The sequence below is a fragment of the Sphingomonas degradans genome (assembly GCF_053502645.1).
In genome coordinates this window covers 1,810,566-1,868,236 of record NZ_CP177172.1, presented here as the reverse complement: position 1 = coordinate 1,868,236, position 57,671 = coordinate 1,810,566, and the positions used below count along the sequence as shown (strand labels likewise).

At 64.5% G+C, this 57,671-nt stretch carries 36 protein-coding genes and 3 pseudogenes (2 of these 39 cut by a window edge); 17 read left to right on the top strand and 22 right to left on the bottom strand.

Annotated features, from left to right (window positions below; translation table 11 throughout):
• From ACG3SL_RS08300 to ACG3SL_RS08285, 4 genes are all read right to left on the bottom strand, one after another.
• A protein-coding gene (locus ACG3SL_RS08300; RefSeq protein ID WP_448664657.1) for a VWA domain-containing protein crosses the window boundary here: on the bottom strand, positions 1-1,415 show its 5' portion. 1,036 nt of this gene lie to the left of the window's left edge; 1,415 of the gene's 2,451 nt are visible here — the first part of the coding sequence; its start codon is at positions 1,413-1,415; the stop codon falls past the left edge of the window.
• Complete coding sequence (locus ACG3SL_RS08295) at positions 1,412-3,097, bottom strand: hypothetical protein (RefSeq protein ID WP_448664656.1); 1,686 nt, start codon at positions 3,095-3,097, stop codon at positions 1,412-1,414. The genes ACG3SL_RS08300 and ACG3SL_RS08295 overlap by 4 nt, the downstream gene beginning before the upstream one ends.
• The gene (locus ACG3SL_RS08290; RefSeq protein ID WP_448664655.1) at positions 3,094-4,005 is read right to left on the bottom strand and encodes a DUF58 domain-containing protein; all 912 of its coding nucleotides are present in this window, start codon (positions 4,003-4,005) and stop codon (positions 3,094-3,096) included. Before ACG3SL_RS08290 ends, ACG3SL_RS08295 begins: the two co-directional genes overlap by 4 nt.
• Positions 4,006-4,075: 70 nt before the next feature.
• Positions 4,076-5,551 (bottom strand): hypothetical protein, encoded by a 1,476-nt coding sequence (locus ACG3SL_RS08285; RefSeq protein ID WP_448664654.1) that lies wholly within the window; start codon positions 5,549-5,551, stop codon positions 4,076-4,078.
• A 249-nt stretch (positions 5,552-5,800) separates the two neighbouring features.
• On the opposite strand from ACG3SL_RS08285, the gene ACG3SL_RS08280 reads away from it, so the two are divergent.
• The gene (locus ACG3SL_RS08280; protein WP_448664653.1) at positions 5,801-8,557 is read left to right on the top strand and encodes a M16 family metallopeptidase; all 2,757 of its coding nucleotides are present in this window, start codon (positions 5,801-5,803) and stop codon (positions 8,555-8,557) included.
• A gap of 40 nt (positions 8,558-8,597) precedes the next feature.
• On the opposite strand, the gene ACG3SL_RS08275 is transcribed toward ACG3SL_RS08280, so the two are convergent.
• The 3 genes from ACG3SL_RS08275 to ACG3SL_RS08265 all read right to left on the bottom strand — a co-directional run bounded on the left by ACG3SL_RS08275 (position 8,598) and on the right by ACG3SL_RS08265 (position 13,671).
• A complete protein-coding gene (locus ACG3SL_RS08275; protein ID WP_448664652.1) occupies positions 8,598-9,593 on the bottom strand; it encodes an AAA family ATPase in 996 nt (331 codons plus the stop codon).
• Between the two features lie 90 nt (positions 9,594-9,683).
• Entirely contained in the window at positions 9,684-10,355 is a 672-nt protein-coding gene (locus ACG3SL_RS08270) for a response regulator transcription factor (protein ID WP_448664651.1), read from the bottom strand.
• Between the two features lie 133 nt (positions 10,356-10,488).
• Positions 10,489-13,671 carry a TonB-dependent receptor plug domain-containing protein gene (locus tag ACG3SL_RS08265; RefSeq protein WP_448665095.1) on the bottom strand — a complete coding sequence of 1,061 codons (3,183 nt, stop codon included), beginning with the start codon at positions 13,669-13,671 and terminating at the stop codon, positions 10,489-10,491.
• 124 nt (positions 13,672-13,795) lie between these two features.
• Between ACG3SL_RS08265 and ACG3SL_RS08260 the strand changes: the two genes are divergently transcribed.
• The 3 genes from ACG3SL_RS08260 to ACG3SL_RS08250 all read left to right on the top strand — a co-directional run bounded on the left by ACG3SL_RS08260 (position 13,796) and on the right by ACG3SL_RS08250 (position 17,530).
• Positions 13,796-14,913 (top strand): IS3 family transposase gene (locus ACG3SL_RS08260; protein WP_448664650.1). Its coding sequence is split into 2 segments (ribosomal slippage): positions 13,796-14,048 and positions 14,048-14,913, totalling 1,119 coding nucleotides; the frame shifts between segments, so codons are not numbered across the junction.
• Positions 14,914-15,166: 253 nt separating this feature from the next.
• Complete coding sequence (locus ACG3SL_RS08255; RefSeq protein WP_448665094.1) at positions 15,167-15,550, top strand: response regulator; 384 nt, start codon at positions 15,167-15,169, stop codon at positions 15,548-15,550.
• 441 nt (positions 15,551-15,991) lie between these two features.
• Positions 15,992-17,530 (top strand): ATP-binding protein, encoded by a 1,539-nt coding sequence (locus ACG3SL_RS08250; protein WP_448664649.1) that lies wholly within the window; start codon positions 15,992-15,994, stop codon positions 17,528-17,530.
• A 114-nt stretch (positions 17,531-17,644) separates the two neighbouring features.
• Here the strand turns inward: ACG3SL_RS08250 and ACG3SL_RS08245 are convergent, their stop codons facing one another.
• From ACG3SL_RS08245 to ACG3SL_RS08235, 3 genes are all read right to left on the bottom strand, one after another.
• Positions 17,645-32,851 (bottom strand): YDG domain-containing protein, encoded by a 15,207-nt coding sequence (locus ACG3SL_RS08245; RefSeq protein WP_448664648.1) that lies wholly within the window; start codon positions 32,849-32,851, stop codon positions 17,645-17,647.
• 186 nt (positions 32,852-33,037) lie between these two features.
• Positions 33,038-33,808: a SapC family protein gene (locus tag ACG3SL_RS08240; RefSeq protein ID WP_448664647.1), complete on the bottom strand. Its 771-nt coding sequence runs from the start codon at positions 33,806-33,808 to the stop codon at positions 33,038-33,040.
• A 32-nt stretch (positions 33,809-33,840) separates the two neighbouring features.
• Complete coding sequence (locus tag ACG3SL_RS08235) at positions 33,841-35,514, bottom strand: ShlB/FhaC/HecB family hemolysin secretion/activation protein (RefSeq protein ID WP_448664646.1); 1,674 nt, start codon at positions 35,512-35,514, stop codon at positions 33,841-33,843.
• Between the two features lie 409 nt (positions 35,515-35,923).
• On the opposite strand from ACG3SL_RS08235, the gene ACG3SL_RS08230 reads away from it, so the two are divergent.
• From ACG3SL_RS08230 to ACG3SL_RS08210, 5 genes are all read left to right on the top strand, one after another.
• On the top strand, positions 35,924-36,196 hold the full coding sequence (locus ACG3SL_RS08230; RefSeq protein ID WP_448664645.1) for a hypothetical protein: 273 nt from the start codon (positions 35,924-35,926) through the stop codon (positions 36,194-36,196).
• A 153-nt stretch (positions 36,197-36,349) separates the two neighbouring features.
• Positions 36,350-37,171, top strand: a complete 822-nt coding sequence (locus tag ACG3SL_RS08225) for a response regulator transcription factor (protein ID WP_448664644.1) — start codon at positions 36,350-36,352, stop codon at positions 37,169-37,171.
• A gap of 63 nt (positions 37,172-37,234) precedes the next feature.
• On the top strand, positions 37,235-37,672 hold the full coding sequence (locus ACG3SL_RS08220) for a transposase (RefSeq protein ID WP_448664643.1): 438 nt from the start codon (positions 37,235-37,237) through the stop codon (positions 37,670-37,672).
• 179 nt (positions 37,673-37,851) lie between these two features.
• Positions 37,852-38,815, top strand: a protein-coding gene (locus tag ACG3SL_RS08215) for an IS630 family transposase (protein WP_448661465.1) whose coding sequence is annotated in 2 segments (ribosomal slippage) — positions 37,852-38,202 and positions 38,204-38,815 — 963 coding nt in all. Because the reading frame shifts where the segments join, the coding sequence is not laid out codon by codon here.
• A 356-nt stretch (positions 38,816-39,171) separates the two neighbouring features.
• Entirely contained in the window at positions 39,172-39,636 is a 465-nt protein-coding gene (locus tag ACG3SL_RS08210) for a hypothetical protein (RefSeq protein ID WP_448664642.1), read from the top strand.
• Here ACG3SL_RS08210 and ACG3SL_RS08205 read toward each other — a convergent pair whose 3' ends face one another.
• Positions 39,637-39,996: a hypothetical protein gene (locus ACG3SL_RS08205; protein ID WP_448664641.1), complete on the bottom strand. Its 360-nt coding sequence runs from the start codon at positions 39,994-39,996 to the stop codon at positions 39,637-39,639.
• Positions 39,997-40,107: 111 nt separating this feature from the next.
• On the opposite strand from ACG3SL_RS08205, the gene ACG3SL_RS08200 reads away from it, so the two are divergent.
• Both ACG3SL_RS08200 and ACG3SL_RS08195 read left to right on the top strand, forming a co-directional pair.
• Positions 40,108-40,785 (top strand): hypothetical protein, encoded by a 678-nt coding sequence (locus ACG3SL_RS08200; protein ID WP_448664640.1) that lies wholly within the window; start codon positions 40,108-40,110, stop codon positions 40,783-40,785.
• A gap of 21 nt (positions 40,786-40,806) precedes the next feature.
• Positions 40,807-41,589, top strand: coding sequence for a DUF6630 family protein (locus tag ACG3SL_RS08195; RefSeq protein ID WP_448664639.1), 783 nt, complete (start codon positions 40,807-40,809; stop codon positions 41,587-41,589).
• Between the two features lie 208 nt (positions 41,590-41,797).
• Here ACG3SL_RS08195 and ACG3SL_RS08190 read toward each other — a convergent pair whose 3' ends face one another.
• Both ACG3SL_RS08190 and ACG3SL_RS08185 read right to left on the bottom strand, forming a co-directional pair.
• Positions 41,798-42,016, bottom strand: a complete 219-nt coding sequence (locus tag ACG3SL_RS08190; protein WP_448664638.1) for a hypothetical protein — start codon at positions 42,014-42,016, stop codon at positions 41,798-41,800.
• A gap of 13 nt (positions 42,017-42,029) precedes the next feature.
• Positions 42,030-42,628, bottom strand: a pseudogene (locus ACG3SL_RS08185) (IS66 family transposase); the annotation flags it as partial.
• Between ACG3SL_RS08185 and ACG3SL_RS08180 the strand changes: the two are divergent.
• The 3 genes and pseudogenes from ACG3SL_RS08180 to ACG3SL_RS08170 all read left to right on the top strand — a co-directional run bounded on the left by ACG3SL_RS08180 (position 42,615) and on the right by ACG3SL_RS08170 (position 44,497).
• Positions 42,615-44,003, top strand: a pseudogene (locus tag ACG3SL_RS08180) (IS30 family transposase). The pseudogenes ACG3SL_RS08185 and ACG3SL_RS08180 sit on opposite strands and share 14 nt — an antisense overlap.
• Before the next feature lie 4 nt (positions 44,004-44,007).
• Positions 44,008-44,312, top strand: a pseudogene (locus ACG3SL_RS08175) (integrase core domain-containing protein); the annotation flags it as partial.
• Positions 44,309-44,497 carry a hypothetical protein gene (locus tag ACG3SL_RS08170; protein WP_448664637.1) on the top strand — a complete coding sequence of 63 codons (189 nt, stop codon included), beginning with the start codon at positions 44,309-44,311 and terminating at the stop codon, positions 44,495-44,497. The pseudogene ACG3SL_RS08175 and the gene ACG3SL_RS08170, both read left to right, overlap by 4 nt.
• A 21-nt stretch (positions 44,498-44,518) precedes the next feature.
• Here ACG3SL_RS08170 and ACG3SL_RS08165 read toward each other — a convergent pair whose 3' ends face one another.
• The 9 genes from ACG3SL_RS08165 to ACG3SL_RS08125 form a co-directional block, all read right to left on the bottom strand.
• The gene (locus tag ACG3SL_RS08165) at positions 44,519-46,972 is read right to left on the bottom strand and encodes a TonB-dependent receptor plug domain-containing protein (protein ID WP_448664636.1); all 2,454 of its coding nucleotides are present in this window, start codon (positions 46,970-46,972) and stop codon (positions 44,519-44,521) included.
• Positions 46,973-47,043: 71 nt separating this feature from the next.
• Positions 47,044-47,427, bottom strand: coding sequence for a TonB-dependent receptor plug domain-containing protein (locus tag ACG3SL_RS08160; RefSeq protein WP_448664635.1), 384 nt, complete (start codon positions 47,425-47,427; stop codon positions 47,044-47,046).
• Between the two features lie 249 nt (positions 47,428-47,676).
• Complete coding sequence (locus ACG3SL_RS08155) at positions 47,677-49,452, bottom strand: M14 family metallopeptidase (RefSeq protein ID WP_448664634.1); 1,776 nt, start codon at positions 49,450-49,452, stop codon at positions 47,677-47,679.
• An 11-nt stretch (positions 49,453-49,463) separates the two neighbouring features.
• The gene (locus ACG3SL_RS08150) at positions 49,464-50,852 is read right to left on the bottom strand and encodes an alkaline phosphatase PhoX (protein WP_448664633.1); all 1,389 of its coding nucleotides are present in this window, start codon (positions 50,850-50,852) and stop codon (positions 49,464-49,466) included.
• Positions 50,849-52,975 (bottom strand): M3 family metallopeptidase, encoded by a 2,127-nt coding sequence (locus tag ACG3SL_RS08145; RefSeq protein WP_448664632.1) that lies wholly within the window; start codon positions 52,973-52,975, stop codon positions 50,849-50,851. The genes ACG3SL_RS08150 and ACG3SL_RS08145 overlap by 4 nt, the downstream gene beginning before the upstream one ends.
• A 2-nt stretch (positions 52,976-52,977) precedes the next feature.
• Complete coding sequence (locus ACG3SL_RS08140) at positions 52,978-53,469, bottom strand: Fur family transcriptional regulator (protein WP_448664631.1); 492 nt, start codon at positions 53,467-53,469, stop codon at positions 52,978-52,980.
• Positions 53,470-53,472: 3 nt separating this feature from the next.
• The gene (locus ACG3SL_RS08135) at positions 53,473-53,607 is read right to left on the bottom strand and encodes a hypothetical protein (RefSeq protein ID WP_448664630.1); all 135 of its coding nucleotides are present in this window, start codon (positions 53,605-53,607) and stop codon (positions 53,473-53,475) included.
• Positions 53,604-54,761, bottom strand: coding sequence for a CobW family GTP-binding protein (locus tag ACG3SL_RS08130; protein WP_448664629.1), 1,158 nt, complete (start codon positions 54,759-54,761; stop codon positions 53,604-53,606). Before ACG3SL_RS08130 ends, ACG3SL_RS08135 begins: the two co-directional genes overlap by 4 nt.
• A 97-nt stretch (positions 54,762-54,858) precedes the next feature.
• Positions 54,859-55,266: a MerC domain-containing protein gene (locus ACG3SL_RS08125; protein ID WP_448664628.1), complete on the bottom strand. Its 408-nt coding sequence runs from the start codon at positions 55,264-55,266 to the stop codon at positions 54,859-54,861.
• 86 nt (positions 55,267-55,352) lie between these two features.
• On the opposite strand from ACG3SL_RS08125, the gene ACG3SL_RS08120 reads away from it, so the two are divergent.
• The 3 genes from ACG3SL_RS08120 to ACG3SL_RS08110 all read left to right on the top strand — a co-directional run.
• A complete protein-coding gene (locus ACG3SL_RS08120) occupies positions 55,353-56,576 on the top strand; it encodes a GTP-binding protein (protein ID WP_448664627.1) in 1,224 nt (407 codons plus the stop codon).
• A complete protein-coding gene (locus ACG3SL_RS08115) occupies positions 56,573-57,175 on the top strand; it encodes a DUF1826 domain-containing protein (RefSeq protein ID WP_448664626.1) in 603 nt (200 codons plus the stop codon). Before ACG3SL_RS08120 ends, ACG3SL_RS08115 begins: the two co-directional genes overlap by 4 nt.
• Before the next feature lie 131 nt (positions 57,176-57,306).
• A protein-coding gene (locus tag ACG3SL_RS08110; protein ID WP_448664625.1) for a TonB-dependent receptor crosses the window boundary here: on the top strand, positions 57,307-57,671 show its beginning. Its footprint extends 1,576 nt past the window's final position; only the first 365 of its 1,941 coding nucleotides appear in the window; the start codon lies at positions 57,307-57,309; its stop codon lies off the right edge, out of view.

The following is a 57,671-nucleotide window of genomic DNA, read 5'->3' as shown; positions in this document are numbered from 1 at the left end:
GCGAAATAGGCTTCCTGGATCGCCGGGAACAGGATGCTCGACCCTTGCGCCTGCATCCGCCCGATCGCGCGTTCCACCTCCGCCGTGTCGCGGGCGGGCTGCAGCGGGACCGACCATTGCTTCGCGCCGTAGAACTCGACGACGCCGACGCTGTCCATCGGCCCCAGCTTGCGCACCGCGAAGCGGGCGACCTGCTTGGCCAGTTCGATCGGTGTTCCCGCCATCGAACCCGAGGTGTCGATGACGATCACCAGGGCGACGCTGGGCTGTTCGAGCTTGTCTTCCTGCCGCAGCGAGATCGGCAGCGCGCGGGCGATCGGCGTTCCGTCATAGCCGCCCATGCCGAAGGCCTGCGCGCCGCCGGAATAGAACAGGCCCGTGCCGTGCTGCGCGACGGCCTGGAGCAGCTGTGCCTGGGTCGCCGGGGCGAGCGTCCTGGCGGGCACGTCGTCGAGCATCACTGCGGCGTAGCGGGTGAAATCGAACATGGGCGACAGGCTGGCCGGTGCCCGCGGCTCGACGGCGAAGCCCTTGCCCAGCAGCTGCTGGAGGCGAGGTGCCGCGCCCTGCTGGCGCCCCTGCACGTACAACAGGGGCAGCGGATCCTGCACGGCGGCAACCGCGTCGAGCGCGGCGACCGGCGCCGGCGCGCCCAGGGTGGACAGCTCGGCGCGAAGGGGGAGGAAGCCGGCCTGATCGGCCGGGAACTGGAGCGGGATCTGCGCCTCGCCATCGACGTCGAACGCTTCGCTCTGCGCGAGTTCCCGTCCGCCTGCCACGAGGCGAAGGCGCTGGCGCGTGCCCTGTCCGGCGACCATGATCGTCGCCTGCGCGACTTCACCGGCACGCACCGGCGCGATCCGCAGATCGGCCAGGAACGGGGCGCGGGGCGTGGCGATCGTGTGCACGGCGTTCACCGGGATGCCGCGCTGGACAAGCCCTTCGATCGCGCGCTCCCAATGGGCATCGCGCGCCGTGCCGCTGCCGATCACCGTGACCGCGCCGGCGGCGCCCGGCGGGATCTCCGCAAGCGCCCGATCCAGCGCCGTGGAAAGCGCGGCTTCGGGCAGCGCGATGCGGCGGTCCGCCGTCAGGCCGCTCGGCGCCGCACCCAGCGTTACCAGCGTCACTTCGTCCGGGCGGTGGAGGCGGCCCAGCACCCGGCGCGCGGTCGCGACGCCATCGGCACCGCTGCGCGCATCGAGGATCACGATCTGCCGGGTGCCGGGACGGCGCAGCAACATGCTGGGCTGCGCCAGCGCCAGCACGAGCAGGCCGAACACCGCGGTGCGCAGCGCACGCTGGATCAGGGTCGCCTTCGGCCCGACCTTCCACCAGACCAGCGGCAGCAGCAGCGCCGCCCAGAGCAATTCCGGATGCAGCAGCGTCAATTCGATCGGCAAGACGTCTCTCATGGCAGGCGGCCACGCTGGAACAGGACCCATTCGCCAGCGAGCAGCAAGGCGGCGGCGACCAGGGCGAGGGTGAAGGGCAGGTCGCGGGGGAGCGGATGGCTGGCGGTGCCCGGCTGGTCGGCCGGCAGGGTCGCGCCGGTGCCGCGCGTGGTGGCGGCATCGGTGAGGCTCACCTCCGCCGGCGCACCGTCCAGGCGGGTGGCCCCCATGGCCGGAAGCGCGATGCCGCTGCCTGCCGACCAGGGATCGAGCGCCACCCGGTCGGTAAGCACGCCCCCTGCGGGTGCGAACGGAATCCAGGGCTTCGGCGCGGCCAGCCAGCGGATCGCGCGGCCGACGAACAGCGGCATGGTCCGGGTGCGGGCGAAATCGCCTTCGGGATCGAACAGCTCACGCCACACGGCGATCGTCCGCACGCCGCCGTCCTGCATCGCCACCGTCACGGGGCGATGGAGCGCATCGGCCAGGTCGCGCGCGTCGAGCTTGCCCAGGCCCAGCTGATCGAGGGCGGCCGTCAGCATCTCGGTCGTGCCGCCCTGCGGCAGGGTAAAGGCGAAGGTGGCGGGCTGCGAAGCCGCTGGCGCCAGCAGGAGCGACGGCTTGGCGACGGCGGCCTGTCCGCTTCCCTCCGTTACGAGCACCTCGGCATCGGCCGGGCGGGTCAGCCGGATCGCGTCATCGGCGGCGAGCACCGCGCGCAGCGACGAGGGCAGCGGGCCGAGGATCGCCACCCGGATCGGATGCCGCTCGGGCAGGCGCAGCGCGGCCCGGTCGTCCGCCGGAAAGCCGTCGCCGGTGCGGAACGCGGCTTCGAGCAGCGTGCCGTCGGCCGGTACGTCCCGCAACAGCGCCCGCCCGCCGGGCAATGCCGTGAGCGCGGGCGTGAAGGGCTTGCCGTCGCGGCGGAACACCAGGGTGCTGGGGGCGGGGGCAGCGCCTTCTGATGCGGCGAGGCGGAGGACGATATCGGCCTTGTCCCAGGCGCCGGATGCCGCGGGAACGGCGCCAAGGGCGACGATGCCGCGATTGCCGGCGATCGGCGGCGCGATATAGCCCTGCACCAGGCGGGTTTCGGCATCCGCGCTGGACAGTGCCGCCTGCATCGTCGCGGCCGAGCCGTAATAATGCAGCTTCACCGGGCCATTGCCTTGCCATTGCGCCCGCATCGTCCGGAACCACGCCGGAAAGGCGGACGCGAAGGCCTGTGGCCGCACCTGCGCAAGCCGCCGCGCCAGCAGCGCGATATCCTCGCCCGGTGCGAGCAGCCGCGTGCCGTACAGGTCGCCGAAATAGACCGCGCGGTGGTCGGCCGGCACCGCGCCGACATCGGCGATCAGCGCCCGGCGCGCTTCGCCAAACCGATCGCCGGCGGTCATCGCCGCCGATGCATCGAGGTAGAAGGCGTCGGTCTGCGCGCCGGCGACCGGCCGCAGCATCGGCAGCGCGCTGGCGAACCACAGCAGGCCGACGATCAGCAGCACGAGCAGGAAGGCGAGGAGGTGGCGAAAGCGCCGATGCAGCACGCTGGCCGGCGCGGCGCGCGCAGCCTCGCGCCAGAACAGCGAGGTGGCGACGCGGACGACCTGCCGCTGCACCCGCAGCCGTTGCAGCACGACGAGGATCGCCGCCAGGACCAGTGCGCCCGCAATCCAAACGGACAGGGGGAAAGCCGCGAGGATCAAATCGCCAGCCTCCCGCCCAGGAACAGTTCGCCGAGCTGTTCGAGTACGTCGCGCGACGCGTCGATGCGGGCGAGCGCATGGCCGTATGTCAGGCTGTGCGCCAGCAGTTCCTCGCTGAACGCGCGATAGGCCTGGCGATAGCGTTCGAGCACTTCGGGGGTGATGGTGAGTTCGATCTGACGGCCGGTTTCCGCATCCTCGATCGCGACATCGCCGGCCAATGCCGGGTGCCGGGTGGGATCGCTGTCTTCCGGACGGGTCAGCTGGACGAGCAGGATGCGGTGCTGCAGCAGCCCCAGCGCGGGCAACACCTGATCGAGCCCGGAATCGTCGAAGAAGTCGGACACGATGACCACGAGGCCCCGGCGCAGGCGCATGCTCGCCAGCCGCTCGATCGACAGCGCGAGCGCGGTTCCACCGGCGGATTGATAGTCGGCGAGATGGCGCGCGACGCGCATCAGGCTGGCCTTGCCGGACAGGTTGCGGGTCTGGACCGTCATCGCGTCCGAGAAGGGGAAAAGCGCGACGGAATCGTGCTGGCCCAGCACGATCGCAGCCAGCGCCAGCGTCGTGCGCAGGCCGGCATGGATGCGCGGGCTTTCGCCGGTGAACATGCTGCGCGAGATGTCGATGAGGAAATAGACCGGCATGTCCTGCCGCTCTTCGAACACCCGGACGAACAGCCGATCGAGCCGGCGGTAGATGTTCCAGTCGATCGCGCGCAGATCGTCGCCGGGCACATAGGGCCGGAAATCGGCGAAATCGATGCCCTGGCCGCGCGCCGAACTCGACTGGTCGGCGAGCCTGCCCCCTTTTTCGACGCGGCTCGCCGACAGCGCGAATTGCTGCACGCGGGCAAGGAAATCGGGATCGAACAGGGCTTCAAAACTGAGCGAGGGCGCGGTCAAAGCCGAACTCCAATACGGCAGGACGGTGCGGGAAGGCGGTTCGCCGGCGGGCTAGAATGCGGCGATGGTTTCAGGGTACCGATCCCTCGCGCGCGGTGCCGCCGCCCCGGCGGAAATAGTCGCGGAGCACGCCGCGTTCCTGCGGCGAGGCGGCGGGGTGCGAAACCCGGCCGATCGTACCGGTCGCCCGGCCGCGATCGCCGGCATTTGCCGCAGAGGCGGCGCCGGCATGTGGCGGAACCGGTTGCGGCAGGCTGGAGACCAGGCCCGGATTGGCGGTGCCGCCGAGGCGGTCTGCCATCGGCACCGCGAGCAGCAGTGCCGCCACGCCGTTCGACCGCTTGAGTGCGTCCTGACCGGTCCGCTGGCCATCGCGGCCCTGGCCCTTGCCCTGGCCGGGTTGCGACTGGTCTTGGCTTCCTTGCTGGCTCCGGCTTTGTTGATTTTGCCGGCTGCCGTTGCTGCCCTGGCCTTGTTGGGGCCGTTGTTGCGATCCGAGGGGCGACGAGGAAGGGGGTTGGCTGCCATTGGCAGGGTTGTTCGGGGGGGCCTGGCCGCTGCGCTGCGCCTGGGCGCCGCCGGCCGAGGGGTCGCGTTGCGCATCGCTCGCGACCGATCGCTGCTCGGTGCTCCCGCCAGCGCCGGAATCCCGCTGCGCCGATTGCGTCGTGGCGTCTTTCGCGCCTTGCTGCGCCTGGCGGGCGTTGCCGGACGGGGCAGCGGCCATGCTTGCGCCGGCATGCGATCCCGGACGGTCGAACCCGTCGGCGGCGGAGGCTTGCCCCAGCGCTGCGAGGCTCTTTCCGGCGCCGTCGCTCTGGCGCGCGGTTTCCCCGTTGGCGGCGGCCTGTGCCTGCGCCGCGCGATCGGGCTGCCCCGCAGCAGCGGCGCTGCCCGCCGAAGGCGCCACGGGCTGGCGCGGATCGCCGTTCGTCGCGTTTGCTGCCTGCCGGTTGGCGGTGATGCCGATCGCGGCCAACGCGGTCGCAAGCGGACCGGGCGTCGGCCTCACCGGGCGCAGCGCTGGTTGCAGCGCGCTGGCGACCAGCAGCGCTGCGGCGCCGACGACGAATAACCACCGTCGCCCGGGCGCAGCCTGCGTCGGGGTAACCTCCGGGCTGCGATCGGCAACGCCGCGGATCCAGGGTTCCGCTTCGAGCAGGGCGGCTGCCTTGAACGCATCCCCATTGGAATCGCGCAGAAATTCGTCGGTGGCGCGGATGCGATCCTTCAGGTGGAAGCCGTGGTCGAACAGTGCCAGCGCCGCCTCGCGCTCGGGCCGTTCGCGGCCCCAGCAGCGCAGATAGGCAATGCCGAAGACGATCGACGGCACCGCGACCGCCCCGACGCCGACGACCCCCCAGCGCAACGGCGCCACCCACCCCGCGCAAAAGGCGAGGGCTGGAACGGGAAGGGTTGCCGGCAGCGCCCATCGCAGCGCGAAGGCGAACGATCGACGCCGCTGCGCTGACCGCAATTGGCCGACGCCGCGCGCTTCGATCGCGGCGATCTGCTCGGCCATGTGCAGGCTAGCTACGTACGTCATTCACGATCCTGCTTCGATCGGCGCCGCGTGGCCATGGCTTGGGCGCCACGCCGTTCCGATCGCAATTCCTTTCAACCGATGCAGGGCGGATCCGCAGCCACGGTTGCGATCCCCAACGATAGGGCGGCAGGCTTGCACCAACCTTGCCGTGGAACTGCGCCCGGCATTTGCAGGATGCAAGGCTGCTGCAAGCTTGGCGTGCAGGATGCGCATTCTCTGTTGTCGTCCTCCCACCACAGGATTTTCCACGTGATCGCTCCACGCAAGGCCCTTCTCGCGGGGCTGCTCGCCAGCGCTGCCCTTTTCTCTGTCCCGTTGGTACGCCCGGCCCTGGCTGCGCCCACCGCGCGCGGCAGCGAGCCGGTCAAGATCGACTATCACCGCTTCACGCTGCCGAACGGACTGACCGCGATCGTCTATACCGATCACTCGGTGCCCAGCGTCCATGTCGGGATACGCTATCGCACCGGATCCAAGGACGAACCTGCCGGCCGATCGGGTTTCGCCCATCTGTTCGAACATCTGATGTTCCAGTCGACCCGCAACCGGAAGGGCGATTTCCTCCCCGCGCTGGAAGCGATCGGGGCGACGGACGTCAACGGCCAGACGACCAGCGACTGGACCGATTATCACGAGACCGTTCCCACCGCCGCGCTCGATTTCGCGCTGTGGATGGAATCCGATCGGATGAGCTACCTCGCCGATGGCATCACCCAGCAGGAACTCGACGAACAGCGCGGCGTCGTCCAGAACGAGAAGCGCCAGGGAGAACTCCAGCCCGGCGCAAAGGCGGGGGACCGCTATCTCGCCGGTTTCTATCCGGCCGGCCACCCCTATGCCCATTCGGTCATCGGGTCGATGGAGGATCTCGATCGCGCGTCGCTCGCCGATGTGAAGCAGTGGTTCAACGACTATTATGGCGCGTCCAACGCGGTGATCGTGGTTGCCGGTGATATCGATTTCGATACGGCGAAGGAGAAGATCACCCGCTATTTCGGTGCCGTCCGGCCAGGCAAGGCGATCGACCGGGTCGATCAGTGGCTGCCGACATTCGGCGAGGTGAAGCGCGAAACCCTGTACGATGCCGTGAGCACGGCGACGATCAGCCGAAGCTGGCCGGTTTCGAACCGCGATCCGCGCGAGAAAACGCTGCTACAGCTCGCCGCGCGCACCATGGCGGGCGGGGCGGATACGCCGCTGGTCCGGCAGCTCGTGGAAGAGCAGCGGGTGGCCCTTGGGGTGGGCGCTTCGCTGGACGAGAGCAAGCTGGGCAGCACCTTCTCGCTTTCGATGACGGTCCGCCCCGGCGTTTCGCCCGAGCAGGCCAATGCCGCGCTCGATCGCGCGTTCGATCGCTTCCTTGCCGAGGGGCCGCAGGCACCGGCGCTCCGCACCGTCATCGCCAATTCCGACGTGGCGCTGTTGCGGCTGATGGAAAATGCGCCGGCCGTCGGCGGCTGGCTGCTCGGCAGCGAGGTCGATCAGGGCGATCCCACCTATTTCCTGAAGCAGCGCGAATGGATCGGCAGCGCGACGGCCGGGGAGGTTCGTTCGGTCGCCGCCAAATGGCTGGCGCGGCCCTATTATGAGCTTCGCCTGCTGCCCAGCCCGCTGGCGACGGCGGCCACCACCGATGTCGATCGCAGCCACCCGCCAGTGGTGTCGCCGGTCGCGGCCGACGTCCGGTTCCCGCCGATCCACGAAACCCGGCTGGCCAACGGGCTGCGCATCGTGGTCGCCGAGCGCCACCGCGTGCCGATCCTCGACGCGGGGCTGCAATTCACGACCGGTACGCTGCGCGACGACGCCTATGAGGCGGGTGCCGCCCGCCAGGCCTTCGGTCTGATGGACGAAGGCAGCAACGGCCTGGATGCCACCGCCTTTGCAACGCGCCTGGCCGAACTGGGCGGGCGATTCTCGGCGGAGGCGGGCGCGCGGCAAAGCGCGGCGCGGTGGAGCACGACGATGGCGAACGCCGATGCGGTGTTCGCGCTGGCGGCCGGCGCCGTCCAGGCGCCCGCCTATGCGCAGGCGCGGCTGGACAAGGCGAAGGAGTCGATCGACCCGCAGTTCGAGGGCTATGTCCGCAATCCGATCGGCGCGGCGAGCATCCTGTTTTCCCATGCGCTCTGGGGAGCGGACCATCCCAACGGCCGGCTGATCCCGCGCGAGCAGCTGAAGCGGCTCGATCGCGCGGCGATCCAGCGGTTCCACGATGCCGAGCTGGGGCCGGACAACGCCACGCTTTATCTGATCGGCGACATCACCCTCGATCAGGCGCGGAGCCTGGCCGAGCGGCATTTCGGCAAGTGGCGGCCGGTGCATGCCGGCCAGATTCCGCAGGTGCCGGCACCTGCCGTGGCCGGCCCGCGGGTGATCCTGGTCGACGCGCCCGGAGCACCCCAGACGAGCATCACCGCCGGCCACTTCGTCGGTCCGTACGACAAGGATCTGGCCTCCACCGAGGTGCTGATGGACGCCGTGCTCGGCAGCAGCTTCGAAAGCCGCCTCAACACCAACCTGCGCGAACGTAGGGGCTGGGCCTATGGCTTCTCCGCCGGGATCGGCGATGCGGTGTCGGGTGCGCGGATCTTCACCGCCAGTGGCACGGTGCAGGCGGACAAGACCGCGGCGAGCATGGTGGAAATCCGCAATGAAATCCGCGCCTATGCCACCACCCATCCGGCGACCGGGGAGGAACTGGCGCGGGAAAAGGCCGCGGCGATCCACGCGCTGCCGCTCGGCTATTCGAGCAGCGCCGCGTTCCTCGGGGCGATCGTCTCCGCCGACGCCCACCAGCTTCCGCTCGATTATGGGCAGGGGACGGCGGCGCGGCTTTCGCAGGTGACGCTCGACGCGGTGCGCGGCCGGGCCGCACAGACCTACCGGCCCGATGCGATGACCTGGGTCATCGTCGGCGATCTCGCGCAGATCGAAAAGGGCGTGCGCGCGCTCGATTTCGGGCCGGTCGAAGTGTGGGACGTTTTCGGCAAGCGGCTGCGCTGAGGCAGGCGGGCGGCCCCGGCGCGATGCCGGGGCCGCTGGCTTATGCGCGGATGCTGGTCAGCAGTTCCGCGATCAGGTCGTCGGCGGTGACGTTCGATGCCTGGGCATGGAAGTTGGTGACGACGCGGTGGCGCAGCACCGACATCGCAACCGCGGCGAGGTCGTCCGAGCTTACCGCGAACCGCCCGTCGAGCAGCGCCTGCACCTTGGCGGCCAGCATCAGGCCCTGGATGCCGCGCGGCGATGCGCCTAGCGCGACGTTGCGATTGACCGCATCGCTCGCATAGTCGCTGCCCGGCTGGGTCGCCATGACGAGGCGGATCGCATAGCTCTTGGCGACTTCGGGCACCGGCACCTGGCGAACCACGGCGCGCAGGCGGTTCAGCGTCTCGGCATTGGTCACCGGCTGCAGCGATACCTGCGCGCCGCTGGTCGTGCGGTCGATGATCGCATGATAGTCGCGCTCGCTGGGATAGCCGACGATCAGCTTGAACAGGAACCGGTCGAGCTGCGCCTCGGGCAGCGGATAGGTGCCTTCCTGATCGACCGGGTTCTGGGTGGCCATCACGCAGAACGGCTCCGGCATCCGGATCGTGCGACGGCCGACCGTCACCTGGCGTTCCTGCATCACTTCGAGCAGCGCCGACTGGGTCTTCGGCGTGGCGCGGTTGATTTCGTCGGCCAGCACCAGGTTGGAGACGATCGGCCCCTCCTGGAAGGTGAGCACATGGCCGCCGCCTTCGGCTTCGCTCAGCATCGACGTGCCGATGATGTCCGCCGGCATCATGTCCGGCGTGAACTGGATGCGCGAAAAGGGCAGGTCGACCGCCTGGCTGATCGAGCTGACCAGCATCGTCTTGCCGAGGCCGGGAACCCCTTCCAGCAGCACATGGCCGCCGGCCATCAGCGCGGTCAGCACGCCGTTGATCACGCCTTCCTGCCCGACGATCATCTTGCCGACCTCGGCCCGAATGGCTTCGAAGGTTTTTCTGAATTCGGCTGCGTCGTTGCGCACAGCCTCAACCATGTCGTGCATCGGGTCGGATTTCCGTGGTTCTTGGGTGAGATAGGAGGGAAGGCCATCGCATGCCAGGCTTGCACCAGGCTGACGATGATAGCCGGCGGCTCATTCGAGGACGAGTTGATAGCCCATGCCGCGCACGGCGTTGATCTTCACATGGGGGGTGCGTTCGCTCAGGTTCCGGCGCAGCCGCGATATCTGGGATTCCAGCGAATTGGCGTTCACGAACTTGTCATAGCCATAGACACGCGATTCCAGCGTCTCGCGGCGCACCAGCTGGCCGGGGCGGGCCATCAGCGCCTCCAGCACCAGCGCCTCGGTGCGGCGGAGCGACAGCGGCACGCCGTCGACGGTGAAGCCGCAGGCGTCCACGTCCATGCTTAGCGGGCCGAAATGGCGGATCTCGCGGTGGCTGTTCAGCGGCCGGCGCAGCGCGTTGCGGATGCGCGCCAGCAGCTCGCGCGGTTCGAAGGGCTTGCTGACATAGTCGTCCGCGCCGAGTTCCAGCGCGTCGACCCGATCGTCGATCTCGCTGAGCGCGGTGAGCAGCAGGAAGCGTTGCGGGCGGTGGATCGCCTTGGCATGGGCGATCAGCGCGACGCCGTCGCCATCAGGCAGCACCCGATCGAGCAGCACCAGATCGAACCCGTCGCCCGCCAGCGCGTCTTCCGCCATGGCGAGCGAGTCCGCGACATCCACGACAAAGCCGTGCTTTTCGAGAAACGCGACCAGCGTCTCGGCAATGTCCTCGTCGTCTTCCACCAGCAGCAGGCGCATTGTCAGCTCTCGTTCGGTCCCCCGGGGGGAGGGGGCGGGTCCAAGAGGGAACGGACCCGCCCCCGCGGGATCCAGGCGGCCCGGGGCTTCGACCGATAGTCGATGCTGTACAAGATCGCCTAGCCCCGGACGTTTAGAAGGAGACCTGCATTTCGACCGAGAGCGTTCGCCCGGCGACATTGTACCGCGCCGTATCGTAGGGCCGGCTATCGACCAGCGCAAAGGGAGGCTTCGCGCCGAAGATATTGCGACCAGCCACGTTCAGGCGAAGGAAATCGCGGATCTGCCACGATCCGGTGAGATCGAACGTGGTGAGCGAACGCACGGGGCGGACCTGGTCGAGATAGTTCAAGACGCCGCCAAACATCTCGACCGTGTAATCGTTGCGGTAGCTCGGCGTATAATATGCCCATAGCGTGGCGTTGACGTCCCCGCGGCTCCACGCGAGCGATCCCATGATCTTGTACTCGTCCGGGCCAAGCACGTTGCCGAGCGTGGAGATGATCGGCGACGTGGGGGTGACCCGGCGTTCCGCCTTGAGATTGTCGAGATAGGTGATCCGCGGCTCGAACGTGCCCAGATCGGTGTGCATCAAATAGGACGCTTCGTAGGTGATCGAAGAATATTCCGATCCGGCGATGTTGAAGATCATGTTCTGCGACGCGAGGATCTTCCCGGTGGCCGGGTCGCGCGGATAGAATTGCGCGATCTTCAACGTTTCCTGGACGGGCATCGACGACAGCAGCGTCGCCCGATTTGCATATTCATCATGGATCTTGGTGCGATTGTACGTCACGTTGAGCGACAGGCCACGAAACAGGCCCTGCGGCGTCCAGGAGGCACCGATATTGTACTGATCCGACGTCTGGGGCCGCAGGTTGGGGTTCGGTGCCGTCGTAATGGGCACCGTATAGCCGCGCTGCCCCGGCCGATTGACGCTGCAATCGGTGGTGCAGGTGTAGAGCGGATCGTTGATAATCGTGGTGTTGTAGGTGGACGTGCCGATCACGCTGAACAACTGCGTGTACGGGGGCGCGCGGAAGCCCTTCGTCCATTTGCCGCGCACGACAAGGCTGCGCACCGGCTGCCAGCGGACGCCGAGCGAGGGAGTGGTGCGCGAGAAGCGATTATGCCCGAAGATAATCTTTCCGCCGCGATCCACGGGTACGTTGTCGACCGTCCCGATCGCGCCATCGGTGAGATAGGTGTCGTTGCGCGCGGAGACGTTGAGTATCAGCGAATAGAAGCCGGGCAGCGTGAAGCGGCCGGCCAGCACCGGGATCGTCATTTCCCCGAACACCGCGTACCGGTCGCGGCTCATCGCGCCGCCGGTGATCTGGCTGACTTCGCGGCTATTCACGCCGTCGCTGTAATATTCACCGCCTAGTGCATAATTGATCGGGCCTGCGGGAAGGTTGATCAGCTGACCGTTCATGTGCAGATCGTAGTTCTTGGACTGCGACTGCCGGTCTTCCTGCGCATCGTTATAGAGAAAGATCGACGTATCCGCGCCCGATCCCTTCGCGCTGGTCTTCCACGGGTTGAACGCCGTTGCCGGGTCGGTGCTCGTCAGGGCGGCACATTGGCGCTGATAGGCCTGGCGGAACGCGTCGATGTTGCTCCCGCGATACTGATTCTCAGCAAGCATGAAGTTGTAGCATGAATAACCGGTCGCGCTCGAGGGGTCCTCGATGATCTCCACGAGCGACCCGAGCATCGTCGACTTTGCTTTCGACTTCGATTTTGCCGTGGTGAAGACGAATTCGATCCGGGTATCGCGATTCAGTTGATAGCGAAGGCCCGCATTGATGCTCCACTGCTCCTGCGTGTTCGAGATCGTGCCGCTGCGCAGTGCACCCGTGGCGATTTCCGATTGGGGGAAATAATATGCTGCCGTCCCGGGGGTGAAGCTGTCGAAGCTGTAAGCGGGGAAGGGGTTGTAATATTGCCCCGGCGCCAGTTGCACCTGCAGCCCCGTATTATAGTCCGAGATCTGGCTGTTTTTGGATCGCGTGTAGAGGCCGTCCGCGAAGAAGGTCAGCTTTTTGGTGATACTCTGCTCGATGTTGACCGAGGCGCTGATCGTGTTCGACTTGGGGCCGGCGAACTCCGGAACGTAATCACGCTTGGCAGACGGATCGAGTTCGACAAAATCGCCGGCCGAGGGGCGGCCGGTCAAGCCGGCGCGCGGACTCAGCGCTTTTTCGACATAGACGAGATCGCCTGCCGCATTGGGAACATAGTCGCCGAACACGATCACGCCCGGTTGCAGGCCGCGGGTGAAGTTGCGCAAGTCGAAGGCCGGATTGCCATCGAACAACGCCGAATAATTCTGCGTTGTATAGCCCGTCTTGTAGTTGTTGATCGGGTTGCGGTGCGTGTAGCTCGCCGTCGCGGAGATGCTGCCGCTGCCCCAGGCGACCCCGGAGGTCGCGTTGAAGCGGGTGCTGCTGGCGGCATTGCTGGAAAATTCGTGTTGCGCGCTCAGCGTGGTGCCGGTGAAGTTCTTCTTCAGCACGAAGTTGATGACGCCGCCGATCGCGTCGGCCCCGTACACCGCCGATACGCCGCTGGTATCGATCTCGACGCGTTCGATCGCGTTGAGCGGAATGCCGTTGAGATTGACGAAGCCGTCCTCGATCCCCGCCGCGCCGGCGACCCGGCGTCCGTTGACGAGGATCAGCGTGTTGCCGGCGCCGCTGCCGCCAAGGTTCGCTGCGGAGACGCCCAACTGGCCGAGCGCGGATACGGACGCCTGGCCCGGGCTTGGCTTGCTCAGCGGGCCTTTTGACCGGTCGTTGGTGATGGGGCCGATCGTCGCCAGATTTTGCGGCAACGTGCGGATCAGTTCATCCACGCTGGTAACGCCGCGCGCCTGGATTTCCTTTGCCGTGATCACGGTCACCCGCGCGGTCGGGTCGCCATTGGCCAGGCGGCTGCCGGTCACGGAAATGGTGTCGTCGTCGATTGCTGGCTCGCGCTTTTCTGATGAGACTTCGCGGGCTTCCGGGACTGTGGTCGGTTCGGCTTGGTGCGCCTCTTGGCCTTCGTCGGTGCGTGCTGGGATGCTGTCTTGCGCCCAGGCGGTGGCGGATGCGGTTGCAGTCAATGCGGCGGTCAAGGCGACCAGCGACGTACGAAGTACGATTTTCTTCAAGATACGGCCCCCATTTTCGGCAACCTTTGGAAGGCGCCTGCGTTTTCGATGACCAGCCAATGTCCGTGGCCAGCGCCCCGCTGCGTTCCCCGGTTGCGTCGTTGCGCCCCGAGGGTTTTGTAACATTTGTGTCGTTGCTATGCCCCCAAGCTTGCACAAACCTTGCGCGCGGACGGTCTGTTTCGCAGCCTTGATGCGTTTCGGTGACCTGCTGCCCGTTTCTTGGACCGTTTTGAGCTGGAAATTCCAGTTATGGAGGAGGGCCAGGGAAGCGGAGTGAGCGATGAAGAGGTCGAAGTTTTCGGAGGCGCAGATCGCGTTCGTGTTGAAGCAGGCGGAGGATGGGACGAGCGTCGGCGAGGTGTGCCGCAAAACGGGGATCAGCGAGGCGACCTTCTATGCGTGGCGCAAGAAGTACGCGGGTCTGATGCCGTCGGAGATGCGCCGGCTGCGTCAGCTTGAGGAGGAGAACGCCAAGCTCAAGCGGCTGGTGGCTGATCTGAGCCTCGACAAGGCGATGCTGCAGGATGTCGTCTCGCGAAAGCTCTGAGGCCTGACCGGCGGCGGCAGTTGGTCGACGATGTGCGGAGCACCTGGCAGGTCAGCATCAGGCGGGCATGCGGTGTGCTTCGGGCGGAGCGATCGACGTACCACTATCGTGGACGCCGCGCCGATCAGGCCGATCTGAAGAAGCGGATGAAGGAGATCGCTGAGACGCGTGTGCGGTACGGCTATCGCCGGATCCATGTGCTGCTGCGGCGCGAAGGCTGGGACGTGAACGCGAAGCGGATCTATCGGCTTTACAAGGAGATGGGCTTGCAGCTGCGGCACAAGCCGCCGAAACGCCGGGTGAAGGCGAAGCTGAGAGAGGGCCGCTGCGCGGCGTCTTGTTCGAATGAGGTGTGGGCCATGGACTTCGTCCATGACCAGCTTGCGACGGGGCCGAAGCTGCGCATCCTGACGGTGGTCGACACGTTCAGCCGGTTCTCGCCGGCGGTGGTGCCGCGGTTCAGCTTCCGGGCTCCCGACGTGGTCGAGGTGCTCGAGCGGGTGTGCGGGGAGCTGGGCTATCCGGCGTCGATCCGCGTTGATCAGGGCAGCGAGCTCGTCTCCCGGGACCTCGACCTGTGGGCGTACATGAAGGGCGTCACGCTGGACTTCTCGCGGCCCGGCACGCCTACGGACAATGCGTTCATCGAAAGCTTCAACGGCAAGTTCCGGGCGGAATGCCTGAACCAGCACTGGTTCATGAGCCTCGACGACGCGGTCGGAAAATGCGACACTTGGCGTAGGGACTATAACGAGGTGCGGCCACATAGCGCGATCGGCAATAAGCCGCCGATATCGTTGGTGAACCGGTCAGCGGCACATGGCCCGCCCTGGCCGGCAGGAACTGGATGACGCCCAGCAGGGTGGTCCAAGAACGGGTAGCGGCTCAGAATGTCGATCCCCGCTAGCCCCGAGCGGTCCAGGGTTGGGTAGCAGAGCATTGTCAACAGGGCTTGGCTCCAACTCGAGGAAAAAACGGGGCACGTCAGAAACAAAGTTTCAATACGGATTCACTTCCGTGGTCTGCACCCGGAATATATGGTAATGTTCGCGTTCTATACATGCGTCGCATCTCGCTGCCCTCCCATGAGCAAGGGTACCTCAACTGACGAATCCACCTATCAGACTCGTCTATATCGAAGATGACGATTCTCTCCGAGCTATTGTTCCTCGCCTTTTGCAGCGGGCGGGCCGCTTCGACGTGCGTTCGGCCTCCAACGCGGCTGAGGCTTTTGGCTTGCTCGTGCAGGCGGACTGGAATGCGGACGTAATCCTACTTGACTATCATATGCCGGAAAAGAACGGGTTGGAGTTATTGAGGGAAGTATCGAAAGTTTGCGATGCGCCCGCAATTTTCTTCACGGCTGATCATGGCCTTGATGAACGGCTGGGCAGCGAGCGAGCCTCCGTTTTGGGCATCATCACCAAACCGTTTGATGCCGGCGCGCTCTCCGACCAGATCGTAAGGCTGCTGAGGAAGCCCTTTTGATCCACGCTTTCTGGTCCGGCTTGCCGCTTCGACATCGCTTCGAGCTGTCCCCAAGACAAATGAGACGTCCGGGTAGCCCTGGGTAGAGGATTCCGCGATTTTACTGTCGCATTAAAGTGCTGTGTAAAGTCCGATCCTCCCGGAATTTGCAAGTCCGAAGGGGTGGGCTGGGAACGTCCATGTAAAATCTGCCAGCGTTTGCTGCATCAAATTGGGACTCATCGGAACACTTACGATATCGATCCGTTGGTGTAAGACGCCAGATGATAGGAGCATGTTTGTGCGTTGATGAGATTTCCATTTAAGCTGCCGTTCAATGTCGATGCCAATCTAAACTCTGGGGACAGGGATCCTTGCACGACGCGGGGCTTTGTCGTCACATGTGCGTTGATAGTTTCGACCCTGACGGCGGGATTTGTGATCCCTCTGATAAACTCTTCAATGACCGCGCAACATCGATTGCAGGAGCTTCAGCGGTCCGGGCAAATCTTGCAACAAATCAACGGTCTTGCTGCGTTCGTTAAGCACGGGCTTGTGTGTGAGACAGGTCGTCGAGAAACACGAAATGCCGAACCGGGGGTTGCGCTGGAGTCACTTCGCCATCTCGCGGGCTTGGATGCGCGGAGAAGTGCCGCAATTCGCATGCTGTCGGCGCAGTTCCGCAGTCATGATTGCAGCGCCGAGGGCCGCCGCCGAATAGCGTCCAGTATCGAGCAATTCATAACTGAAGAAAATAACGTTAATGCGCGCCTCCACGAAGACATCAGGAAAGGCGTGGTCGCACAAAGGTGGATAAGTAACGCGGCAATTTCCCTGGCCGGGGTGTTTCTAATTTTCGCTGCGTCTGTAATATTTAAAATGTCGCGTAAAGCATTATTGCTTCGTAAGTTCTACGAAGCAGAGCGGGTTAGGCAGTACAACCTTTTCCGATCATCTGCCGGTGCGATGGTCATTGCGTCGAATACGGGATTGATACGCGAAATAAATGGGAGTGCATCTTCCCTTTTTTTACTGTCGAAAGATCAGGCAAAGGGCCGGGACATCCGTGGGATCCTGACAGATCTGAGGTCTGTGGAGGAGGATGAGATGCGCGCCACCGGCGAGATTTTTTTGTCGCCTGGCAGCTACGAACTGACCTGTAGAAGAAGCGACAAAACGTTCTTCCTAGCTGAAGTTTCCGTCGCGAGCATTCAGTTGTCTGATGGTGATAGCTTGCTCTTCAGCATTCGAAATATTTCTGCATTGAGTGAGTCGGATCAGCAGACGAGAGATGCCGTAACCACGATAAGCCACGAGTTGAGAACGCCGTTAAGCGCTATATCCGGCGCGCTTGAAATCGTCCTGGGTGGAGATACCGGCGCGATCGACGACGATACGCGCGAGATGGTTACAATCGCCAGTAAGAATGTCTCGCGTGTAATTCATCTGGTTGAGGACATACTCGATGTTGAACGATTGAAAGCCGGAAGGACACAGCTTCTGTTCCAGGAGGTCGATGTCGGAAAACTGGTGCTTGAGGTTGTCAATGAGCTCGGACCCATCGCAGGAGATCGCGGTATAAATATGGATATTGAGAAGGGCGATCGGCTTGTGGCGGTCATTGACGATCGACGCCTTTCCCAAGTACTGGTTAATATCCTGGCGAACGCCTTCAAATTCTCTCCGCCCGACGGTTTTATCACAATCAGAATCAGACGCCATGGCAGGGTTCTTAGTCTAGATGTGATGGATGAGGGGCCGGGGGTTTCGAGTGATTTCAGGGAAAGGCTTTTCACGCGCTTTGAAAGAGACGAGGGATCGGTCGCTGGTCGCGTGCAAGGAAGCGGCCTTGGTCTAGCCATCAGCCGAGAGATCATGGAAAAAATGGGCGGCAAGCTGGTCTATCATCCCAATGTTCCGACCGGCGCGCGTTTCACGATTTCCCTGCCACTTGCACCTGACCATCTGGGCGGCAGGCACCCGTTTTCCGATCGCACATGAGCCCGGCAGGGCGAAGACCCGAGCAATTCTTGTCCATGACCCACGCCATATGCGAATGGAGGCGCGGATGCTTGTGCATCCGCGCCTCCTTGCGGGACTGCCGGGATTTCCCCATCAGCGTTGGATGAAGCGCAGATTGGGAGAGATCACCCGGTTGGTCGGATAGGGCAGACCACGACCCTGAACCGTCCCCTTGCAGTCCCGCAAATCCGTTCCGCCTTGGCAGCGCGGATCATCGTTCGATGTGTCGGCGGTGCGGGTTTCGACCGACGTCGTTCCGACGGCATCGCCCGAACCCATCGGATCGCTGTAGCCGATCTGGACCGAGATCGGCGTGTTGCCCGGCAGCTGGCCGGTGCCGCCCCAGCCGAACTGCGAACCCGGGTCGAACCCGGCCCCGCCGCGGGTGGGCGCGGTCGACACGATGGTGTTGGATGGCGCGGTGTGCTTCACGGCTTCCTCGGCAGCATTTTCCGCATCTGTGATTACCCCGGGAGTCAGCGGACCGAGGCCGCCATTGCTCCCGCCGGTGTTGCCACCGTTATTGCCTTCTCCGTTTTGCCCTCCGTTGGCGGCCGTGATGGTGAAGGTGCCTGGCGTCGCAGTCAGCGCGTAGTTCGAGCCCGCGGAGAGCGATCCGAGGCCGATCGCATAGACCCCGGGGGCCTCGCCTGCCTGGCGTCCGGCGCTGCCGGTGATGCTGTCGCCCCCGACCAGGCCCTGGCCGCCGATGGTGTAGGCGAAGATCGGGTCGGCCGTACCCTGCACCTTGGCGCCGTCCGCGAAGCTGACGGTCACTTGCCGCGGCGTGATGGTGCCGACCGATGCCGAGAGCCGCGAGTCCACAACGTAGTTGCCCGCGTCGGCCCCGTTGAGCAGCAGGTCGGCAATGGTCACCACCTTGGCCGTGCCGGCGTTGCGGTCGGCATAGTGGGCCGTGCCCGTCATCCCGATCTCGTCACCCGCGATCATGCCGTCGAAGGCAATGTCGCCGACCCTCAGAGTCGCCAGGTCGACCCCGTCATAGCCCTTGACGATTGGCCCGGTGAATTGCGCCGTGATCGCCTTGGGGGTGATCGATGCGGCGACCTCGGCCACCGGATCGAGCACATAGTTTGCACCATCGGCGCCACCCAGTACGATCCCCGAGACCGAGACTGCCTTGCCCTGGCCGGCATTCTTGTCGGCGAAGGCGAAGCTGCCCGTGATCGAGACGCTGTCCCCGGCGACGAGGTTGCTCAGCGCGCCGAATCTGCCACTGGCCGTGGTTGTGCCGTCGTAGACCTTGTCGTTGGCGGTGATCGTGGTGGCGACGTGGCGCTGTGCGATGGTCCCGGCGGCGGTTTCGAACTTCACGATATAGTTCAGCCCGTCATTGCCGTCGTCCAGCGTCCAGCCAGTCACCTGCAGCGCGCGCCCGCCGGCATCGCGACTGTCGAAGGCCTGGGTCGCGCTCGCCGTGTCGCCGGCGACCAGGCCGCTGATCTGCACGACACCCGAAGAGGCAGTGGTGCCGTCATAGGTCTTGGCGTCGCCGACGGCTGCCAGGGTCAGGACCGCACGGGCAATATCCGCGACTCCGAAGGCCGAGGGTGATGCCAGTACATAGTTGCCCAGGTCGTTGTCGGCGAGTTGGTAGCCCGAAAGCGTCACGGCCTTGCCGGTACCCGCATTGCGGTCCGCAAGTTGGCCGGTGACGGCCGAACGGTCCAGCGTCACCCCGTCGGCGGCGAGCAACTGCCGCGTGAAGCTGTCCCCGTCGGCGAGCACGAACCCGATCGAGCCGAGCTGGCCGGTCGAGAGCGTGGCGGTGCCGTCATAGATCTTCGATCCATGGCCGTTGGTGGTTACCGTCACCGCCCGCGGGGTGATCGCGCCGATATCCGCAGTCGCATAGTCCTGCAGCAGCACGTAGTTGCCTGCGTCCTCCCCGGTCAGGCTCATGCCCGCCACGGTGATGCGCTTGCCGGTGCCGACATTGCGATCGGCATAGGTCGCGCCCGTGGTGGTGAGCGTCAGCGCGTCGCCGGCGATCACGCCATCCAGATTGACCGGCAGCAGGGTCGCGACATCGGTGCCGTCATAGACCTTGGTCACGGTTCCGGTTAGCGAGCCCGACAGGATCTTCTGGCCGATGCTGCCCGATGCGTCGACCAGCGAGACGGCATAGTTGTTGCCGTTGTTGCCGTCGTCGATGGTGTAGCCGCTGACGTGAAGGGTGCGATTGCCCGCATTCTTCGTGTCGAACGACTGGATCGCGTTCGCCGTATCGCCGGCGATCAGGCCGGTGATCGTGACGAGGCCAATCGAGTCGGTCTTGCCGTCATAGACCTTGCTGTCACCCGATGCAGTCATCGTCAGCGCGGCCTTGGCGATGTTCGCCGTGCCGTTGGCGATGCCGCTCAGCGTGTAGTTCGCCGAGTCCTGGCCCGTCAGCGACAGGCCGGAGACCACCACGCTCTTGCCGTTGCCGGCATTGCGATCGATGAAGGCCATGCTGCCATTATCGCTGTAGAGCGAGACCAGGTCTCCCGTGACGACCCCGTCGAGACCCGTGAAGGTGCCCGTTGCGCTCGTGGTACCGTCATAGACCTTGTCCTGCACGGTCGCAGTGGCGTTCAGCACCTTGGCAGTGATGAGGCCGTCGGCGCTCGAGCCGATCGAGACCGTGTAGTTGTTGCCGCCATTGCCGTCATAGACCGCGTAGTTGCCATCGACCGTGAGCGTGCGGTTGCCTGCGTTGCGCCCGTCATAGAACTGGGTGGCGGAGACATTGTCGCCCGCGACCAGGCCGATCGCCTGCACCGTGCCGTTGGAGGCAGTGGTGCCGTCATAGGCCTTGGTTGCGCCGGTGGCGTTCAGGACGAGCGCGGCCTTGAGAATGTCCGCGGTGCCCTGGGCGATGCTGTCCAGCGTGTAATTGGCTGCATCGGCACCATCCAGCGTATAGCCATGGGCCACGACGGCCTTGCCGGTGCCGGCATTGCGATCGACGAACGCCAGGCTGCCATGGCTGCTGTTCAGCGACACCTCGTCCCCGACAATCACACCGGAGAGGTCGGCGAAGGTCCCGTTGGCGGTCGTGGTGCCGTCATAGACCTTGTTGCCCACGGTGGCTGTGGCGCTGATGACCTTGGCGGCGATCGATCCGGCGGCTGCCGACCCGATCGTGACGGCATAGTTGTTGCCCCCATTGCCGTCGTTCACCGACCAGCCCGACTGGACCTGAAGGGCCCGTACGCCGGCATTGCGGCTGTCGAACGCCTGGGTCGCCGCGATGCTGTCGCTGCCGACCAGGCCGGTGGCGACGACGTTGGCGGTAGAGGTCGCCGTGCCGTCATAGACCTTGCTGTCGGTGCTCGCGATCAGGACCAGCGCTGCCCTGGCGATGTCGGCGACGCCGTTCGCCACCGGGTCGAGGATGTAGTTGCCTGCATCCGCGCCCGTCAGCGAAGCGTTGTTGACGGTCACCGTCTTGCCGAGACCCGCATTGCGATCGGCGAAGGCGAGGCTTCCCGTGGCGCCGACCGTATCGCCTGCCACCAGGTTGGTGAGCGGGCTGAACGTGCCGGTCGCCGCAGCGGTGCCGTCATAGACCTTGTTGTCGACCGAGACGGTGGTGCTGGTGACGCGGCGATCGATCGTGCCGGCGGCTTCGCCGAGCGTAACGATATAGTTGGCACCGCCATTGCCATCCTCGATCACATAGCCGTTCTGCACCTTGAGGACGCGACCGCCGGCGTTGCGACTGTCGAAGGCCTGGGTCGCGCTCGCCATGTCGCCGGCGACCAGGCCGGTGATCTGCACGACACCCGAAGATGCAGTGGTGCCGTCATAGGTCTTGGCGTCGCCGACGGCGCTGAGCAGGAGCCCGGCGCGAGCGACGTCGACCAGACCCTGGGTGGTGGACGAGGTCAGGACGTAATTGCCGAGCCCGTTGTTGGCCAGCGCATAGCCGCCCAGCGTCACGCCCTTGCCGGTGCCGGCGTTCCGGTCGGCGAGCAGGCCGATCACGGCGCTGCCGTCGAGCCAGACACCGTCCGCCTGGAGCAGGTTCTGCGTCGCCACATCGCCACTGGCGAGGGTAAAGCCGATCGACCCAAGCTGGCCGGTGGTCAGCAGGTTCGTGCCGTCATAGGTCTTGGCGCCGAGGCCGGAGGCCGTGACGGAGACCTGGCGGGCGGTGATCGTGCCGACATTGGCAGAGGCGCTCGATCCGATCAGGTCGTAATTGGCCGCATCGGATCCGGTCAGGTGGATGCCGGAGACTGTCACCAGCTTGCCGGTGCCGGCATTGCGATCGCCAAAGTCGGCCGCGCTGGTATTTACCGTCAGGTCGTCGCCGGCGATCAGGCCGGCGATGTTGGTCGGCAAAATGGTTGCCGCGGTTGTGCCGTCATAGGTCTTGGTCACGGTGCCGGTCAGGGCCGCGACGATCTGCTTGCGCTCGATCTGCCCCTGTGCGGTGTTGGTCAACACAATATAGTTGGCGCCGCCATTGCCGTCTTCGACGGTATAGCCGTTGACCACGAGGTTGCGGTTGCCCGCATTCTTGCTGTCAAAGGCCTGGGTGGCGACGACGCTGTCGCCGGCGATGAGGCCGCTCGACTGGACGATCCCGATCGAGTCGGTCTTGCCGTCATAGACCTTGTTTTCGGACACGGCAGTGAGCGTCAGCGTGGCGCGAGCGACATCGGCAAGGCCGGTCGCCGACGAAGTAGTCAGCGCATAGTTGCCGAGGCCGTTATTGGCGAGCGAGAAGCCGTCCAGCGTCACGCCCTTGCCGTTCCCGGCGTTGCGGTCCGCCAGGGTGGCGGTCAGCGTCGCGGCGTCGAGGCCAACTCCGTCTGCGGACAGCATCGCCTGGGTCGCGCTGTCGCCCTGGGCGAGCAGGAAGGCGAGGGTGCCGTACTGGCTGGCCGCGAGGTCCGCGCTGCCGTCATACGTCTTGCTGCCTCGGCCCGTTACCGTGACTGTCACCTGCCGCGGCGTGATCGTGCCGATCGCCGCCGAGGCTGAGGTCGAGCCCAGGATGTAGTTGCTGGCGTCGGTGCCGTTCAGCTGCATGCCTGAGACGGTGACCATCTTGCCCGTGCCGATATTCGCATCGGCGAAATCGGAGCTGGCCGTGGTGACGGTGAGGTCGTCGCCGGCGATCACTCCGGCAATGTTGAGCGGCTGGAGCGCGGCGGCGGTGGTGCGGTCATAGACCTTGGTCACCGTTCCAGTCAGCGCGCCGCTCAGCAGCTTCGGGTCGATCCGGCCATTGGCGGCTGCTCCGAGCACGACGGCATAGTTGCCGCCGCCATTGCCGTCGTCGATCGTCCAGTCGCTGACTTGAAGCGTGCGGTTGCCCGCATTCTTGGTGTCGAACGCCTGGGCGGCCGAAACGGTGTCCCCGGCGACGAGGCCGTTCGACTGGACGATGCCGATCGAGCCGGTGGTGCCGTCATAGTCCCGCGCATCCGAGCTGGCGGTGAGCACCAGGGTCGCCTTGGCGATTTCGGCCGTGCCATTTGCGATGTCGCTCAGCACGTAATTGGCCGCGTCCGCCCCCGAGAGACCGGCGCCCGAAATCGTCACAGTCTTCCCGGCGCCCGCATTGCGGTCGTAAAAGGCGAGGGTGGCTCCGCTGTGATCCAGCGACACATCGTCGCCCATGATTGTGTTGTCGAGGCCGCTGAAGATGCCCGTGGCCGTCGTCGTCCCGTCATAGACCTTGTTCTGGACCGTCGCGGTCGCCTGCAGGATGCGCTGGCTGATCGTGCCATTGGCCACACCGCCATAGCTCACGGCATAGTTGCCGCCGCCATTGCCGTCGAACACCGTGTAGCTGTCGACCTGGAGCGTATGTGCGCCGGCCTTGAAGCCATCGAACCGCTGCGTCGCCACGAAGCCGTCGCCTGCGATCAGGCCGCTGGCTTGCACCGCGCCCGCCGAGGCGGTCGTGCCGTCATACTGGCGTGTGTCGGTCACGGCGGACAGGACAAGCTGCGCCTGGCTGATCGTCGCGCTGCTATTGGCAATGCTGCTCAGCTGGTAATTTTGCGCGTCGGTTCCACCCAGGGCATAACCGGTGGCCGTCACCGCCTTGTTGATGCCGGCATTGCGGTCATAGAAGGCCAGGCTGCCATTGGTCTTGTCGAGCACCACATTATCGGCACCGACGATCCCGCCCAGCGAGGAAAGGTCGCCCATGGCCGTCGTCGTACCGTCATAGACCTTGTCGTTGACGCTCGCCGTCGCGGTCAGCACCTTGCGCGTGATCGTCCCGGATGCTGCCGAACCAGTGGTAATGACGTAGTTGTTGCCGCCGTTGCCGTCATTCACGGACCAGCCGCTATTCACCTGAAGGGCCCGTACGCCGGCGTCCTTGGCGTCAAAGCCCTGCGTCGCGGAGAAGCTGTCGCCCGCCATGATCCCTGCGGCCTGGACCACCCCTGCGGAATTGGTGGTGCCGTCATAGGCCCTGCTATCCGAGACGGCGGTCAGGACCAGATTGGCCTTGGTGATGTTGGCCGTGCCGTTGGCGATCGGATCGAGCACATAGTTGCCCGCATCCGCCCCGGTCAGCACAGCGCCCGCCACGCTGACGGCCTTGCCATTGGCGGCGTTCTTGTTCGCAAAGCTGAGCGTGCCGCTCGCCGCGACGATGTCGCCAGAGATGACGCCGGAAAGCGGATCGAACGTGCCTGTGGCGGTCGTCGTGCCGTCATACACCTTATCATTGACATGGACGACCGTGCTGACGGCGCGCTTGTAAATCGTTCCGGCTGCGTCGATGCGGCTGACAATGTAGTTCAAACCGCCGTTGCCGTCGTTGACGACATAGCCGTTCTGAACCTGGAGCAGGCGGCTTCCGGCATTCTTGCTGTCATAGGCTTGGGTAGCCGAGGCGGTATCGCTCCCTTGCAGGCCGGAAATGGTCACGGTGCCAATCGAGCTGGTGGTCCCGGTGTAGGTCTTGCTCATGCTCGACGCGGTCATGGTCAGGGCGGCACGTGCCACATCTGCGATGCCGTTGGCGGTCGTGGAACTCAGCACATAGTTACCAAGCGCGTTGTTCGCCAGGCCATAGCCAGTGACCGTCATCGCCTTGCCGGTGCCGGCATTCTTGTCGGCCAGCGTGCCGGAGATGCCGCTGGTGTTCAGCGTAACCCCGTCAGCTGACAGAAGCGACTGCGTCGTGCTGTCGCCCTGCGCCAGCGTGAAGCCGACGCCGGAAAGCTGGGCGCCGGTGAGACCGGTGGCGGCGTCGTAGGTCTTGCTACCGCTGCCGCTGGTCGTCACCGCGATGCTACGAGGCGTGATCGTGCCGACGCTGCCCGAGGCGCTGGTGCTGCTCAGTGCATAGTTGGCCGCGCCCGCGCCTCCCAGCGAAAGACCGGTCGCGGTTACGATAAGATTGGTGCCGGCATTCTTGCTGGCATAGTTCGCGGCCGTAGCGGAAACGGTCACGACGTCCCCGGCAACGACGCCGTTGAGGCTCGTCCCCGAAAGCGCTGCAGTGGTGGTGCCGTCATAGACCTTACTGATCGTGCCGGTCAGCGAAGCGCTGATTTGCTTGGCAGTGATGGTCCCAGCGGCGTTCTGCTTGGTGACGACATAGTTGTTGCCGTTGTTACCATCGCTGATCGTGTAGCCGTTCTGGACGATCAGGGTGCGGCTGCCGGCATTCTTGCTGTCGAAGGCCTGAGTGCCGCTGGCTGTATCGCCTGCGATCAGGCCCGACCAGGTCACGGTTCCACCGGATGTGGTGGTGCCGTCATAGACCTTGGTCTCGCCGGAGGCCGTAGCGGTCAGCGCCTTGGGCGTGATTGCTGCCGTACCGTTGGCGATCGGGGCCAACGTGTAGTTTGCTGCTTTCGTACCGGTGAGGCCATAGCCGCTTGCGACGACCGACTTGCCGTTGCCAGCGTTGCGGTCGAGGAAGGACAGGCTGCCGCCGCTGGCGCTCAGCAGTACATCGTCGCCGCTTACGACATTGGAGAGTGCCGAGAACGTACCGGTGGCAGATAGGTTGCCGTCATAGACTTTGTTGTTCGCGGTGAGCGTCGTGCCGACGACCCGCTGCGTGATCAAGCCCGCACCTTGGACCGTCGTGACCGTGTAGTTTCCGCCGCCCCTGCCATCGTTGATGGTGTAGCCGTTGATGTACGTCGTCGTGGCGCGAGCGCTGTTATGGGTAAAGACCTGGGTGGCGGTAGCGGTGTCACCATCGACCAGCCCGGTGAAGCGGACCAGCGCGGACGATGTGTAGTTGCCGTCATAGACCTTCGTATCGTCCGCTGCCGTGACGGTGAGCGCTTTGCGGCTAATACTGCCGACCGCGCCGCTGGCGGTGCTGGCGACCGTATAGTTGCTCGCGGCGGCGCCGGTCAGCGACAGGCCATTGACTGTCACCACTATACCCGAGCCAACGTTGCGGTCGGCATAAGTACCGTTAAGCCCCGCCACGACTGAGACGGTGTCGCCGCTCTCGATGCCGGACAGCGCGTAGTTGCTCGATGCCACGGCGTTGGTGAAGGTCGTGCCGTCATAGACCCTGGAGATGGTGCCGGTCAGGCTGGCGGAGAGCGCCTTGGGCGTGACGACACCCCAATTTGCTGTCGCGCTGCCGTTTACCGTGTAGTTCGCCGCATCCGTTCCGCTGAGCGCAAGGCCGCTGACGGTGACCGTCTTGCCGTTGCCGGCGTTCTTGTTGTCGTAGAGCCCCGTCGTCGGCATCACGAGCGAAATGTTGTCGCCGCTTACCGTGTTCGCCAGCAGATAATTGGATGCACTGAGAGCGGCTGTTGCCGACCCGTCATAGGTCTTGGTGATGGGGCCGGTCAGGCTGGCGGTCAGCGCGCGGGGCGTGATGCTGCCCATGACGGCGGACGCCGTGTAGTTCGCCAAACCATAGCCATAGATGCGGATGGCACCATCGCGCACCACCACGGCCATCTCGTCGGCCGTCACCGTCTTGGAAGCACTGACATTCTTGTTGTCGAAGCTGCCAAGGGCGTAGACCGTCGCCTTGTCGTTGCCGAGCAGGCCCGTGACGTTGAAGTTGGCCTGGGTCAGCGCGGCATCGGTCGTGCCGTCATAGACCTTGGTGACATTGTCCTTCAGCGAGATGCTGAGCAGCGGCATCTGGTTGTACATCACGCCATTGCCGGTGGTTTGGGCCGGGGCAGTGATGCCGTAGGAGGCGCCATATTGGCGGAAGCTGTAGGAAAGGCCACCGACATCGTTGGTGGGATCCTGCAGCCACACGAGCCAACGGCCATTCGCGGCAGACAGTGCGCCTGCACCGCTGTTGTTGAAGAACTTGCCGTTCGTCACCAGTTGGAGCGCGGTGCCGGTGGCGCCTGCCGAGACGCTGCTGCCCGCCGTCATGGTGAGGTCACCGACCGAACGGATGACCGCGCTGCCGGTGGTCACCGCGCCATTGATCTCGAGCGCGCTGCTGGTGAAGAGGTCAAGCTTGTTAGAGAGCGACATCGGGCCGAGCTTGCCGATCGTGTTGCCGCTGTTGTTGAAGGAGACGGTGCCCGCGCTGCCGGTGAGCTGGGTGGCGTTGATGTCCACCGTCTGGCTGAACACGCCGCTGCCGGCCAGCGCCAGGCCGCCATTGGCGATCAGCGGCTTGTTGTCGGTGTCGCCGGTAACGCTCACCGTGCCGGTGCCGGCCAGCGTGACCGGGATCGCGTAGGTATTCGCGCCATTCTGGGTATAGAGCGTCAGGCCCGTGCCTGTGCCCGTCGATCCGCCGAAGACGATGCCGCTATAAGCGCCGGTCAGCACATTGTTGTTGATGAAGCCGGCGTAGATGTCCGAGCCCATCACCAGATTGCCGCCGTCCTCGGGACGCAGAGTGAGCACGCCCTTGGTCAGCAGCTTCGCGGCGACCGGGGTTGCGCCGTTCTTGGCGTTGAGGAACATGCTGTTCGCGACGAGCGTCAGGTCGCCGGTGAGCGAGCTGGTTCCGATGTTCGACGAGGCGGTATTGCCCTGGTAGATGCCATAACTGTTGGCGTTGCCGGCGCGGCCGGTGAGCGTAACCGCCCCTGATCCGGTGGCATTGACGATCGCAAAGTTGTTCGCGCCGTCGAAGAAGATGCCGCTGTGGGTCAATGCTGCGCTGCCAGAGGCGCCGCCGCCGAAGCCGGTGAGGTTGATTGCGCCGGCAGCCGTCGAGCGGACCGATGCGCCACCGCTGATCGAAATCCCGGTGCCGTTAGCGGACGCCGCGCCGCCACGCCCGTTAATGGTCAGGGCCTTGGCGCCCGACACGGCCGCGGTTGCGCTCGCGTTTATCAGGACGCCGTAGCTCGAGCCTGCGGCGCTGGCGCCATTGCCGGTGCCGCTGATCGTGATCGCGCCGGCCGTGCTGCTGATCGTGCCGGCGTTCAGATAAACGCCCGCGTCCGCGCCAGCATAACGGCTGGCACCCATGATGACGAGGTCACCGTTTGCGGTGCTCAGATTCGTTGTCGAGTTGGTCTGCACCGCATATTGGTCGGTGGTCCGCCCCAGGGCATAGAGCCGCAGACTGCCGCTGCCGGTGGTGGCGAGCGTCTTTCCGGTGAGGTTGAAGCCGATAGCCCCCGCGTTGCTGCCGAGCGCGCGCATTTCGATATCGCCGCCGCCTGCGGTGAAGGCCGCGCTGGCGGAGCTGATGTCGATGATCGTGCCCGTCGCCTGCATGGCGGAGGTGTAGGCCGCCTGATCGGCCGTCGGATCGATCAGCGGCGAGAGCGCCGCCGAGCCACCGCGCAACAGGATGTTGCCGCCTTGCGTCGTAATGCCGTTGCTGACGGTGATGGTGCCCGTCGCGGCATCGGCCGAGCGCGACACGAGGGTTACGTCCAGCTTGCCGGCGCCTGCCGCTGCCGTGATCGCATTCGAGACCGTTACATTGCCCTGCGACTTTGCAGTGAAACTCGATGCGCCCGTCGCCGCCGCCACCTTGTTCACGGTCGCCAGCGTCAGGTTGTTGACGGCAGAGACGGTGACGGCCGTGCTGCCGTTGAGATTGTACTGACCGGTCGAAAGCGTTCCGCCGGTGGTGATGGTGGTCGCATTCGCCGTGGCGAGATTGATGTTGCCGGTCGTGATGTAGCCCGGCGCGGTAAGAGTGACGGCGCCCGTGGCGCCGGTCTGGGTAATCACGCCGGCATCGATTGTTCCCGTGCCGGTCTTGCCGGCCGTGACTGTAAGCGCGCTGCCAGAAGTCAGGGCACCGCCGTTCACGTTGATCGCGGCCTCCAGGTTGAGGCTGCCCGCCGTCGTCGCCAGGCTGCCGTAGTTGACCGTTCCAGTCTTCGATTGGACCAGCAGATCGTTCGTATCGATCAGAACGCTGCTGCTCAGGACCACGTTACCCGTGTCGGCAACGATGCTGCTGCCGCTGCCCGCCGTTTGGCGGATCGTCCCGGCGATCGTAATGCCGTTGCCGCTGCTGATGTCCATCGTGCCGGCGGAGGTGATGCTGGATGAGCCGGATTGGACATACACGCCGATCACGGCTGGGCTGTTGGACTTGAGCGTGACGCCGCCCGCGCCCGCCGACAGGATCATCTGTGCGGCGATGTTCAGCTGGGACCCCATCCCGCTGCCGATCATCGAGACGCTGTTGGAGCCGTTGAGCGTCACGGAGCCGCCGCCGAAGTAGAGGCCGGAGTTGGCCAGGTTGGCGACAGACGCGGTGAAGACGATGTCCTTACCGGTGAAAGCGGCGCCGCCGGTCGAGCTGCGATAAATGCCGTTCGAGTTGGCGGTGTTGCCGTCCAGCGCAAGTGTTCCGGTCGTCGAGAAGCTCTGCGAAGTCGAATCGCGGAAGAAGAGGCCGTAGCCATCCTTGCCGTAGCCGGTGAGGCTGATGCCGCCCGTGCCCGCCGTGAGGGTATTGCTGCCGATGCTGATGCCCGAACGGTCCGCTGCGGTAGCGCTTCCCCCGGCGGGAATCGTGGATGCGCCGTTGAGGTTGATGCCGCCCGTCCCTGCCGTGCGGAGGACCGCGCCGTCATACAGATAAACGCCGATGCCAGTGCCGTTGTTGTTCACATTGACGCTTGCGCGCCCGAAGAAGTTGATGGTGCCGCCCTCTGTCGTCCCGCGCCGTGCGTCGATGGTGGTGGTGCCCTGGACGCGGACCCCATAGCCACCGTTAAAGCCCTCGGCGTATCCGCCCGGCGTGGACGTGCCATAGGCGGTCACGTCGCCGCCCTGCGTGGTGATATTGCCAGTGATATTGATGTCGCTGCTGCGGACCGTGTTGTCGCCGTAACTGCTGTTCAGCGTGACATCCAGCTTGCCCGCGCCGGCCTCGGCCGTGATCGCGGGGCCAACGGTGATCTCATTCACGGCACGAACGGTAAGCTTGCTTGCTCCCGTGGCTGCGGCTTTTTTGAGGATAGCCGGCGTATATAAGATGCCGCCGTCGCCGGTCTTTGTGATTGTGACATCCCCCGACCCGTAAAGGGTGATGGGATTCAGATTCATCGACGCGCCGGTCAGGGAGATGGCGTCGTTGGTATAGGTGGTCACATTACCGATGTTGAGCGCGCCGCCACTTCCAATCGACACGGTACCGCTGACGCCGGTCTGCTGAATGACAGCACCATTGTTCCCATAGAGATTGACGGCCCGATCGCTGTAGATATCCATGGCCCCGGAGCTCTTGATCGCGGAACCTGCCGCAGTGCTGAGCGAGATGCCGCTCGAGCCGGAAGCGGTGCCGTTGGCCCGCATCGTCAGTCCGCCCGTGCCTGCCGCCAGGGTCAGCGTGGGATAGATGTTGGTATCGGCATTACCCGCCCGGATTGTCGCCTTGCTGTTACTCGCGCCGAAAGCGGGGTTGACACCATTCGCGGCCGAGGTGCCGACAATCGACAAGGCGCCGGCGCCGCCGGTAGAGACCGTGACGGTGCCCCCCCCGAACAGAATCGCTTCCTTGGACAGCGTCGCGCTGGTGCTGGCGCCGATCAGATTGATATTACCGCTGGTCGAGGTGACGGGCCCCGAACCGATATCCAGGAACAGACCCGTGCTGGTGACGCTGGTGCCCTTGATCGTGATCGCGCCGGTTGCGGTCGTGAGGCCTCCCCCACCCCCCGAGACGATGCGCGTTCCATGGCCGTTGTTGGTCGTCGTGTCGGCAAGGTTGCTTGCCGATCCATCGAAGCTGATGTTCCCCGTCCCTGTGGTCGCCGCCGTCGAATAATAGAAATCCAGACCCGTACCGGTGCCCGCGGTGTTGGTGCTGCTACCTTTGACCGAGATGTCGCCGTCTACGGAATTGAGCCCGATCGCATAGGTGTAGAAGCCTTTCGATAGGGCACTCGAGGTCGTACCCGTCAGCGTCATCGGGCCCGTGCCGCCGGCGATGCTGTATGTTGCGGAGCCAGACGTCTTGCGGATCGTCATGCCGTTGCCGTTGAGGCTGGTGCCGGTCATGGTGATCGCGCCGCCTGCACGGATCGTCATATTATCGACGCGGACGCCGCTGCTGTCCTCGTCGGTGTACCGGGCGGCAATGTGACTGCCGGTCACGTTCACCGATCCGCTGCCCACGTCGATGGACCCGCCACTCGCCAGCCCGGAGAAGAGCACGCCAGCCATCACGTCGGTATTGCTGATCGCTGCGCCGCTGCCCACTGCGCCGCTGCCGCCCCAGATATTGAGGTCGCCGCCATTGGTGGTGATGCTGTTAAAGACCTGGACGTAGCCATCTGCCGCATCATTGGCGCGGCTGTTCAGATTGACGGTCAGCTTGCCGCTGGTCGAGCTGATCGCGCCATTCAGGATGATGTTGCGATCCGCCTTCAGCGTCAGCGCGGCGTCGCCGCCAGCGCCCTTGACGATGTTCGCGCCGGTGGCCAGCGTGATGTCGCCGGTCCCGCCGGTAACGGCCGAACCGCCGGTCGAGATCGTGACATTGGTGCCGCTGTTGAGGCGGCCGTTGAGCGTGGTGACGTTGATCGTGGAGGTGCCGGCAGTCGGCGTATAGGTGCCACCCGTGTAGGTCGCCGAGGCATCCGCCGCCGTCGAGATGGTCACGCTGGCGGGATCGAGCAGCCACTCGCCCGCCTTGCCGGAACCGGCCTTGGCATCGACGGTGCCGATGACCTGGAGGACGTTCTTCGAGGAGGTCTCGACGCGGCCGCCATCGGTGGTGCCGCTGGCGTCGATCGTGCCGTGGAAGTTCGTGAAATTGTCAGACCACAGCACGGCCTTGCCGCCTGCGCCGGCCGAGCCGGTGACGTCGATCTTCGCGTCGGGCGCAACGACCACGGCTTCGGCATGCTGAATGTCTCGGGTGCTGAGGCGGGTGTCGGCATTGGCGCCGCCCTGCCAGTCGCCGCCGACCAGCACGGTGCCGCCGGTCGTGCCCGAGGCATCGAGCTTCGCACCCTGATCGAGCAGGATGTTCTTGCCCGTCACTTCGATCGCGCCACCGCTGCCGTCCGCCTTCCGGGCGGTGAGGGTGCTGGAGATGGAGACTTCGCCGGCCGGGCCGGCGGTGAGGAAGATGCGGCCACCCTTGTTGGACACACCTTGGGCGTTGATGGCCGAACTGGTGCCGGCGAGCGCGTAGATGTTGCCGTTCTGTGCACGCAGTTCGGCCTCGGCCGCGCGGAGCACGCCGAGGTTGGTGGCCGAGGTGCCGGCGCCGCCGACGACGACGGAGAACTTGCCGTCGTCATGCGCCTGGTCGCGCAGCATCACCTGATAGCCGGCGAGCAGGCCGGCCGTGCCGTTGGCGGCTTCGATGCTGCCACGGTTTTCGACCTTGGCCGCGACGAGCACGACGTCGCCGCCCAAGCTGCCGATCTTGCCGTAGTTGACGAGCGCAGCTTCGCTGGCTCCGGCCAGCGTCTGATTACCGCCAGCGAGGAAGCTTTCGTTCGATATATCCTGGGTCGAGCCAACGAAGCGGCCGCCGACATCAACTTGGCCGCTTTTGCCGATCACGATGCCGTTGCGGTTGATGAGATAGACCGATCCAGTCGCCTGCAGGAGACCATCGATGCTCGAGACTGTGCCACCCGTCACGCGATTGAGTGTCGCGCCCGACCCGTTGTCGATCGACACGGTTCCGCCCTTGCCGATGGAGAAATCCTTCCATTCGACAATGGCCTTGTCCGTCGACTGCCGCATGTCGGTGCGGGATCCGCTCGTCTCAATCGAGACGGTGCCGGCGACCACCTGGCCACCGGACGGCAGCGTCTGCGCATATGCCGGCGCGAGGGGTGCGAACATGCACAGCGAAAAGCCGAACAGCGGCTTCGACAGAATTGCAGCGCGGCGGCGAGCCTGGAGCTGGTTGGTCATGGTATCAAATCCTGTGGTCTGCCGGCGTGCGCCGCCGGGGGTGTTGGCTATGAAAAGGGCACACGCATAGAAGCCGCCGAAACGACCATCGTCCCGGCGAGAGCTTGTCCGCAGGCGGTCCGCCTGCGGTTAAAAAGGGTGGCGGTGGCAGGGGGGAGGAGAGGGGCTGCCACCGCCTGGGGAAGGTCAGGCCGCGATTGCTTCTGGCTCGGCGGCCGCAGCGTCACGGGCAGCGCGCCGCTCGATCAGTTCGTCCCAGCGGCGAAGCGAGGCCAGGTGCATATCGATGACGGTCACGGCGCCCCGCTTGACCAACTCGGCGAGTTTGTCGTCCGGCAGGCTGTTGAGCTTCTCTTCGGAGATGCCGAAATAATCGGCCAGATGCTCGGGCGAATCCCCCGGAATGACCGTGTTCTTCACTTCGAACAAATCGCTCACTTCGGCCAGATCAATGAACATCTGCGTGCGGCGACGTTCCGATTCGAACTCGTCAAGGAACGCGATGGCGTTGCGGGTGAACGGGGTAGGTTCGCCGGCGTCGAACAGTGCTTCGCCTTCTTCGCCTTCCACAAAGCCCGGCGCGGCGCGGTCGATGCAGACCACGAACTGATCACCGCCGGCATCCGCCAGGGTGAAAGGATAGCGGCGAAGATATGCGGGCACGTACATGCCGTCCTCGAACTTGCCATCCTTCATGAACAGATTCTCTCCGGCGCGCAGTCCCATCACCGCGAGCGGCGTCCGCTCGGGACCCGCGAAGATGATCGGATAATGGCGCATCGCCTGCGGAAACTCGCCGATCAGGAGCGGCACGAGATGGAGCGTCTCAGCCTCGACAGCGGGACTCTCCTGGCGCTGAAAGCGCAGGCGCGAATGTGCGACGGAGTGCAGGGCCTCCGGCTTGACATACAGGAGCTGCGAGCCGGCGAGTTCGATGTCGTTCTTGGCTTTGGTCATGATGTGGTCCTTAAGATTGCAGGTGACATTGATCAGAAGCTGGCGGTGACGCGGGCCTGGAGGCGCCAATCGCCGGTATGGGAGCTCAATCCATCCTTCAGAGCCCAGGCCGAATTGATGCCGGCGGAGAATTGCCGGTCGAATTGATAGTCGGTGCCGAAGCCTGCCGACGCGATGCTCGAGGTACGGCGCGCGGCGAGGTCCTGGCCACGCGCAGCGTCGAAGAACACATAGGGCGACAGCTGGTCGCGCGCGGTGCCATCGCTCTTGAAGAGCGACACAGGCGGCAAGCGCAGCTCAGTGCGCGACACAAAGCCGCGATCGAAGCTGCCATCGTCTGCGGTGTACCCGCGTACCAAGCCTTCGCCGCCGATGCCGATCTGGGCGGGCAGCGGAAGCGGCCTGCCAGAATATTGCACCGAGAATTGATTGTTCAGAGCGAAATTGCCCGGCAGCCTGACTGCGCTGGACAGATCGGCGGTTGCATAGGCGTAGCGGTCGGATGTGACGCGATCGTTGGTAAGGGAGGCAAGCCGCGCACCGGAGGCGCGTTCGCTGATGCCGCCCGGGCTCACATGCAGGTTCAGGCTGGCAGAGACTTGCTGGCCATTGCCCTGCAGGCCCTTGGAGAGGCCGAAAACGCCCTGCCAGAGATCGGCCGAGTCATCGAGTGCGGTGAGCGCGCCGAAGAAGACCTTGCGGCTCTGGCGCTTGAACTCAACCCCGACCAGTGCGTCGCCGAAGCCGGCAGGAATGCCCAGATTGGAAAGCGCCGACCTGTATCCGAGCGTCGCCTCGGTCGTGCGTTGGCGCACCGAGAAATCGGCATTGATCTTCTGGTTGGTCAGTGCGTCGCTGAGCGTCAGTTCGATATTGTCGCGTGGCCCGGTCGGGATGTAGGCGCGCAGTCCCTGCGCGACATATCGCGGCTGGCTCCGGTAGACCTTTCCGTCCTGATACCAGAAATCCTTGCTGCCGGTCAGCTGGTACGAGGCATAGGCCCCCTCAAGGAGCGGGATGCGCGCCATGGTTCCGACAAAGAAGCGATCCGTGCCGGTCGAATCCGATCCGCTGTTATTCCAGCCCGCATATGCGCGGACGGGACGCGTGCGCCGCACCGCCAGAGTAAGATCGGTGACCCCGGTCTTTCCGGCTGCCGGAGCGAAGCGCGCGCCCACTTCGCCGAACGGGTTGCGATTGAGCCAGTCGAGGTCCTCGCCGAGGCGATCAGTGTCGATAGGCGCGCCGCTGTCGAGCCGCACACCAGCCTTCACGCGCCGGGCGGCCGGCCCCTCGACGCCTTCCACATTGATCGTCCCGGCCTTGAATTCAGTCACGCGGATCTGGAGGACGCCGCCGGTGATCTCCTGCTCGGGAGTCGATAGCGACACAAAGGGGCGGCCTGCGGCACGCGACTTGCGCGCAATTACTGCTTCGATCTGGGCGATCAGCTTGCGGGAGATCGGCCTTCCTATGAAGGGCAGCAGCGCGTTGCGCACGCCAGTGTCTGCCAGGTACCTAACACGGGTGACGTCTACCGGAGTCGCGGAAGCTGCCGCCGGGGCCGGGGCCTCCTCGCCATAGATGAGAACGAGCTGACGCAGTTCAGCGCCCAGGGGCGTGTCGTCCTGCGATGCAGGCAGAAGGTCGGGCGCGGCAATCTGTGGGGCCGGCGCAGTGGGCGCGGGCGGCAGGCTGCGCTGCACTGCCGTCTGTGCTGTAGCACTTTCGGCGCTGAGCACAGTTAGACAACTCGACAACAATAGAGCGCGGATATTTCGCATCGTTCCAGACTACTTAAGTTGCTGGCCAGGTTGACCTTTGCAAATTCGAGACTTGTTATCAATTTAGTCGGTTAATAAGGTGTTAAATGTTGCTATTTGTAATCATTGGTTACGATAGGAAATATATTTCTATTTATATCGATTTGACTCGTAGGTGATGAATGCTACGTATTCACGTAAATCATATCTTCCATGCGGCAAGGTTATGTAACGTTTCGCGCGGAGGAGGCATTTTTCCCGGGTAGAGGCTTATGCGCGAATCATTAGGTGTTAAGACACAGTCGAAATCGCTTCTCGATAGGGCCTCGGACGCAAAAATGTGCAGTTCCGCGTGCAGAAGTTCCGTGGAGGGGGTGAATTTCGCATCAACATCGAGATCGCGGCACGCATCCGCTGGAAACGCTGCTTCAGCCGCAGCCTCTGCAAAGGGCGAAATTCTATCGAGCGCGTGTTCTGTATCCTCAAGGGCTGCCGGCGCTTCGTCGCGTGCTGTGACAGCGACGACACCGTCTTCCTCGGCAGCGTACACCTGGTAGCCAGCGTCATGTGGTTTTGTGAGTACCAGCCGAACAGAGCAGCTGCCGACAGGTCGGGCATGGGGTAATGTCACGATGTATTGGCAGATTCCTCGAAGGGAACTTTCTAGACATTACTGAATTATAAAAGTTGTTGGAGATCAGCTGGGCAATTGCTCAGCGATGTGCATGCGCCGGATAAACCAACTTTACGCAAAGCTCTCTTGAGAAGGAGGGGCGCGATGGAGAGGAAGATTGTTGTAAGCGTGGTCGAAGACGACGACGATTTGAGAAGAATAATAGAACGCTTTCTCCTTAGCGTGGGAATGGAAGTGAGCGCGTCTCCTGACACGACGGGGCTTGACGCGGCTTGGCTCGAGCGCCCCCCGGATGTCATCGTTTTGGATGTCAACCTGCCAGGTGAGAATGGCCTCACGGCAGCAGCCCGGCTGCGATCCCGCTCCACTGTCGGAATAATCATTCTTACCGGTCACGAGAGAGACGAGGACCGGCTTCTCGGTCTTTCGCTTGGGGCTGATCATTATTTTTCGAAGCCAATCCATTTGCGAGAACTGGAAAGCGTCATTCGAAATCTGGCGCGACGCGTTGGCGGCCAACGCCCCGCACGCTCAAGCCCGAGCGAATTGGAGCCAAGCCCGAACGAGCCGCAGACCACGGCGCACTGGTGCCTGAACCTCCACGACTGGGCGTTAACCGCGCCAAACGGCGTTGTGGTGGAGCTTTCTGCGTCTGAGTCAACATTTCTGGCCTCGCTTCTGGCGACAGAGGGGCAGGCAGTGAGCCGCGACGAACTCAACCGAAAGCTCGGCAAGCCGAATCTGGATCCGGATAACAGAAGCCTTGACGTGCTCGCTTCGCGCGTGCGGCGCCGAATCGAGGATGTCACCGGCATGCGTCTGCCGGTGCGTGCAGCGCGAGGTTGCGGCTATGTGTTCACCGGCACGAGCGAACTTTTAGCTACGGTCGAGGAGTCTACCGACGCCGGAACGCGCAACTTCCGCGCACGACGATCCGTAATCCAGGAACGCAACGCACATCACTGACGCTTGAGTAGCACCTAGTTTTCTAGACGCCTTCGATCCTAATTTTGAGGACCGGAGGCGAGGATGGGGAAGCCCAATTTCAGTGAAGCGTTCCAGCGCGATGCGGTGGCCCAGATCACCGACCGCAGGTGTCCGGTGGCGGAGGTTTACCAGCGACTCGGCGTCAGCCAGCACTTGATGTATGCCTGGAACGCGAACGCATCGCAGCGCAGATCGAAGACCAAGACTTTTAGGGCAGACGCTATCCGAGCGCGTGAGAAATGCGGCGGCCAAAGTGCCGTGAAAGCAAAATTGCCTCTCAAAGTGTCTCAGAAAGCTCCGGGAAAGCCATCAAGAACTGTGGGACGAAATGTGGGAGTGCATTTGCCGCGACCGTCGAAAAAGACAGAAAACTGCCATTTTCCGCTTGACGATGGTGACCCCTACGGTAGCCCGAAAAGTTGCACAAGTATCTGGAATAAGACGATAATCTCTTTAGATCGAACCTATGTACCATCGTAAATACCATCGATCGTCTGAGATTTTTTGCGTCCGATTGAGATGATGGGCCTGCGGGCGCGACCGTGCAGGGGAGGACCGAGATTGGGTGGTTAGAGCGGGTTCACGACGGGTGGAATCACGGGGGATTCCCTTTTCGCTGATCGTGTGATTCATAGGCAGCCGTCACGAAGGAGGCGGCGATGGGTTGGCGACCTGGGCAGAGTTACTCGCAGGATTTGCGTGATCGGGTGCTGGCGGCGGTGGACAGCGGGATGCCGGTCCGCGCGGCAGCAGTAATCTTCAAGGTCAGTATTGCCTATATCTACAAGGCGCGGATTCGACGGCGGCTGACCGGTGATGCCGGGATCAACCCGAACCGCGGCCGTCCTCCGCGCAAACTCTCCCCGGCACAGGAACTGGTGCTGGCGGCGCACATCCGCTCGCGGCCTGGGATCACGCTGGCGCAGGCGCAGGCGTGGCTGCTGGCCGAACATGGGATCGGGCTCAGCACCGGTGCGATGTGGAACGCGGTTCGGCGGCTCGGCCTGTCGTTTAAAAAAAGCCCTGCACGCAGCCGAGCAGGAGCGGCCGGACGTGGCGGCACGTCGCAAGCTGTGGCGGGCAGCCCAGCCGTTCATCGACCCTGAAAGCCTCGTCTTCCTCGACGAGACAGGGGTGAACACCAAGATGGCGCGGCTCTATGGCTGGGCGCCGGTCGGCGAGCGCTGCCGCGATCGCGTGCCGTTCGGACACTGGAAGACGATGACGTTCATCGCCGGCCTGCGCCTGACCGGCATGACCGCGCCCTGGGTGCTCGATGGGCCGATGGATGGCGATGCCTTCCGGGTCTATGTCCGCGACGTCCTGGCCCCCACGCTCCGGCGCGGCGATGTCGTGGTGCTCGACAATCTGCCCGCCCACAAGGTGGCCGGCATCCGCGAGGCGATCACCGCCCGGCGCGCCCAGCTCTTCTACCTGCCTCCCTACAGCCCCGACATGAACCCGATCGAGATGGCCTTCGCCAAGCTCAAGGCACTCCTGCGCCAGCAGCCAGCCCGAACCGTCGATGCTCTTGTCGAGCGCATCGGCGAACTCCTTGATCGCTTCCCGCCCTGCGAATGTGCCAACTTCTTCCAGGCCGCTGGATATCAACGGTCAATGTGAAATTGCTCTAACAAAATCAGGTCGTCTCTAATCAGCAGGGCGCCTACAGTGTCAGCCATCAAAGCCTCGCGCTGGCCGTGCCCGGTTATAGCGGTGTTGCGAGAGCGCTGAAACGGTCGACATCGGGGCGACTGCCGACCGACCGCTACGCGCCGATTGTAGGCCTTGCACGGTGCATCCTGTTGAAAGCGAACCTAGGCCCGCACCTGATCCAAAAACGCTCGCACCTTGTGGAAGACGTCGGGTACATCCTGTGTGAGCGTGTTCCAGCATGCACGCTCGCCGATCGGCTCTTTCAGGATCGTGAGGTAATGCGGCCATTCCTAACTGATGTGCATCCGGAGAGGAAAAGATCGATGTATCGCGAGTTGGTGATGCTGCTGAGCGGTCGCACGCTGGACGACGAGGGTGTGCGCGAGCAGGCGGACATCCTGGAAGCGGCGCTAAACGATCCCGAAGACTGGTTGAACGATTTCGACGACGAGACGGCCCGGCAGCTGACCGTCGAGATGGTGTTGAGCGATTTCGTCATGATTGGCGACAAGATCGATGAGCTGCACGCGTTGATAAGCGACGAATTCGCCGAGCCGCTCCAGCCGTTCCCTTTTCGCGAGGACAAGGAAAAGGTGCTGGCGGCGGACTATTTCGCGTGGCTCGATGCCCAGCTTGCCGAGCGGCTCCCGGCCTGGGAGTTGCTGCAATGGCACAACGATCTTGATGACAATCTGCACGTCATCATCGTCCGCCGCTTCGACACCGACCGGATCCTCGCGCTCGCTGGAACGATGGGCTTTTGCGTCCGGCGGGCGACGCAGTTCTGATCAGGTCCGGGGAGTGATGAACATCGCGCGGGTCGTCTGTCCCTTGGCCCGCGCGCGCCGGATCAGCCGCACGATCGCGTGGACAAAGGCGACAAGGCCGAGCAGCGACACAGCCAACGGCAGGACGAAGTGGCCGATCAGCACGAACAGCAGGATGCCGAGCAGCAGCCGGCTGAGCGGCCCCGCGCGCGCCAGCGCGAACCAAAGCAGCGGCGCGAGGACCAGCGTGCCCAGCAGAGCGACCGGCATCGCGGCGTAATCACATCCCTCTTCGAAACAGGCGCCGAAGACGGTCGGGTGGATTGCCTTTGCGACAGCCGTGCCCGCCAGCGCGGTGACGAAGCCGAGCAGCAGGGACAACAAAATTCTCATGCCCTCGATGGCTGACGACGATGTCAAAACCGGTCAAGTCCGGTCCACTGTTGTCCGGACGGGTCCGTAATGGCAGGATCGGGAGTAATGATCCGCTCCATGCCCCTCCTGATGCTCATCATCCTGGCGCTGGCCGTGCCGACCACCGCCCGGGCGCGATCCGGTGCCGGACAGGTGGATGCCGACGCACCCGTCGCGCTGACGCCCAGGCTGATCGGCGATGCATTGTCCTGCCGGTTGCGCGACGCGTTCGATGCCGTTGCCGATGCGCTGTTCCGTGACCCCAGGCTGCCCGCCTGGATTCAGGAGACGACAGCCGACAAGGCAACCAAGGGCATGCTGGGGATCGAAGGCTACAGGCTCACCAAGCCGGTGCTGCTGATGGGGCAGCGGGTGAACCGCGTCTATTTCCTGAACAACTGGATCGTGACGCTGCGGCCGCGCAAGGTCGCGGAGACGTTCATCGCCGCGCACGACCTGAAGCGCGCGCCGATCACGATTACCGAGCAATATTACCATTTCCTTGACCCGAAGAGTGGCCCGATGCTCGGAGCGTTCGCGCCGACCGGCACTGTCACCGCGGCGCCGTTTGCCGAGGCGTTCGGTGCCAAGCCCGCACCGCCCCCGCCGCCCGCCGACAGGCTGTTCGTCGGCTGCAATTATGCGATCGCGTCGGAAGCGGACTTCATCGACGCTGCACGTCGCGCATCCGATATGGCGGCGGACGCCAGCCGCGACATCGCCGGCGACGCTGCCGTGATCGTGCCGCCGCAATAGGTTCACGTGCAGGATAATCGCATGACCGATGGCCATTTTGATCTCGCTAACCATTATGCCGACCGCGTCTTGGCTCTAGTCGGCCATTGTCCCGTCGGCCAATCGCTGAAGGCGCGTGATAACAACCGGATCGCGGAGTGCACGCGCACGCGCGATGGAGCGGAGCTGAGCCTGAAGATAGCATTACGCTGCGACGTACTGGGCCATGCGCTGCTCCATGCCCGCTTCCGGCTGCGCCTGCCGCGGAAGGGCGAGGCGAGCATCACGCTCCACCATCAGGCGGGGCGGCGCGAAACCGAGGATCTGACCGCCCGGCAGGAGAAGTATCTTTCCGCGCTGATGCTCTGGGCCGAGCAGGTGCTGCCCGCGGCAGAGCCGGTGGCGAAGGCCGCACGGATACCAGCGTGGCAGAAGCAGTTCGCCGAGCTCCACCACCTCCTGTCAGGCCTGTCGGTCGCGGCCGCGCGCAGGCGGCTGCGCGACGGGTTCTTCGTGGATCAGGAAGACTCGCCGGAAACGGCGCGGATGGGGGCGTTCCTCGAAGTGCTGCGCGACGAAGGTTGGGTCGCTCTGGTCGACTGGAACGAAGAAACGGTCGACGACATGATCCTCGATCTCGCCGCATGTCGCATGCGGCCGTCGGGGCCGATTGATCGCGCTGCGGTCGCAGCCGCCGGTTATGACGTCGTCAAGATGGATGACGGCAGCGACGGTTTGATATTCGCCATCGTCGCTCGGGACGAGGTGCCGGCGGTCGGACGCCTGGTCGCGAATCTCGCACCCGACATCACCATCATACGCTGACCGACCGCTGCGGGGGATTGTCCACCAGAGCGACCGGCGGTCGGTCGCGCACCGACTGCGCCTTTGGATATGGTTTGCAAGCTATTCCATAAGGGCGTTTCACGCAATTGATCGCGCCAGCTTGGCTGGCTGCCAAAATAGACATGCTCAATATTTTATAACTTTTGCTCAAATATTCCGTATCCATCCGGTGAAGGCCGCGACGAGGTCAGAGATCCTTCATGAATGCTGAGCGGCGATCGTCGAGAAGCTGTTCGAGGCAGTGTAGCCCGCTTGAGGTGGACGCGGTGATGGAGTCTGCGGCTTCATCGAGGCTGTCGATGATGCTGAGGCAGCCGTCCTCCGGCTCCATTTGCGTGGCAAGTTCCTCGACAACCTCGATGTCGACGCCGAGATAATCGGCCGCGTAGCGCGCTGTGAAGGCCATCGAGGGGCGGCCATCAGGCAGCCTGCGCGATCTGCCCTGAGGTACGCCAGTTCCAGGGCAGGAGTTCGCCGAGGCGGCGGACCGGTTGATCGGCGATGCGCGCCAGGACGTCGGCAAGCCAGGCTTGCGGATCGACGTCGTTAAGCTTGGCGATCTGGATCAGCGAGTAGAGGATGGCGGCGCGCTCGCCGCCTCGATCGGAGCCGCAGAACAGCCACGCCTTCCGCCCGAGAGGGACGCACCGCAGCGCGCGCTCGGCCGCGTTGTTGGTGATGCAGATGTGACCATCGTCGAGGAACCGGGTGAACGCTTCCCGGCGCCGCAGCATGTAGTGGCAAGCTTGGCCAGGTCGTGACCCCGCGAGAGCTTGCCGACCTGCGCGGTGAGCCAGGCGTGGAGTTCGGTCATCAGCGGCCCGCTTAGCGCCTGGCGGATGACGCGCCGCTCGGTGGCAGTCTTGCCGTTGATGCCGCGCTCAATGTCGAACAGCGCATCGAGCCGCTGCACGGCTTCGAGCGCGATCGGATAGATCATGCCGGCGCGCTCGCCACGGCGCTTCTTGCGCGCGGCGCCCTCGACATCGGCGAGCTCGAATAACTTGCGCCGTGCATGCACACGCCGACAACTGCGGTCGCCGGGGCGACCGCCGGTTGCCAATCGGCATGAGCGCGCAATGTTCTGGAGCTATGTCGCTGCCGGGGTGAGCAGCGAGGCGGCAGCGGTGAAGGCCGGAGTATCGCAACCGGTCGGCACCCGGTGGTTTCGGGAGGCAGGCGGTATGCCACCAGCGATATTCCAGCGCTCAGCGAAGCCCTTGTCGGGCAGATATTTGTCGCTGGCGGAGCGAGAAGAGATCGCGTTGCTATTGGTCCAGGGGCATGGCGTATGCGAGATTGCGCGCCGGCTCCGCCGCGCATCCTCTACGATCTCGCGCGAGATCCGGCGCAATGCGTCGACCCGGAGTGGCAATTTCGAATATCGCGCGACCACGGCGCAATGGCACGCCGAACGCGCGGCGTGCCGTCCCAAGCCCGCCAGGCTTGCGGCCAACGAGACGCTACGGCGCTGGGTCGAGGACCGTTTGAGCGGAGCCGTTGCCAAACCCGACGGCCCGCCGATCCTCGGTCCCACAACCTCCTGGAAGGGGCGGCGCCATGGGCAGCGCCAGAACCGGCGCTGGTCAAAGGCATGGAGCCCGGAGCAGATTGCCAGGCGTCTGCCTATCGATTTTCCGGACGACGACAGCATGCGCATCAGCCACGAGGCCATTTACCAAGCCCTGTTCGTGCAAGGCCGCGGCGCGCTGCGCCGGGACCTCAGCGCATGCCTGCGCAGCGGAAGGGCTCTGCGGGTGCCGCGGGCGCGTGTAGGCCAGCGCGGCAAGGGCTTCGTATGACCGGAAGTCATGATCAGCGCGCGTCCTGCCGAAGCCGACGATCGCGCCATACCGGGCCATTGGGAGGGCGACCTCATCCTGGGGCTTGGCAGCTCGGCGATCGGCACATTGGTCGAACGCACCACGCGCTTCACGATGCTGCTGCACCTGCCGCGCATGGAGGGCTATGGTGATGGGCCCGCCATCAGGAATGGACCCGCACTGGCCGGGCACGGCGCCGAGGGCGTGCGGGATGCCATCATGCGTACCATCGTCACCTTGCCTGAAGAACTGCGACGGTCGCTCACCTGGGATCAGGGCGCGGAGATGGCCCAGCACGCGCGCCTGAAGGTCGACGCCGGGTTGGAGGTATACTTCTGCGACCCGCAAAGCCCCTGGTAACGCGGCACCAACGAAAACACCAATGGCCTGCTGCGCCAATACTTCCCAAAAGGTACCGACCTCAGCACACATAGCGCCGATACGCTTGCCGCCGTTGCAGCGACCCTGAACGGCAGACCACTCAAGACGCTGGGATGGAAAACACCGGCCGAGGCGCTTGACCAATGTCTCGAGCAGATCGACAAACACCGCGTTGCGACGACCGGTTGAATCCGCCCAATACGTGTCCATCAAGTACACCGAGCGCCTCGCCGAAGCCGGGATCGAGCCGTCGGTCGGCAGCGTCGGAGATAGCTACGACAACGCTTTGGCCGAGACGATCAACGGCCTTTACAAGGCCGAGGTAATCCACAGGCGCGGGCCGTGTGGCGTACCTTCGAAGCCGTCGAGCACGCCACGCTCGAATGGGTGGACTGGTTCAATCATCGTCGCCTGCTCGAGCCCATCGGCAACATCCCACCTGCCGAAGCCGAAGAACGATATTATGCTGCCGCGGACAATATCGATATGGCAGCGTGACTCACAACCCGATGCCTCCGGCAGGCCCGGTGCGGTTCACGCTCTATCGTCCCGAATATGCGCGCTATCGTCCCGAATATGCGCGCTTCGCGGAAGGCATGGCATTCGCCGGCGAAAGCGAGGTGCCGTCCTTCGAGGAAGCGGTGGCGGCCGTGAAGCGGCTTTGCGGGCTGCTGCCACGCTGATATTCGGTATCTCGATCCGATCTATCGACCGAAGCGCTTGGTGAGCAACAGGCCAACCGTGCGCGGATTGGGGGGATTATTGTAGGGATCGAAGCCCAGCACTGCGTCGACGATAGTGGGCGGGCGCTGGTCGAAGACGTTGGCGACCACCAACTGTACTTCGCTGTTGGCGAGCCAGGGCGACGATGTCAGCCGGCCCAGATCGAAGCCAAGAAACAGCGAGGCAGTTGTGTACGCGCTGATCTTGCGGGTCGCCCTGCCAGCACGGTTATCGGTGAAGCCGTCGACATAGTTGACGACGGTGCCGCCGGAAAAGCCGCCGCGCCCCCAGATGAAGGTGCCGTTGAGCCGGAGGTCGGCGGCCTGCGCATAGCCGTCGAGACGCGATATGGCGGTCCCGCCCGCAGCCTTGAGGCTGAGGTCGAGGATATATTGGCCGGTCAGGTGAACGCTCGCATCGCCGCCCAGCAGGTTGGTTCGATATGCGAGATCGAGATCGATGCCGTCGGTGGTTTCCACCGCGAAATTCTGCGACCGGATGTCGGCGATCGCCTGGACCTGCGACAGGAGCGCCCCCGGGATCTCGCTGGCGCTGCTGTAGATCGCGTCCACCCCGCCGTTTACGAACGGGATGTCCGCGGTGAACCAGCGGAACACCGTGGGATTGTTGACGATGCTATCGATCTGGGCGCGGGTTGGATTGCGGGTGTTGAAGACCTGAAGGTCGGGGGACGACACGCTATCGTCCTGCGACGGCGTGACGACCCGGTCGGAAATCTTGATCCGGTAATATCCAGCCTTGATCGAGAGGCCGGGGATGAAGGTCGGCGTGAGATCGACGCCGAGGGTGAAGGTATCGGCTTTTTGCGTCTTCAGATCAGGGTTCGAGCCAGCCCGGAACATCACCAGCGCGTTGCCAGCGGGAAGCGCGGGATTCTGATCGGCCGGGTTGAGGAAGGCATAGGGGTAGTTCCAGAACGAGACCTGTTCGGCGATGCCGATCGTGTCGCGGAACCGCGGCACCAGGAAGGAGCGGGCATAGGTGCCGCGCAGCGCGATCGAGCGATCCACCTGCCAGCGCAGCCCGACTTTGGGGGCAAGCGCGTCGTCGAAGCCGAGATCCTCATATCGGGCGGCGACGGACAGGGTGAGCGATCGCACCAGCGGCACGCCCTGGTCAGGTCCGACGATCGGCATGCTGACTTCGCCGAACGCCGACTTTGCCTTGCGGGTCCCCCCGTTGCGGTTGAAGAAGATCTTTGCATCGGTGCGAAGCGTCTCGACGCGGTATTGGAGGCCGCCGGCGACCAGCGCCGGCCCCGCGGGAAGTGTCGCAACTTCGGTCTGGCCGCTCAGTTCGGCGACGAACAGCGTGTTGCGATATTCATATTTCGTGCTGGTCGGGCTGTAGGGCGGCACGCCGCTGAACAGGCTGCTGTTGGTGCGATTTTGGCCATAGTCGACGTTCAGATCGATCGAGGTCGCGCCGTTCCCCTGCCAATGGGTATTGCCATTGATCGAATAGCCTGTGGTGCGCGTTTTGTAGAGCCGGTTGTATCGCGGAAAATCCGGGTAGTTCCGGATCGCACTTCGGTCGCGCTGAAATCGCGACGCATCGATCGATACGCTGAAGTTTCCGGCCTCCTGGCGCACGCCGCCGTAGAAGCCGCTAATCTCTTCGTCGGGAAGTTGGGTGATCTGCAGCCTTGTGTTGCTGGCGACGATCGGATCTTCGATGAATGCGGATCGCTTCTGGTACATCGCCATGCCGTAGACGCTGCCGCTCGCCCAGCTATGCCCGGCAAGCGCGCTGGCTTCCCAATTCTTCGACCCCGTCTCGGTCGTGGTCGCGCCGCGCACGCGCAGTTCGAGACCGTTTTTCGGCTTGCGCGTGACGATATTGACTACCCCCGCCACTGCATCGGCACCGTAGGTGGCGGATGCACCATCGGAAATGATGTCGATCCGCTCGATCAGCGCAGAGGGAATGACGGATACCGTCGGTGCTTCGACCATGCCGACCGATGCTATGCGGCGGCCGTTCAGCAGCGTCAGCGTGGCGTCGGAGGCCAAGCCACGCAGGGCAAAGCTGGCGAACCCGTCATATTGATTGTTGGTCGTGCCGCTGCCGAGGGTACTTCCGATGCTCGACGCGGAGCTGCCGAAATCGCTCAGATCGCCGGTGAAGTTCTGCGGGATGGACAGCATATACTCCGACACCGAGCCGGCGCCCGATCGGACGATGTCGCCCCGGCCATAGGAAAAGACCGGGCTGGCGACGAACTCTCGTGGAAGCCCACGGATCAGCGAGCCGGTGACCACGATATCGTTCGCGGGCGGGGCCGGGGCCACGTCGGCGGGGTTCTCCCCACCATCCGGGATAGCCTCCGTTTTCGGAGCGGGCGGAACTTCCTGCGCCGCGACGGGCGCGACGGACGCGAAAATGGCGAAGTAGCCGATGCTAGAAAATCGCAAGATCATCCCCCAATTTATAAGACGATATACCATTTCATGACCGGCGGCTGACTTGGCCAGTCAGCGTGATGTCAGCCGGGTTGGCGACGCGAGTCCGGCCCGTCATAGGTATGTCGAGCGCGAAGCCGCGCGCGATAGACGGGATTGGACCCGTCGAACGGCATTACGGTGACGCCGGCGACCGTCTGAATCGCGTCGCCGATCGTGAAGAGGTTGCGATCCTCGGTCTGCTTTCGCGTCACGATATTGACGGACTGCGGAATCTCGATCAGCGGGGTGGGGCTCTTGCCGGCGAGGGTCGCCTCCGCAGGCGCACAGCGATCGTCCTCGCGAATGGCGGCGACGATGATGTCGGAGCGGCGCTGGTCCATCTCAAGCACGGTCTGCACCAGAGCAGGCGTGCCCGACACCGACAGGCCCGAGACCAGGCCGGCGCAGATAGATACCCGATTCAAGATTTCCCCCCTTGAAACTACGCGATATAATATATCGTCTCTCTTATGGCCGGATTTTGCGCTGCGCAATGAATTTGAGCGTTGCGATAATGACAAATGCTAGCGCGGACCCGGTTCGCACTTGAGGACCTCTCACAGTCCTGCCTTTTCGCTGGCTTGGGCGAGTTGGCGAGCGGCCAGTGGGTGTCCGGTCCGCTCGGTCGATCTCTAGTAGCGGCCTTCGGCCCGGCCGCAAGGAGCGCGCACCAGCTACTGCTCGCGACCGATCGGATAGAGAAGGTATCGCTCATCAAAATAGGGCGTACGGTCGTAGAACCAGGCGAGCCGTGCGTTCCCATCGGCGGCGAATTTGGGATCGGCGGCGAGCTTGGCTTCGAACGCGCGCTTGAGGTCCGGTTTCTCCGCCAACATCCGCTCGGCAAGGGGGGCGATCGCATAGGCTTCGATATACTCGGTGCGCTGGAGCATGCCGGGGAAGAAGTTCCAGGCAAGGACGCTGTCCGCGCTTTCCGGTTCGAGCAGCGCGGCCGCCAGCAGCCCGAGCGGCTGGTCGGAAGCGACGCGCACCGAACCCGCCGGGAAGGTCTCGGTCCGAATGCCGTGCACGAAGCCGCCTGCAGCCAGCGGAACATGCCCCTCGCTCGCTGTGCCGAGCTTGGGATCAGTAATTCGGACCATGTCGAGCGCGATCCGCCGCGGCGCATTGATGGTCTCGAAGCGGACGCCGTGGAGCTTCAGGCGCGCGATCACATCCGGAGCGGTGGCGGGCACCCACCACGCTTTCGGCAAGGTCACCGACCGGTCTGGCTGGACCCCGAACACCGGCATTTTCACGGTCACCGGCTTGCCCAGCCAGCGGATCTCGTCGCGCCCTGAAGCGGGCGAGCGATAGGTTTCATGCGCGATGCTGAGGAAATCGACTGTATAGATGGGCTCTTTGATGGCCTTCCAGGAGACAACCATGCTGGCGGGGCGCGTGGCGCGATCCGCGTTGATGGCGTCGCGGATGCCTCCGCCTTCGGCGCCGACCAGCCGAAGCGCCTCCTCGACGAACACATAGGTGCCGAGCACGCGCTGCCGATAGGGCTTGAGCGAGTGCGTCTCGATCAGAACCGTCGGCACGTGGCGAACGTCGCCATAGCCGGTCGAGAATCGGGGCGTGTCGGGATCATGGCTGACGCCCTTGTCGGGATCGCGGTTGTCGACCGAACTGACATAATAGCCGGGCGTGTGTCCGGCGCGCCGGAGGGCCGCATCCATAGCCGGGCGAAGCCGCGTATCGAGCCAGCGCCCGATCGCGGGGGACTGGGCATAAAGCCCGCGCCATCCGGAAAAGGCATAAGCGACATCATATTGATGATCGGTGCCGTCGGTCACGTGCAGATCGAGATACAGCGCGGGATCGAGCCGGTCGATCAGTCCGATCATCGCCTGCATCTCCGGCGCGTCCGCCTTCAGATAATCGCGATTGAGGTTGAGGTTCTGCGCCGTGGTGCGCCAGCCCATCGCGCGCGGGCCGCGCTGGTTCGGTCGGTTCCAGGGGCTGGCACGCTCATGTCCGTCGGCGTTGAAGATGGGCACGAATACCAGCTCGACCCGGTCGAGCAGGCCAAGCTTGCCGCGGTGCGCGATGTCGCGCAGCAGCATGAGGCCCGCGTCCTTGCCGTCGATTTCGCCGGAGTGGATGCCGGCCTGGACCAGCAGTACGGGCTTGCCCGTTCCGCCCTTGCTCGCGCGCACATAATAGAGGTCGCGGCCTTGCGCTGTCCTGCCGAAACTCTGGATCGAGAGAAACTTGGGGGCGGAGGCGACCAGCCGGTCGAGCCAGGCGCGGGTCGCGGCATAATCGGGCGTATCGACGAAGTTCGCTCGTTCGGCCGGCGTGATCCAGGGGTCGTCGGGCGCGGCGATCAGCCGTTCGCTCGCCCCGGACCAAGGGACGAGGGGTGGCAGCGGCGCCTCGATATCCTGCGCGAGCGCGGGCATCGCCGCAAGGAAGAGGGTAAGTGGCAAGGCTCGCAGCATCAACGTTCCCATTACAAGACTTTCCGCCATGGCCCGGTGATCGCCAGCGTTTTGGCAGGACTATAGGCGTTGACATAGAGGGTGCTGCCATCGGGCGAGAAGCAGGCACCGGCAAGCTCGGTCTGTGCCGTGAGGGCGCCGAGCACATAGGTGGCACCCGCCGGCGTCACGCCGATCAGGCGGTTGGCGACGACCTCGGTATATTGGTCCTCGCAGACGATCAGATGGCCGGTCGGGGCGACGGTCAGATTATCGCCGAAGTCGAGCATCGCCTTGCCGTGCGATTCGACGAAGAGCTGGAGGCGGTTGGTTGCGCGCCCGCCGTCCGGCGTGCCCGGTCGCAGCCGCATGATCTGACCCAGTTTCGCCGCACCGCCCGATGTGCAGCAGAAGAACAACTCGTCATCGCCCCAATGAATGCCTTCGCCCCGCGCGAAGCGCAGCGCGCCGCCGCGATGGCCGCGCAGCCGCAGATCGTCGTCGGGCGCGTCGGTGCCGTCGAGATCGACCCAGCGGGCGGCCAGCCATTCGCCTTCGGCCACATCGGCGCCCGTCCAGTTGCGGCTGTCGGTGCGCGCGGGATCGGGCAGCGCCAAGGCCTGGAGCCGTCCGCCCGCAGCGAGTTGCCCACGCCGTTCGGGCAGATAGCGATAGAGCAGGCCATCGTCGCGATCCTCGGTCATATAGACGATGCCGGTGCGCGGATCGACCGCCGCCGCTTCATGATTGAACCGCCCCATCGCGCGGATCGGTCGCGGATCAACGAGGCCGCGCGCGGCGGCGGGCACTTCAAAGACCCAGCCATGATCCTGGCCGACGCCATTGCCTGCGCGCGTCACATCCTCTTCGCAGCTCAGCCAGCTTCCCCATGGCGTGATGCCACCCGCGCAATTGCGGATCGTCCCGGCGAGGCTCAGATGCTGGGACAGAACGCGGCCGCTCGCATCGTCGATGACGATGGTGGTCGTGCCGCCGGGCAGGGCGCGGCCGTCGGGCAACCGGTCGAACGCGGCAATGTCAGCCTTGGCCCCGCGCAGCGCGCCGTCCGCGATCCGGTTGACCGGCAGTTCGTGGTTGCGCACCAGCGCGTGACGGCCGCCGGGCAGGGCAAGGCAGCCCATGCCGTCGGCGCGGTCGGGTACGACATAGCCGTCGCTCATCGCTTCGCCGAATTGAGAGACGACGCGATAGGAAAAACCCGCGGGCAGATCGAGCAGACCCGCCGGGTCGGGCACGGTGGGCCCGTAGCCGGGGGATGCCGCACCCGCCGCGATCAGGGCGCCGGTCCGCTGGGCACAACCCGCAACCGCCAGGCCGCCCAGCGCCGCCGCCATGCCCAATCCGAAGCGGCGGCGGTTCATTGGGATACCGTCGGTCGTCGCAGATAAATCGATCGTCATTTCAGTCCTCGGTTGCGAAGGAGGGCATCGGCGGTCGGCATGCGACCGCGAAAGGCCGTGTAGCTGTCCGCCGGGTCACGCGTATTACCGCGTTCGAGAACCTCGCGGCGCAGCTTCGCGGCGAGGGCCGGATCATAGATATTGCCCGCCTCCTTGAACGCCTCGAAACCATCGGCATCCATGACTTCGGCCCAGGTATAGGCATAATAGCCGGCCGAATATCCGCCATCGAAGATATGGCTGAAATGGGCGAGGCGATGCCGCATGCCGATTTCCTGCGGTACGCCGAGATCCTTCAACTGCCCTGCTTCCCAGGCGCGAGCGTCGAAGTCGGCCGGCAGGCTGGTCAGCGAATGCAGGCGCATGTCGAGGATCGCCGAGGAGAGTTGCTGGACGGTCAGATAGCCCTGGTTGAAGGTCTGCGATTTGAGCAATGCCTGGAGCATCTGCTCGGGCATCGGCTCGCCCGCGGCGTTGCGGGCATAGTTGCGCAGGGTTTCCGGCGCCGTCGCCCAATGTTCATAGACTTGGCTGGGGAACTCGACGAAGTCGCGCGAGACGGCCGTCCCCGACAGACTAGGGTAGCGCACCTTGCTGAGCAGGCCGTGCAGCCCGTGGCCGAACTCGTGGAACAGCGTCCGGGCTTCATCCACCGAGATGAGCGCGGGCTGGCCGGGTGCGGGAGGGACGATGTTCTGGTTGTTGACGACGATCGCCTGCTCGCCGAACAGGCTGTTTTCGTCGCGCAGGCTGTTCATCCAAGCGCCCGGTCGCTTGGTCGGCCGGGCGAACCAGTCGGCATAGAAGAGCCCGATCCGACGCCCGTCGGCTTCGCGCAACTCCCATACGCGCACGCCATCGGCATAGACGGGAATGTCCGTCCGCTCCTGCGCGGTGATGCCGTAGAGCTTGTTGGTCGTGTCGAACAGCGCGGCGACCATGCCGTCGAGCGGCAGATATTGTTTCACCGCCCCTTCATCGAGCGCGAAGCGTTCCTTGCGCACCTGCTCGGCATAATAGCGCCAGTCCCACGGCTCGACCTTCGCAACGCCGTCCTTCGCGGCTTGCGCCGCGATGTCGCGCAACTCCTCCTTGGCGCGAGCCAGCGCCGGGCGATAGACCATCATCAAAAGGTCGGTCGCGGCCGCCGGGGTCTTGGCCATCTGGTCTTCCAGCACGAAGGCGGCATGGCTGTCGGCCCCCAACAGCTTCGCCCGCTCGATCCGGAGCGCGACCAGCCGGGCGATGATCGCATTGGTGTCGTTGGCATTGCCATTGTCGCCCCGCATGACGAAGGCGCGCCAGATCTTCTCGCGTGCAGCGCGATTGGGCGCGGCAGTAAGGAGGGGTTCGGCGGCGGAGCGTGTCGCCGGAAAGAGGAAACCGCCATCGCGTCCCGCCGCTTTGGCCGCGGTGGCGGCTGCGCTGCGCTGATCCTCGGGCAGCCCGGCGACTTCGGCGGCGCTCAGCATCACGCTGCTTGCCTTCTGGTCGGCCAGCAGCTTCTGGCCGAACGCCACGCCGAGCGTCGCCAGTTCCTGGTTGATCGTGGCAATGCGCGTGCGCTGCGCGGGATTGAGGGCGGCGCCGGCGCGCACGAAGTTCTTGTGCGTTTCGTTCAGCAGCCGAGCCTGTTCGGGCGTTAGGCCGAGCGTGTCGCGCGCCTTCCACAGCCGGTCGATGCGGGCGAACAGCTTCTGATCGAGAAAGGTCTCGCTGCTAAGGCGTGTCAGCTTGGGTGTGACGCTTTCCTCGATCTTCTGGATCGCGTCGGTCGCGTCGGCCGAGGCCACATTGAAGAATGCGCTGGAAACACGCGCCAGCGGACGTCCGGCGCCTTCCATCGCCTCGATCGTATTGGCGAAGCTCGGCGCGGCGGGGTTATCGGCAATGCGGCGATAGTCCGCACGCGCGGCGGCGATTTCCTGGTCGAACGCCGGCTCGTAATGCTCGGGCCGAATCCGGTCATAGGGCGGTACGCCATCGGGCGTGGTCCATGCGCCGAGCAGCGGATTGGCAGACGTGTCGGCCGTGGCGTTTGCAGCCGGCGAAGCGGCGGCGAGGGGGAGGGGGGATGTCAGCATGGTGATGATGGCCGTACAGGCAAGCAAGCGGGATCGCATGGTCAAACTCCACCGGGGGGTGTTGGGAAGGAAGGCACGGCATTCCGATCGTCGGTCCGCCGCGGGGCGGAGGCACAGTCCGCGCAGCGTCCGTGCGTTTCGATGATCGTCTGCGAGACGGTAAATCCATGCGCCTGCGCGCATGCGCGCAGGCGCATGGCCAACTCCGGGGTCGATAGGAGCTGTACCGCGTGACATTGATCGCAGATCAGGCAGCAATCGAATCGCTCCGCCTTGAGCATATAGGCCGCCAGCGACTCCAGGCGCAGAACCAGTCCCTGCTCCATCAGCCGCGCGAGCGTTCGATAGACCTGGTTGGGGACGAGGGGGGTGCCGGCGCTCACTGAGCGATGGGCGATGTCATAGGCACTGATTGGCGCGTTCGACCGGGCAAGAATATCGCTGACGAGCGCGTCAATGTCCTCGCGGGATCGGCGCAGGGGGACAGCTTGCTGTGGGCAGCCCTTTCGCCGGCACTGAGGACGAGGCCACATCGATCAGAGCTTCGGCGGATTGGACAGACCCGCAGAGATGGCATCCGCATCAAATGCGGACCCGCTCTCGATGCGGCCATGCCAGACGGGGCGAGCGTCGCCCGGCTCGACCGGATCGCGGGTCGCATAAATCGTCATGCGCCTGCCCGGTTTGGCGCCAGGGCTGGCGCACGCTCATTGAGCAGGTCTTCGACGAAGCCCGCGAGGCCGTATCGCTTGATGCCGCTCGTCAACAGCATCAGTGTCTCTCGCAACTCTTCCGCACGGATATCGCGTGTGATGAAGACCAGCCGAGTGCGCCGATCCTCGGAAGGCCAGGCGTCGAGCAGCACCGGCGGGTGGAATATGTGTTGCACCCCGTGAATGACGACGGGCCTTGGCTCGCCCGCAAGATTGACGATCCCTTTCACGCGCAGGATGTCCGGACCCTTGAACAGGGTGAGAATGTCGAGCCAGCGCTCGAACCCCTCCGCGTCGAGCGGTTCGTCGAACGTCAGGCAGGTGGCGTGGATATGATCATCGTGCCGGTTCACGTCATGATGGTGAGGATGCGGGTGACCATGCCCATGACCGTGGCCATGCCCGTGATGGCCGACTTCATAAGCTTCGGCCTGAAGCCAGCGCCGGACGTCGTTGGTCTTCGACGCGGGGTCATAAAGGCCGGCATCGAAGAGCGAGGCCGGATCGACCGCACCCTGCAGGACCGGAATGATCGGCGCGGCGGGATTGATCGCGCGCAGCCGCCGCTCGATCGCGGCGCGCGCTTCCGGAGCAGCGAGATCGGTCTTGGTCAGCAGGATGCGATCCGCCATCGCCGCCTGCTTGATCGCTTCCTCCTGCGCATCGAGCGTCGCCATGCCCGTGGCGGCATCGACCGTCGCGATCACACCGTCGAGCCGGTAGAGCGTGGCCAGATGGTTGTCGGTCATCAGCGTGTGCAGGATCGGCGCGGGATCGGCGAGGCCGGTCGTTTCGATGACCACCCGGTCGAACCAGCATGTCCCGTCGCGCGCGAAACGCCAGGGTGCATCGCGCAAGGTCCGCAGCAGGTCACCCCGGATGGTGCAGCACAGGCAGCCGCCCATCATTTCCACGACCAGATCGTCGGTCGATCGGGCAATCAGGTCGTGGTCGAGGCTGATGGCGCCGAATTCGTTGATGATGACCAGCGCGCGGCGCATCTCGGGCGCATGGACCAGATGGTTGAGCAGGGTGGTCTTGCCGCTGCCGAGGAACCCGGTGAGCACCGATACCGGGATCAGCGATTGCGGCCCGGCGAACAATTTGCTCATGCTGCGGCTCCATCGGTCCGTTCCGCTCGGGCCTGATCGAACCATGCGTGCACGCGACCGAGATGCTGCTCGCCCCAGGTCCGGAGAAAGGGTGGGGTCATATCGCATGCTCTCCCGCTGGCGATCCCGCATGGCGCATGGCGCGCCAATTGACGGCATGGCCGATCGCGAGAAGCAGCGCGCCCGGCACGGTCAACGCGGTCTCCATCCACTCGGACGAGGCGGCGATCGCGCCGACTGAAAGGAGGACGATACCGGGGATAACGATCACGATTGGCCTGAGCTCGTGATGGCGGCGATAGCCCGTGCCGAGCGCGCCCACGCTGGAGGGCACGGCGAAGGCGAGCGCCCAGAGGTGAAAGGACTCCGGCACCGCCAGAAACGCCGCGAGCGTCGGTACCAGGACGATCAGCAGCGGCAGCAGCAGGCAATGGATCAGGCACAGGATGGAAGCGCCGATCGCCATGCCGTCGTAAATCTCTCGTCGTCTTGCAGTCACAGCCATCCCGCTCTCCGTTGAGCTCTGGACATGCGCCATCCGAGCAACTAACGAGAGATGATATACCATATCCTACAAGTCAAGGAGCCTTTATGCGGGCTGAAGATCGCCGCCTCCCTGTCACCGTGCTTTCGGGCTTTCTCGGCGCGGGCAAGACCACCACGCTCAATCACATCCTCGCCAACCGCGAAGGTCGGCGCGTCGCCGTGATCGTCAACGACATGTCGGAAGTGAATATCGACGCCGATCTCGTCCGCGGCGGCGAGGCGGCGCTGGCGCGCAGTGAGGAGAGCCTGGTCGAAATGACCAATGGCTGTATCTGCTGCACCCTGCGCGACGACTTGCTGAAAGAGGTGCGCGCGTTGGCGGAGGCGGGCCGGTTCGACAGTCTGGTGATCGAAAGCACCGGCATTTCCGAGCCGCTGCCGGTTGCGACGACATTCTCCTTCCGCGACGAAGAGGGCAACTGCCTCGGCGACGTAGCTCGATTGGACGCGATGGTGACGGTCGTCGATGCGCTCAATCTGCTCGCCGATTATTCGAGCCAGGATTTCTTGGCCGATCGCGGCGAGAGCCTGGGCGAGGACGATACGCGCAGCCTGGTCGGGCTGCTGGTCGAACAGATCGAATTCGCCGATGTCGTCCTCATCAACAAGGCGAGCGCAGTCTCGCCCGAGCAACTCGCGACCGTCAAGAAGCTGGTCGCCTCGCTCAACGCCGACGCGCGGATCGTCACCTGCGATCAGGGCAGGGCGCCGCTCGTAGCGATGCTCGATACCGGCCTTTTCGACGAGGAGAAGGCCGCGCAGCATCCGCTCTGGGCGAAGGAGCTCTATGGCTATGCCAGCCACCAGCCCGAGACGGAGGAATATGGCATAGAGAGCTTCGTCTATCGGGCGCGGGAACCGTTTGATCCCGTGAAGCTCCACGCTTTCCTGACGGACGGCGGACTCGACAATGTCGTGCGCGCCAAAGGGCATTTCTGGCTGGCGACACGGCCGGACTGGGTGGGGGAGCTGGCCGTCGCCGGGGCGCAGACGATGACGTCGCGGATGGGGCGCTGGTGGGGTTCGATCCCGAAGCGCGATTGGCCCAACGACGACCGGTTCGAACGGTTCGTGGCGCAGCATTGGGATTCGGTCTGGGGAGATCGCCGGCAGGAACTGGTGTTCATCGGCATCGGCATGGATGAGGTCCAGATCCGCCATCGTCTCGACGCCTGCCTGTTGCCGGTAAAGGCGCTCACGCCCGAATTATGGATGGGCCTGCGCGATCCCTTCCCGCGCTGGGAGCCGGAACGCGAGGCGGCGGAATGACCGTGGCTGCGGTTGTCCGCAACGACACTGTCGTTACTAGTGAAAGCCCCGAAGTCCTGCGCCGAATCGTCGAGCCGGACGTACATCTTGCCGTGTGGACACGCCCGCTGCCGGGCGCATTGACGGACTTGCAGGCGATCGATTGGGAGACCATCGACGATATCGATGCGACCGTTGCGGTCGAGGCGCTGGCGGCGGACTTTTCGGAGCTTGTCGCAGCGGCTGGATATGCCGAGGCGGCCGGCGCGGCGCTTGCCGAAGAGCTGGTAGCGCTTTGCACTTGCTTCAGCGCGATCATGGGCTGCGCGCTCTTGAGACTCCGGCTTGAAGTCGTGCAGACCGACGCCTGCCGGCGCTTTCACACCGACAATGTAACCGCCCGGCTGCTGATGCCGCTGGTCGGTCCGGGTACCCAATGGATCCACGCGGGTGCCGAAGCAGAGATCCGGGAGCTTCGTACAGGGGAGGTGGGGGTGTTCAAGGGACGGCTATGGGCGGAGGAGCCGATGATTCTGCACCGCTCCCCACCCATCGCCGCAACCGGTGAAACCCGCTTACTGTTCGCCCTCAATCCGTTGGTCGAGGGCGAAGCTGAGTGATTTCGACCGGGCTACACGCAGCAATGCCGGGCAGGCGTGCCATAGCGCTGCTTGCGTTGTGTGGGCTGGCGGGCCCAGGCATCGCCGCGGCGGTGCCACAGGCTCCGGCACCGGTTGCCCAACCCGAAGCAGTGGAAGCGGACGCGGACGACAGCGACGAGATCGTTGTCACAGGCCGCAGCGAACCCCGGATCGGTCGATACATCTCGTCGAGCGTCGGCGCGATCTCGGGCGATGACATTCGGTCCCGGCCGCTGTTGCGCACCAGCGAGCTCGCCGAAGCGGTGCCGGGGCTGATCGCGGTTCAGCATTCGGGCGGCGGCAAGGCGGCGCAATATTTCATCCGAGGCTATAATCTCGATCACGGCACCGATTTCAGCATCTCGCTCGATGGCGTGCCGATGAACCTGCCGACCCATGCGCACGGTCAGGGCTATCTCGATCTGAACGGCCTGATCCCCGAGACGATCGATCGCATCGACTATCGCAAAGGGCC

Excerpts from the sequence above, each read along its gene's own strand:
- ACG3SL_RS08285 (WP_448664654.1), bottom strand. The coding sequence starts at position 5,551 with ATGACGTACGTAGCTAGCCTGCACATGGCCGAGCAGATCGCCGCGATC.
- ACG3SL_RS08275 (WP_448664652.1), bottom strand. The coding sequence starts at position 9,593 with ATGCACGACATGGTTGAGGCTGTGCGCAACGACGCAGCCGAATTCAGA.
- ACG3SL_RS08270 (WP_448664651.1), bottom strand. The coding sequence starts at position 10,355 with ATGCGCCTGCTGCTGGTGGAAGACGACGAGGACATTGCCGAGACGCTG.
- ACG3SL_RS08250 (WP_448664649.1), top strand. The coding sequence starts at position 15,992 with ATGACCGCGCAACATCGATTGCAGGAGCTTCAGCGGTCCGGGCAAATC.
- ACG3SL_RS08245 (WP_448664648.1), bottom strand. The coding sequence starts at position 32,851 with ATGACCAACCAGCTCCAGGCTCGCCGCCGCGCTGCAATTCTGTCGAAG.
- ACG3SL_RS08240 (WP_448664647.1), bottom strand. The coding sequence starts at position 33,808 with ATGACCAAAGCCAAGAACGACATCGAACTCGCCGGCTCGCAGCTCCTG.
- ACG3SL_RS08225 (WP_448664644.1), top strand. The coding sequence starts at position 36,350 with ATGGAGAGGAAGATTGTTGTAAGCGTGGTCGAAGACGACGACGATTTG.
- ACG3SL_RS08220 (WP_448664643.1), top strand. The coding sequence starts at position 37,235 with ATGGGGAAGCCCAATTTCAGTGAAGCGTTCCAGCGCGATGCGGTGGCC.
- ACG3SL_RS08210 (WP_448664642.1), top strand. The coding sequence starts at position 39,172 with ATGTATCGCGAGTTGGTGATGCTGCTGAGCGGTCGCACGCTGGACGAC.
- ACG3SL_RS08200 (WP_448664640.1), top strand. The coding sequence starts at position 40,108 with ATGCCCCTCCTGATGCTCATCATCCTGGCGCTGGCCGTGCCGACCACC.
- ACG3SL_RS08195 (WP_448664639.1), top strand. The coding sequence starts at position 40,807 with ATGACCGATGGCCATTTTGATCTCGCTAACCATTATGCCGACCGCGTC.
- ACG3SL_RS08190 (WP_448664638.1), bottom strand. The coding sequence starts at position 42,016 with ATGGCCTTCACAGCGCGCTACGCGGCCGATTATCTCGGCGTCGACATC.
- ACG3SL_RS08155 (WP_448664634.1), bottom strand. The coding sequence starts at position 49,452 with ATGCTGCGAGCCTTGCCACTTACCCTCTTCCTTGCGGCGATGCCCGCG.
- ACG3SL_RS08150 (WP_448664633.1), bottom strand. The coding sequence starts at position 50,852 with ATGACGATCGATTTATCTGCGACGACCGACGGTATCCCAATGAACCGC.
- ACG3SL_RS08145 (WP_448664632.1), bottom strand. The coding sequence starts at position 52,975 with ATGCGATCCCGCTTGCTTGCCTGTACGGCCATCATCACCATGCTGACA.
- ACG3SL_RS08140 (WP_448664631.1), bottom strand. The coding sequence starts at position 53,469 with ATGTGGCCTCGTCCTCAGTGCCGGCGAAAGGGCTGCCCACAGCAAGCT.
- ACG3SL_RS08135 (WP_448664630.1), bottom strand. The coding sequence starts at position 53,607 with ATGACGATTTATGCGACCCGCGATCCGGTCGAGCCGGGCGACGCTCGC.
- ACG3SL_RS08130 (WP_448664629.1), bottom strand. The coding sequence starts at position 54,761 with ATGAGCAAATTGTTCGCCGGGCCGCAATCGCTGATCCCGGTATCGGTG.
- ACG3SL_RS08125 (WP_448664628.1), bottom strand. The coding sequence starts at position 55,266 with ATGGCTGTGACTGCAAGACGACGAGAGATTTACGACGGCATGGCGATC.
- ACG3SL_RS08120 (WP_448664627.1), top strand. The coding sequence starts at position 55,353 with ATGCGGGCTGAAGATCGCCGCCTCCCTGTCACCGTGCTTTCGGGCTTT.
- ACG3SL_RS08115 (WP_448664626.1), top strand. The coding sequence starts at position 56,573 with ATGACCGTGGCTGCGGTTGTCCGCAACGACACTGTCGTTACTAGTGAA.